Genomic DNA, 57,671 nt, shown 5'->3' with positions numbered 1-57,671 from the left:
CGCGCACAGCCGGCAGCGGGTCGGCGGCGATCCGGCCCGCGACGACGGCGACCACGACCCCGGCCAGCAGAACCGGCAGACCGACCAGTGCCCGCCCCCGTCGCCTCGTGGCGGCGATCGCGACAACCCCGGCCAGCCCGACCAGACCCAGCCCGGCCACGGCCGGGGCAAGATCCGAACCGGACAGCTGCACCGCGAGCGGCGCGGCGGTGACCGGTTCCCCGGCCACGGCCCCGTCCGCGACACGCAGATTCACCCAGGTCGCGCTGACGGTGAACAGGACGAGCGCGGCGCCCAGCAGGCAGCAGAGCACCGCCGCAGCCATCTCCCCGCGTCCACGGCGGCCGGTACCCGTGCCCCCGTCCGTGGCAGTACCCGTACCCCCGTCCGTGGCCGTGGCGACGGACTCCTGCTGATCGGTCATGTCGGGAGGCGCAGCGACTCGGCGATCTCGATTGCCCGCAGCACCGCCGCCGCCTTGGTGCGACTTTCGTTGTTCTCGGTCACGGGCACGGAATCGGCGACGATGCCCGCGCCGGCCTGTACGTAGGCCCGCCCGTCCCGCAGGACAGCGGTCCGGATGGCGATCGCGGTGTCCAGATCGCCGCCGAAGTCCAGATAACCGACCACGCCTCCGTACAGGCCCCGACGGGTTGGCTCAAGCTCATCGATGATCTCCATCGCACGCACCTTGGGCGCACCGGTGAGGGTGCCCGCGGGGAAGGTCGCCGTGAGCACGTCAACAGCCGACCGGTCCTGCGCGACCTCACCGATCACGGTGGAGACGATGTGCATGATCTGCGAGAACCGCTCGACCGCGGCGAACTCGACCACCCGTACCGAGCCCGGCGTACAGACCCGTCCCAGGTCGTTGCGCACCAGGTCGACGAGCATCACGTGCTCGGCCCGCTCCTTGGGATCGGCCAGCAGCTGCGCGGCGAGCTCGGCGTCCTGTTCGGGTGTGGCGCCACGGGGACGGCTGCCGGCGATCGGATGCAGCAACGCGTGCCGGCCCGTCACCTTCACGTGCGCCTCCGGCGACGATCCGACGACATCATGATCATCAAAACGGAGCAGGTACATGTAGGGACTGGGGTTCGAGGCCCTCAGGACCCGGTAGATGTCGAGGGGCGCAGCCGCGGTCGGGCGCTCGAAGCGCTGGGAGACCACGATCTGGAAGCACTCGCCGGCCCGGATCTCCTCGATGGCGGCTTCGACGGCAGCCTCGAAACGTTCCGGAGCGGTACGCGAGGCAAAGCCTGCGAGCGAGAGATCGGCGGGCGCCGTGGTGGTCGCGACCGTCGGCTCGCTCCACTTGCCGAGATCGGCGGTCATCGCCTCGAGACGGTGCACGGCGTCGTCGTAGGCTGCGTCCGGGTCGCCGTCGCCGCCGGTGAACACGTTTGCGATCAGCAGGCAGGAACCGTCGCTGTGATCGAGTACCGCGAGGTCGGCGGTCAGTATCATGCGCAGCTCGGGCATGCCCAGGTCGTCCACGCAACGGGACGGGAGCCGTTCGACCCGCCGGACGATGTCGTAGGACAGGTAACCGACCAGCCCGCCGGTGAGCGGTGGCGCATCCGGCAGCTTCGGAGTGCGCAACGCCACCTGCACCGCGCGAAGGACGTCGAGCGGGTCCCCATCGGTGGGAACACCCGGCGGCGGCTCGCCGTCGGTCCAGACGGCCGATCCGTCTCGTTCGGTGAGGGTCGCCGCGGCCCGGACACCGATGAACGAATACCGCGACCACACCCCGCCGTGCTCGGCGGACTCCAGCAGGAACGTTCCCGGCCCCCCGGCGAGTTTGCGGTAGACCCCGACCGGGGTCTCACCATCGGCGAGCAGGCGGCGTGTCACCGCGACCACCGGGTACTCGGCTGCGAGCGCGTGGAAGTCGGCCCGGCCCGGGCTGACCTCGCCTGTCGTCACGACTCGGCTCCCCTCACAGGTTCCGTGGCAGGTTGCATGGCAGGTTGGGTGGCAGGCCTCGTGGCAGCGGCCGGCAGGCTGCGGTTGTCGAAGCAGGTTCGGCGCCCGGTGTGGCAGGCCGGACCGTGCTGGTCCACCTGGACCAGCACGGTGTCCCCGTCGCAGTCGAGGGAGACCGACCGAACCAGCTGGCGGTGGCCGCTGGTGTCCCCCTTGACCCAGTACTCCCGGCGGCTCCGACTCCAGTACGTGGCACGCCCGGTGGTGAGCGTGCGGTGCAGGGCCTCGTCGTCCATCCAGCCGACCATCAGTACCTCGCCGGTGTCGTACTGCTGCGCGACCGCCGGGAAGAGACCGGCCGGGTCACGCTTGAGCAGACCGGCGATGGCGGGGTCCAGACGGGACGCGGAGGCGGGCACGAGCCCATTGTGCCGTGCGCCGGTCAGGTGAGGTCCCCGTCGAGGTCATTGGCCACGCCCGCCGTCCACGAGGCGTGCAAGCGCCGATACACGCCGGGGACACCGACGAGTTCGGCGTGGGTCCCCTGCGCGACGATTCGGCCGGCGTCGACGACCACCACCAGATCCGCAGTCTCCGCCGTGGACAGTCGGTGGGCGATCGTGACCGATGTCCGCCCCCGGGTCAGCGCGACCAACGCGCGGGCGAGCCGCACCTCTGTCGCCGGGTCGACCGACGATGTCGCCTCGTCAAGGACGAGGAGGTCCGGTGCGGCGACGTGGGCGCGGGCGACGGCGACCAGTTGACGTTCTCCCGCGGACAGCGAGCTCCCGCGCTCGCCGACCCGGGTGTGCACACCGTCCGCCAGCCCCGCAACCCAGTCCGCCAGCCCCAGCGAGGTGAACGCGGCCATGACATCGGCGTCGGAGGCCTCCGGACGCCCGTAACGGACGTTGTCCGCGATGGTCAGATCGAACAGGAAGCCGTCCTGCGGGACCATCACGACCCGCCTGCGCAACGACGCGAACCGCACCTGCTCCACGGGCACGCCGCCGAGCAGCACCTGACCGACGGCCGGGTCCATCAGCCGGGTCAGCAGCTTGGCCAGGGTGGTCTTGCCCGATCCGGTCTCGCCGACCACGGCGACCCTCGTCCGGGGCGCGATGTCCAGGTCGACGGCCGCCAGGACGAGCGGTCCCCCCGGATAGGCGAACCCGACACCGTCGAAACGCACTCCGAGCGGGCCTGGCGGAAGATCCAGTCCGCCGTCGGGGCCCGGGTCACGCACGTCCTGCGGCGTGCCCAGAACGTCGAGCACACGACGCATACCGGCGAGGGCGTTCGCTCCCTCGTTCAGCACCTCGGTCAGGGTCTGCAGTGGCACCACGAACAGTGTGACCAGGAACAGGAATGCCACCAACCGGCCGGCGCTGAGATCACCGTCCACCCCGAGCAACACCCCGCCGACCACCACGGCGCAGGTCGCGCAGGCCGCCACCAGCTCGCCCGCCGAGAAGACCGTGGCGACCATCCGCTGCGCGGCGGTCTGCGCCGACCGGTAGTGGTCCACGGAGGTGTCGACCCGCGTCGCCGTGCGCGCCTGAGCACCGTAGGCGCGCACCACCGCCGCGCCGACCACGGACTCCGAGATCGCGCCCAGCATCTGCGCGACCCGTTCCCGAACGGCCAGATACCGCTGCGCGAGAACCGACTGGAACCGCTTGATCACAAAGGCCATCGGCACGAAACAGGCGTAGACAACGATGGTCAGCGGCCAGGAGTAGACCGCCATGAGGACGGTCGCGATCAACATCTGCCCGGAGGACAGCAGCAGGATCATTCCGCCGAACTGCAGGAACTGCGACATCTGGTCGACGTCGCTGGTAACCCGTGAGGTGAGCGCCCCCCGCCGCTGCTCCGACTGGGTCAGTGCGGACAGATCGTGGATGTGCCCGAACGCGCGTATCCGCAGCGTCGCCAGCGCAGACTCCGACGTCCGGTAGAGCCGCACGCTCATCAGGTACGCCGCAAAGGCCGTCACCCCGATCGCCACCGTCGCGCCGGCCGCCGCCCAACGGACCACCGACAGGTTGGGTGTCCCGTGAAGCAGGCCGTGGTCGATGGTCTGCTGGACCGCGATCGGGACCACCACCCGTCCCACGGTGGCGATGACCGCAAGGACGAGGGTCACCGGCAGGCCGGCGGTGAGTTCCGGTACAAGGCGGCGGATCTTGCCGAGGGTCACCCCCAGCGACTCCCCGGAGCGGACCTGAGCACCGCCGTCGGGGCCACCGCCGTCGGGGCCACCGCCGTCGGCACCGCCCACCAGCACCGGGCCATCCAGCCTCGGGGCCGGGTCCTCCTGGCGAGGGGCCGGCACGGTAACGCTCACCGTGCCACTCCGGCGTCCTCGACGGCACCGTCGACGACAGCCCCGACGGGGTTCGCGCCGCCGCTCACCGGGTGGTATGCGGTCAACAACGCCGCGTACCCGGGCGAGGTGGCCATGAGTTCATCGTGGCTGCCTCGCCCGGCCACCCGTCCCCGATCCAGGTACACGACCTCGTCGGCCAGCTCGATCGTTGCCCGCCGGTGTGCGACGACAACCACCGTGGACGCGCCCGCCCGCTCCCGCAGACCAGCGAGGATGGCCGCCTCGATCCGCGGATCGACGCCGGATGTCGCGTCGTCGAGAACGAGCAGGCGCGGCTGGCGGACCAGCGCCCGGGCCAGGGCGATCCTTTGGCGCTGCCCGCCGGACAGCGTGGTTCCGCGTTCGCCGACCTGCGTGTCGAGACCGGCGGGCAGTGCCGCGACGAAGCGGTCCGCCTGCGCGCGCGCGAGCGCCTCCCACAGCGCCGCATCGTCCACGGCCAAGCCGAGCGCGACGTTGCCGCGAACCGTGTCGTCGAACAGGAACGCCTGCTGGGACACCAGGGACGCGGCCGAGCTGACCTCACCGTCGGCGAGCTCAGCAAGATCGACACCGTCGATCCGGACCGCCCCGACGTCAGGGTCGTACAGCCTGACCAGCAACCCGGCCAGGGTCGACTTTCCCGACCCGGTCCGCCCGGCGAGCGCCACCACCCGGCCGGGCGCAACATCGAAGCTCACCCCGTCAAGGGCGTGGGCCGCCGGCCCCTCCCCATCCACCGGTCGCGGGTAGGTATAGGTGACGGCGTCCACAGTCAGCCTCGCCGGGCCCTGAGCGCGCAGTGTCTGCGATCCGAAGCGCTGCTCACCGCGGGCGCGCAGGACCGCGCGCACCCGGCCGTAGCCGACAACCGACCGGGGCAGTTCACCGAACACCCAGCCGATCGCCCGCAGCGGGAAGGCCAGAAGCGTGAACAGGTAGGCGACGCGAATCAGATCTCCGACATCGAGTGCGCCCGCCGAGATCCTGGCCGTGCCGACCAGCAGGACCGCGAGAACGCCGATGTTCGGTAACGCGTCCATCACCGGATCGAACATGCCGCGCACCCGGCCGGCGCTGATCATTGCTTCCTTCAGTTCGTCTGCCTTGCGTGCGAACCGGGTGGTCTCGTCACGTTCCCGCCCCATCGTCTTGATCACCAGGGCGCCGTCGAACGACTCGTGCGCCACCCCGCTCACCTCCGCCCGCAGTTGCTGGGCGCGCGACAGCAGCGGCGAGACCTTCTGCCCGTAGATGACGTTGACGACGCCGAAGAAGGGGAAGATGACGCATCCGACGGCAGCCAGCAGCGGATCGGTCGCGATCAGCACCACCAGGGCCACGACGATCATGACAAGCACGCCCGCCGCGAACGGCAGCGGGAGGATCGGCGCCCACGTCGCCTCCACGTCCGCATTGGCATTGGACAGCAGCAGGCCGGTCGAGTGGCGCTGGTGCCACGACAACGGCAGGAGCAGATACTGCCGCGTCACCCGGCGACGGTAGAGTGCCTGTAGCCGGAACGTCATCACCCCACCGCCGAGCCGGCGCACGAACATCCCCACCGCCCTGGCAACGCCGACGGCGACCAGCAGCGTCGCTGCCAGCGTGAGGCTGCCCACCGCCACCCGCCCGGTGTCAAAGGAGGGCAGCAGGACCTTGTCCGTGACCTCGCCGAGCACGACCGAGCTCGCCACGGTCATGAGGCCGAACAGCGAACTGCCGGCAACTGCCACGGCGAACGACCGGGGTTCCTCGCGGATGCCCATCCCGATGATGGCCAGACCTCTTCGGATAACATCGGGTGAACCTGCGGAAACCGACTCCGTCGATCCCGCCGGGTCATCGGGCATGGTTCTCCTCTCGTCGCTCACCACGCCGCCGACATCGGCACCGCCCAAACGGATTCGAACCGAAAATACAGCCCGCCGCAACGGGTGTGGCCAGAATCCGACTCCTATCGGACGTCCCGGGACGCGCCACTGCATGATCACGAGACCGGGGGCGATGCCTCCGGGCGCGCGATCTGACGATCGTCGCACGCCCTTTGGCCGTCAGCGCTCCCAGGACCTCGGCCTCCGGGCGCGCGCTCAGCGAACAGGTAGGGCGGCGGCCCGCAACGCGTCCTTGACGTGACCGATGCGCAGGTGACCGAAGTGGAAGACGCTCGCGGCAAGCACCGCGTCCGCACCCGCGGCAACAGCCGGGGGGAAGTGGGCGAGCGACCCGGCCCCGCCACTGGCGATCACGGGCACGTCCACAACCGCGCGGACGGCCCCGATCATCTCCAGGTCGTAGCCGTCCCGTGTCCCGTCCGCGTCCATCGAGTTGAGCAGGATCTCCCCGGCACCGAGCTCCACCGCCCGTGCCGCCCAGGCAACCGCGTCGATGCCGGTACCGTGACGCCCGCCGTGGGTCGTCACCTCGAACCGCGGGCCGCCCGGTTCGTGGCCGCGTCGGGCATCCACCGACAGCACGATGCACTGGCTGCCGAACCGCAGCGCGCACTCGCGGATCAGCTCGGGGTGGGCGACCGCGGCGGTGTTGACACCGACCTTGTCCGCTCCCGCCCGCAGAAGCCGGTCGACGTCGTCGGGTGTCCGTATCCCGCCTCCGACGGTCAGGGGGATGAACACCTGCTCGGCGGTGCGCCGGACCACGTCGTAGGTGGTCTCCCGGTTCCCGCTGGACGCGGTGATGTCGAGGAAGGTCAGCTCGTCAGCGCCCTCGGCGTCGTACAGCTTCGCCATCTCCACCGGGTCGCCGGCGTCCCGCAGGTCGGTGAAGTTCACACCCTTGACGACCCGGCCCGCGTCGACATCCAGGCAGGGGATCACCCGGACCGCGACGGTCATCGGATGGACCCGCTCATCGGATGGGCGCGGGCCGGCCCGCCGCGACCGCCAACGCCTCGGGCAGGGTGAACGCCCCGGCGTAGAGGGCCTTGCCGACGATGGCGCCCTCGACGCCCGCCACACCCGCGATCGCGGCCAGGTCGGCCAGGGACGACACCCCGCCACTGGCGATCACGGGCCGTGACGTCGCCGCGGTGACGGCGGCCAGCAGGTCCAGGTTGGGCCCGGTGAGGGTGCCGTCACGATGAACATCGGTCACCACGTACCGGGCGCAGCCGTCGGCATCCAGGCGGGCCAGGACGTCGAACAGTTCGCCACCGTCACGGGTCCACCCACGGGCGGACAGGATCGTGCCGCGGACGTCGAGACCGACGGCAATCTTGTCGGCGACCCGGCCGATCGCGGAACGCACCCAGTCGGGGTTCTCCAACGCGGCCGTGCCGATGTTGACCCGGGCCGCGCCGGTCGCCAGTGCCGCGTCCAACGAATCGTCGTCGCGGATACCGCCGGAGAGCTCCACCGCCACGTCGACCGACCGGACCACCTCGGCGATCAGGCCACGGTTCGAGCCACGGCCGAACGCCGCATCAAGGTCGACAAGGTGGATCCACTCGGCGCCGTCGCGCTGCCAGGCAAGGGCCGCCTCGCGCGGGTCGCCGTAGGACGTCTCGGAACCGGCCTCGCCTCGGACCAGCCGGACGGCCCGGCCGTCTGCGACATCCACGGCGGGCAGGAGGATCAGCGTCACATGGCACACCCTACGGGGTGGCCCACCAGCCGCACCCCGGCCGCCTACGTCCAACCCAGCGGAGGTTCACACGATTGATTATTTTCTTGACCAGCACGATCGTGCGGCCGATCGTTGTCCAACCACCTTCGCCTCGTGGATACTGACACCCTGCTGCACGATCATGCAGCGAACCGGCAAACGCCACGGTGACGACAGGAAGGCAGACCCGAATATGCACGATCGTGCAGATCGCGTGACTCGCCTTGCAGACGCCGTGCGGCGCCGACGAGTCGATCTCGGTCTACGGCAGGAGGAGGTCGCGGACCTCGCTGACTGTTCTGAGCGGTTCGTTCACTCTGTGGAAGCGGGAAAAATCACGATACGGCTCGATAAGCTGCTCGATGTTCTCGACGTCCTGGGGCTCACGCTCGAGGTCGCTCGTGGCCATGGGAATATCGGCGTGTCATCGGACCTGCCATTGCTCACCAAGGCCACGGCGCCCGACCGGCCACAGCCATGAGAACGCCGAGAGCGGAATCGAGACAACTCGACGCATCAACCGATCTCACCGGCATCGACCGGGCCGATGTGTACAAGTCCGACCGGCTCGCCGGACACCTGGTTCGCACAGATCATGGGATCAGGTTCGGCTACACGACCGAATGGGCCAGCGGTCAGGGTGAGCCCGTCGCCACGACACTTCCCGTTGCCGAGACACCTGTGATGACCCCGGCCAACACGGTGCCGTCGTTCTTCGCCGGGCTCCTGCCGGAGGGACGCCGTCTCGGCGCGCTCCGCAGGACGGTCAAGACGTCGGCCGACGACGAGTTCTCCCTTCTCCTGGCTGTGGGTGGGGACACGATCGGCGATGTACGCGTTGTTCCCGCCGGCGCCGGTCTGACCGATGTTTCCCCGCTGCTGAGGGTCACCGATTTCACCGGCATCCGTTTCAGAGACCTCCTGGCCGACCTGAACATCCGTCCCGACCGGGTCGGAATTCCCGGAGTCCAGGACAAAGCCAGCACCGCCATGATCAGCGTTCCAGTCGCCCATCAGGCCGATCGGTACATTCTCAAACTCAATCCGCCAGAATATCCCCGGCTCGTCGAAAACGAGGCTTTCTTCCTGAAAGCCGCTCGGGATTGCAGGCTGCGCGTCGCCGAGGCCGAACTGGTCCGCGACGTCGACGGTACCGCAGGCCTGCTGGTCAGACGCTTTGACCGCACCGTCGTGGACGACGGCATCGTCCAACTCGCCTGCGAGGACGGCTGTCAGGTTCTCAACCGGCCGCCCGGTGACAAATACCTCGTCGACACCGAGCAACTTATTCGTGCACTGAGTGACGTCTGCGGCGCACCGCGTATCGCGGCCCGCATATTCCTGACTCAGCTCGTTTTCGCCTTTCTGACCGGCAACGGCGATGCCCATGCCAAGAATTTCTCTGTCCTGCGCGGGGTAACCGGGGAATGGCAGGCCTCCCCCGCGTACGATCTGCCGAGCTCGTACCTGTACGGTGACAGCACCATGGCGCTGCCGATAGCGGGCCGCCGGGACGCCGACATCTGTGGATCGGACTTCATCGCTCTCGGCGAGAAGGTTGGCGTCCCCGCCCGCGCATCCCGCAAACTCCTGGCAGACCTGTCCGCCCGCGCCGATCTGTGGCTACCCGGCCTGGTGGAACTGCCCTTCGACCTCAGGCTACTCCGAAAGCTGCGACGTACCGTCGCCTACCGGCGGGCGAGTTTGCAACGATAGTCCGGGACTTTCACGTTCCGGCGACACCGCCGGAGTTGACACCCCCGGAGTCCGACGCCGAGTAGGCGCGCCCCTTCCACGCGGCGCCGTGGCCACGGCGGTGTGCCCGCGCCGAGTCCAGTGTCATGAGCACGTAGAGGACCGCCACCGCGGGGAGAGTCAGGACGACGGGCAGCGGCTGGCGGTAGTAACGGACCATCGGGAGGTAGGTGATGGTCATCACCACCCAGGCGCTGATCCCGGCCGCAGCGGCAACGGCCGCGGCGCCGCCACCGGCACCGGCGGCGAGACCCGCCAGGCCGGCCACCGCGGCGAGCGGCGGGATGAGGTAGGCGAAGATCAGTCCGACAACGGTGCCGGCGAGCAGCGCCGGGGAATGCCGGAGCTGGGTGTACGCGCTGCGGGCGACCATCTTCCACAGGTCTGCCAGCTGCGGGTAGGGCCGGACGCTGCGCACGCCGCGCGGCCCGCGGTCGGCGAGGCCCAACCAGGTCCGGCCACCGGTCCGCTTGACCGCGCTGGCCAGGGAACAGTCGTCGATGACCGCGCCGGAGATGGCGGCCAACCCCCCGGCACGTTCCAGCGCGGCCCGGCGCAGGAGTACACAGCCCCCGGCCGCGGCCGACGTCCTCGCGTCGGGCCGGTTGGCCCGGCGGAACGGATAGAGCTGGGCGAAGAAGTAGACGAAGGCCGGGATGATGATCCTCTCCCAGCGGTTCTGAGTGCGTAGCACGGCCATCAGCGACGTGAGGTCGAGACCGCGGCTGGTTGCGTGGCTTACCAGCCGGGTGACCGAATCCGGGCCGTGGGCGATGTCAGCGTCGGTGAACAGCAGCCAGTCCACATCCGGTGGCACGGTGCGCATGCCCTGTTCCAGCGCCCACACCTTGCCGACCCAGCCGGCCGGCCGTGGCTGGCTGGTGATGACCGTCAACGGCACCTGTGCATCGGGATGCCGGCCCAGCGCACGGGCAACGTCACCGGTTCCGTCGTCGCTGGCGTCGTCGACCAGCACGACCCGCAGCGAACCGGGGTAATGCTGGCCGAGCAGCGACGGCAGACTGTGCGGCAACATCTCAGCCTCGTCCCGAGCGGGGACGATCACGGTGACCGCGGGCCAGCCGCCGGGCGGCTCGGCTCCGCCCCGCGCCAAGGCATCATCGGGATCAAGCCGGGTGTCGGTGCACCAGAACATTCCGTGGCCGCCCAGTAGCACCAACCACACCAACAGGGAACAAAACGCACAAGCCGCCAGTGTTATCACGTCCGTTAGCCTCGCAGATCGCGCCGGCTCCAACTGTCAGCAGCGCCGGACTGAGACAACAACAGCCTTCCGTTCACCCGGATGAATCAGAAATTTCCACCTGATGTAACAGATTTGAGAATCGTCCCCGCCGGGCGGCTACGACTGGTTCCAGACGGATTACGATCGACTTGGACGTAGGAGTATTACTGACCGCCGCAGTACTGTCCAGCGGCACAAGGACGTTGGTCTCCGGGAAATAGGCGGCGGAACAGCCGGCCGCGGTCGGATACGCCACCACCCGAAAGTCCGCCGCGCGCCGGAGGACACCGTCCCCCCACACGCTGACCAGATCGACCTGATCGCCGTCGGCGATGGTCAGGGCGGCGAGATCGTCGGGGTTGACGAACACGACCCGGCGGCCCTGACGGACGCCGCGGTAACGGTCGTCCAGCCCGTAGATCGTGGTGTTGAACTGGTCGTGCGAACGGACCGTCTGCAACAGCAGATGCCCGGGTGGAACCCGCAGCACGTCCAGAGTGTTGACGGTGAGCCGGGCCCGCCCGGTCTCGGTCGGGAAGGTGCGGGAGTCCCGCGGCGGGTGCGCGAGGACGAACCCACCGGGCCGCGCGACCTTCACCTCGAATTCCTCACAGCCGGGGACGACCCGGCCGATATGTCCGCGGACGCGACCGTAGTCGGCGGTGAGCCCCTCCCAGCCGACGGCGACACGGTCGCCCAGCGTCGCCCGGGCCAATCCGCAGACGATCGCCACCTCCGAACGCAGCGCGACCGAGGCGGGCGCGAGATTCCCTCGGGAGGCGTGCACCGCGCTCATCGAGTCCTCGACCGTGACGAACTGCGGCCCGCCGGCCTGCACGTCGATCTCGGTACGGCCGAGCGTGGGCAGGATCAACGCCCGCCGGCCGGTGACGGTATGCGATCGGTTCAGTTTGGTCGACACCTGGACGCTCAGTCGCAGCCGCCGGATCGCGGCCTCGGTGACCTCGGAATCAGGGGTGGCCGCGACGAAGTTCCCGCCGAGTGCGGTGAACACCTTCACCCTGCCGTCGCGCATCGCCCGCACCGTGTCGACCACGTCGAGCCCGTGTTCGCGCGGCGGATCGAAACCGAACTCGGCCGCCAGCCGGTCGAGAAAGAGCGCCGGCGGCTTCTCCCAGATGCCCATGGTCCGGTCGCCCTGGACGTTGCTGTGCCCGCGCACCGGACATACCCCGGCACCGGGACGACCGATGTTGCCGCGCAGCAGCAGGAAGTTGACGACCTCTCGGATCGTGGGCACCGAGTCACGGTGCTGGGTGAGCCCCATCGCCCAACAGACGATGATCCGTTGTGCGGCCAGCACCCGCTGCACGACCTGGTCGATCTCCGTGTCGGCCAGGCCCGTGGCGGCCCGAACATCATCGGCGGACAGCGTCCGCAGCTGCGCGGCCAGCTCGGCGAAGCCGTCGGTATGGGTGTCGATGAACGCCCGGTCGAGTACCTGCCCCGGCCGCGCGTCCTCGGCGGCCAGCAGGCGTGCGTTGATCGCCTGGAACAGGGCCAGGTCACCGCCGAGGCGGATCTTCAGGAACTGGTCGGCCAGCACCGTGCCAGACCCGATGACGCCACTGGGATGCTGCGGGTTACGGAACCGCAGCAGACCCGCCTCGGGCAGCGGGTTGATCGCGATGATGCTCGTTCCCGCGCGCTTGGCCGCCTCCAGCGCGGTGAGCATCCGCGGATGGTTCGTGCCCGGATTCTGCCCCACAATGAAGATCAGGTCAGCTTTGGCGAGATCGTCCAGGCTTACGCTGCCCTTGCCCACGCCGATCGTTTCGGTCAGCGCGGACCCGGACGACTCGTGGCACATGTTCGAGCAGTCCGGCAGGTTGTTCGTGCCGAAGGCCCGCACGAACAACTGATAGACGAAGGCTGCCTCGTTGCTGGCCCGCCCGGACGTGTAGAAGGCCGCCTCGTCCGGGCTGTCGAGCGCCTGCAGTTCCTCGGCGACAATCGCGAACGCATCATCCCAACCCACCGGGACGTAGTGCTCCGCCCCGGCCGCCTTGTACATCGGCTCGGTGAGGCGGCCCTGCTGACCCAGCCAGTAACCGCTGCGGGCGGCAAGGTCACCAATGGGATACTCGGCGAAGAACGCGGGGGTGATCCGACGAAGGGTCGCCTCCTCGGCGACGGCCTTGGCGCCGTTCTCGCAGAACTCGGCCCTTCTGCGCTCGGCCGGGTCGCCTTCGGGCCAGGCACACCCGGGACAGTCGAAACCGTCGACCTGGTTCAGCGCGAGCAGCGAGCGGACTCCGCGGCGGACACCCAACTGGTCACGGACATGCGCCATCGCGTGCAGCACACCGGGAATACCGGCCGCGGACGACGCGGGGGAACCGACCCTGATCCCGCGCTCGCCGCTGTCCTCCCGTGGAGCATGACGTGGCATCGTTGGAATCCTCTCATCATGAACCGCTGTTCACCAGTGCGTCGGCAATGCGGTGCGCACCGGTGTAGACGTTCATCGAGCCGCCGCGGACGAACCCGACCAGCGTCATCCCGGCCTCCTGGGCCAGGTCCGCCGCGAGCGATGACGGCGCGGACACCGCGACCAGCGCGGGAATCCCGGCCAACAGCGCCTTCTGGGTCAGCTCGAACGACGCGCGGCCGCTGACCACCAGGACCCGTTCGCGCAAGGGCAGCTGCCCTTCACGCGCCGCCCAGCCGACGACCTTGTCGACCGCGTTGTGGCGGCCGACGTCCTCCCGGACCACCAGCAGGTTCCCGTCGGCGTCCGCGATCGCGGCGGCGTGCAAGCCACCGGTGGTGGCAAAGACCCTCTGCGCCAGGCGAAGCCGGTCGGGAAGCGCGAGCACCACATCCGGGCGCAGCACCAGCGGGTCGGCGTCCACCTCGTACCGGCTGCGCAGCCGGACCCCGTCGATGCTGGTCTTCCCGCACAGTCCGCAGGAACTACTGGTGTAGAAGGCGCGTTCGATGCTGACATCCGGCCTGGGAACGCTCGGGGCGAGGGTGATGTCAACAACATTGTAGGTCTGGACTTCGTTGTAGGTCTGGACATCCTGGTCCTGACAGCCGGCAGCGCCGCCGACGGCACTGACGGCACTGACGGCACTGACGGCACTGACGCAGTAACGAATAGCCGTGACGTCCGACCCGCTGCCGATGATCCCCTCGCCGGCCAGGAAACCCAGAACAAGATCGATATCATGCCCGGGCGTACGCATGGTCACGGTCAGCGCCTTACCACCGACCCGCAGCTCCAGCGGTTCCTCACCAGCCAGGCAGTCGGGCCGCGCCGCGCGCTCGCCGTCGACGGAAATCCGCAAAACCCGTCTGCGTGCTGTCACCCGTCCCACCCCGCCCACACTGCCCTACCCCCGCGGCGTTTTCCAGTGACCGCCACATGGTGACGGTAGGTAGCTTCCGTCGGGATAGCGACCGTTTCCACCTACCGTCACCGGGTGGCGGTCGAGCCCGGTAGGCGATTTTCGTCGTGATAGCAGCCTTCTCTACCTACTCCTCCGGCCACGAAGGTTCGGACACCGCACGACCCGGATCGCCACCTTCGACTCGAGGTACCGTGAAGATAGTTGAAGGCTCAACAGAACCGAGCCGGCGCCACGTGGCCGGCACCGAAGGCCGCAGGGAGAAGTCATGGGCATCCACCGCCTCAACCACGTTGTCCTCTATGTACGCGACGTCGCACGCACGGCCGCCTTCTACACCGACATCCTCGACTTCCAGACCGTGGTGTCGGTACCGGGCCAGGCCGCTTTCCTGCGCGCGCCGGACTCCACCAACGACCACGACATCGGCATGTTCCAGATCGGCGCAGCCGCCGGCGCCTCACAGGCGGGGCGTTCGACCGTCGGCATGTACCACATCGCGTGGGAGGTCGGCACCCTCACCGAGCTTGAGACGACCGCGCGCCGGCTCACCGAGGCCGGGGCTCTGGTCGGCGCGTCCGACCACGGCACGACCAAGAGCCTGTACGCACACGACCCGGACGGTCTGGAGTTCGAGGTCGTCTGGCTGATCCCCGCACACCTGCTCGACGACGCCGCGCTCGCGGCCAAAACCAGCATCCGGCCGCTTGACATCGCCAAGGAGAAGGCGCGCTACGGTGCGGACACCCGCGGCGGCCTGGGTGTCTCCATCCCCATCGGGGTCACCGTCTGACTATCACTCCATGGGCGGGTTCAAACGGTCGTAGCGACGCTCCGATAGTACGATCTCGGTAACGTCGACAGACTGGACGTCGCGCACTGCCGGTTCTACTCCGACGTCTTCGGCTTCGAGGTAGCGATGTATCCGGCCAAGGCCGCCGTTGCCTCACGGGGCGTTCGGCCATGGACAGTCACTCCGGGCGTCACTCCGGGCGTCACGCCGCTCAGGTGATCTCGATTTCAAACTCCGAGGGCATCTCCACGGCCTGCTGGGGGACCATCGGCTCGGCCACCGACTCCAGCGGGCGGGTCTGCAGCCGCCGAGACTCCAGCAGATGCGCGCTCACCCATTCGACGGTCTCCCGGATGAACACCGTGCGGTTGGCGAGGCCCATGATCTCGTGGCCCTCACCCTCGAAGAGCAGGTACCGGCAGTCGACTCCCCGCGCCGTCGCCGCGGCGACGGTCTGCTCGGCCTCGAACACCGGGACGTTGGTGTCGTTTCCACCGTGGACGACCAGCAGGGGCGCGGCCAGGCGATCCATCCGGTGCAGCGGCGACAGGTCCCGCAACAGGGCGGCGTCGTGCACGGGGTCGCCGTACTTGGTCAGCGCGGGACCGGCGATCCACGGTTCGGTGTGGGCGAAGAACGTGGCGAAGTCCACCATCCCGCAGATGTCGACCCCCACGCTGAACAGCTCGGGGTAGGTGACCAGCGCGGCGAGGGTCAGGTAACCCCCGTAGGAGCGCCCGGCGACGCCGACCCGCCCCCCGTCGGCAAGACCCGCGTCAACCAGATACCGCACGCACGAGGCGACGTCGGCGATCCCGTCGAAACGGCGGGCGTGGTCGTCGGCGCCCGCGAACGACCGACCGTAGCCCGCCGAACCTCGCACGTTCGGGGCGAACACGGCGATACCGCGGGTGACCAGAGCCTGGAACAGCGGTGCGAAAGTGGGACGTTCCTGTGCTTCGGGCCCACCGTGGAAGAACAGCAGGGTCGGGCACGGGCCGGGCTCTCCGGGCGGCCGGTACAGCCAACCGGAGAGCATCAGCCCGTCATGTGCGCGCAGCCGGTGCAGCACCGGACGGACAAGGCGGGTCCGCGGACGCGGCGCGGGCAGCACCGCCTCGGTACCCCTCCCGCCGTCGGGGTCGGCATCGGTGTTCGCCTCCAGATCTGCGACGGAAGCGAGCGCTGGTGCCGGGAAGGCGGTCGGAGCATCGGAGACCAGACATCGGTAACCGGCCGACGCCGACACGAAGTCATAGGTCCACAGCTCACCTGGGACGGTCGAGCCGACCAGGGCCAGGAGCAGCCCGCGGCCACCATCGCGGACGAGCAGGCTGCCCGCGACGTCGCGCGGCAGCGGTGGGAGCTCCAGGCGGTCGCCCGAACCGAGGTCGACCAGGTCGAGAACCGTCCGCCCGTCCACGTTCCATGCCAGCACCGCGGCGGGCGCTCCCCCGCCGATGCCGGGCGCGACACCAGCCGGCATGAGGCCCGCAAGCCCCCCCGGAATGCCGGCTGGAAGCAGTGCGAACCGTTCCAGGTCGGCGTCATCGCGGGCAGCCACAACCTCGGCGGCCAGGCGCGTGCCGTCGTCCCCGAGGGTCACCGCGACCAGCGCGGCACGCTCCCGGCCGGCGTCCGAGAGCAGGTAAAGGATCGTCCCGGCCGCGGCCGCGCCCGGCGGGCCGAAGCGGCCGAGCCCGACCATGCCGACTCCCGCAAGCAGCGGTTGGACGCGTCCGGTGCCGCAGTCGACGAGGATGAGCCGGCGAGCCCCCCGCGGACCATCCCGCAGCAGCAGCCGGTACCCGGCCACGGCGTCGCCGTCGATGTCACAGATGGCCAGCGCCTGGCCTACCGCCAGGTGCTCACGCCGCCCGGTTGCGGGGTCGACGAGCAGGGCGTGGGTCAAACCTGACCGGACCGACTCGCAGATCGCAAGCGCGCCACCATCCGGGGTCCAGCGGCCGAGCCCGGCGGCGCTCGCCGCGCCCGCCTCCGAGCCGGTGGACGAGTGGAGGCTGGCGGCGGGATGCCAACCGCCGGCGAGGCGCCGCAGGCCGCTGCCGTCAGGGCGGACGACCCGAACCTCGGTGTGCTCGCCGCCTCCGGGCGCCACCACGCATGCCATCCACGCGCCATCGGGTGACCAGGCCACCGAGCGGACCTGACCGGGGCCGGTATCCAGGACCCGCCCGGCGCCGGTGGCGTCACGCACCCACAGCCGCGGGCTGCCGTCACGGTCACTGACATAGGCGACCGCACCCGCGGGTCCCAGACTCGGGGACGAACAGCTCGCCGCCGCCACCCAGTCATCCACCAGATCACCAGGGCCAGGGCCAGGACCAAGACCAAGACCAAGACCAAGACCAGGACTGACCATGCCGACATGCCGTGGCTCGGCCGGGAACTGCTCAAGCATCATGCCACCCCCTGGGTCGCCAGCCACATCTCCAGCAGAGCCGCCTGCCACAACGCGTTCGCGCCGAGAGTGGTCCGGTTGTCGTTCGGCGCGGCCAACATCGCCTCGACCCATTCGGTTCGGAACAGGCCGCGGGCCTTGGCGACCGGATCGGTGAGCGACTCGCGCACCCGGTCCAGGTAGGAGCCGGACAGATGCCGGATCGCCGGGACCGGGAAATAGCCCTTGGGCCGGTCGATGACCGCAGCCGGCATGATCGGGCGGCCGATGGCCTTGAGCACTCCCTTGCCGCCCGACGCGAGCTTCAGCTCGGGCGGACAGGCCGCCGCGAGCTCGACGAGCTCGTGATCGAGGAACGGGGTGCGCGCCTCCAGACCGGCAGCCATGGTCATATTGTCAACCCGCTTGACGGGATCTTCCACCAGCATGACCGTGGAGTCGATGCGCAGCGCCGCGTCCAGCGCGCTGGACGCACCGGGCTCGGCGAAGTGCGAGGCGACGAACGCCGCGCTGACGTCGGTGTCAAGGAGATAGTCCGGCTCGACCATGGCTTCGATCGCGCTGTGCGACCGGTCCGCGAACACCCGTAGGTAGTCCTCGACCGCCTCATCGCGTCCGACGCGGGCCAGTGGCGGGTACCAGGAGTAGCCGGCGAACACCTCGTCCGCGCCCTGCCCGGACTGCACGACCTTCAGGTGGCAGGCGACCTCCTGCGACAGCAGGTGGAAGGCGACGCAGTCGTGGCTGACCATCGGCTCGCTCATCGCCTCGACGGTCGCCTCGATCGCGGGCAGCAGCCGGTCACCGGCGACCCGAATCTGGTGATGGTCGGTGCCGAAGTGGTTTGCGATGACGTCGGAGTACGCGAACTCGTCACCGGACTCGCCGCCGGCCGCCTCGAAGCCGACGCTGAAGGTCGCGAGGTCGTGCTGCCCGGCCTCGGCCAGCAGGGCCACGATGAGGCTGGAGTCAAGCCCTCCGGACAGCAGCACGCCGACCCCGACGTCGGCAACCATGCGCCGGCGCACCGCGGTGCGCAGCCGTTCGCCGATCGCGTCCCGCCAGTCCGACGCCGACCAGCCCTCATACGCCGGGTCGCGGGCGAAACCCGGCTGCCAGTAGCGCTCGTCGGTGGTCGAACCGTCCGCTTCGATGATCCGAACCGTGGCCGCCGGCAGTTTGCGCACGGCTGCGAGGATCGTGCGCGGCGCCGGCACGACCGAATGGAATGACAGATAGTGGTGCAGCGCAACCCGATCGATGTCGCCGCTTATCCCGCCGCCGGCGAGCAGCGCGGGCAACGTCGAGGCAAAACGGACGCGCGTCGCGTCCGCCGTGACGTACAGCGGCTTGATGCCCAAACGGTCACGGCCGAGGACGACGCGGCCGGTGTCACGCTCATGGATGGCGAAGGCGAACATCCCGGCGAAGTGGTCTACACACCGGCTGCCCCACCGATGGTATGCCTTACCGATCACCTCAGTGTCCGATGCCGAGAAGAAACGGTAGCCCGCAGTGATGAGCTCGTCACGCAGTTCGCGGTAGTTGTAGATGCAGCCGTTGAAGACCGTCGTGAGGCCGAGCTCGCTGTCGACCATCGGCTGCGCACCGCGCTCCGAGAGATCGATGATCTTCAGGCGACGGTGACCGAACGCGACCGGTCCAGACGCCCACACGCCGCTGCCGTCCGGGCCGCGCGGTCGCATCCGGTCGGCCATCCTGACCACCGCGTCCACATCGGCCGCAGCGCCGTCAAACCGCAGCTCCCCGCTCAGACCGCACATGTTCGCTCCCTGTCGGTCGCTTCATCGGCTTCCTCGACGGCGTGGCTACCACCATCTGTGCCCGGCGTTTCCAGCAGATGACGCCACCGTTGCGAGCAGGAAGGCCCTAGCGCGGTAGCCAGGTGTCCTTGGAACCACCGCCGCGGGACGAGTTGACGATCAGACTGCCGACCGGTGCGACCCGGGTCAGCGCCGCCGGTATGACCACCGCCTCCGCGCCCAGGTAGACGAAGGCGCGCAGGTCGACCGAGCACGGCTGGAAACGACCGCCGTGCCAGGTTGGATGGGTCGACAGCCGCACCAGCTCCTGGCCGATCCAGCGGCGCGGCTCAGCCAGGATGCGTCGGCGGGCGGTCGCGAGCTCAGCGGCATCCGCCCGCGGACCGATCAGTACGCCGTCCCCGCCGTACCCGTCAGCCGGCTTGATCACCAACTCGTCCAGATGATCGAGGACGTACGCGCACTGCTCGGGATCGCCGCAGACGTAGGTCGTGACATCGTCGAGTACGGGTTGTTCGCCCAGGTAGTACTTGATCAGAAGTGGTACATAGGCGTAGAGCACCTTGTCGTCGGCGACACCGTTACCAGGCGCGTTCGCCAGGCTGAGCGTTCCCGCCTGAACCGCTCTGATCAGGGCCGGCCCGAGCGGCAGGCCGTCGGCGGCCACGGCGGTGGCCAGCTCGTCCTCGTCAAAACGCCGGTACAGGACGTCGACCCGCCGAGGTCGACCCCGGTCGAGACGGTGGACCACGCTGCCTGCCGGGCCGTCCTCGACGACGAGGTCGCCCGGTTCGACGAGCGCCACCCCCATCTCCTCTGCCAACAGGGCGTGCTCGAAGTGGGCCGAGTTGTCCGACCCGTCGGTGAGCACTGCGATCGTCGGCTCCCCCGTCGCCCGGGTGGGAGCGGCCGCGACGAGGGCCTCGTGCAGGAGCGCGGGTACACCGTCGAGCCCGGCAATCCCGCCGGGCGGGACCAGATCGGGCAGCACCGAGCAGGTCAGCCGCCGCCCTTCGATGGCATAGGCGACTCCGGAGGGAACCCGCAGGTTGTCCTCAAGAACGAACCAGTTCCCGTCGGCGTCGCGCACCAGGTCGATGCCGGTGACGCTGGCCCGCACGGCATCCGCGGGCACCGCGAACCCGGCGGCCCGCATACCGGGCGCGTCACGCACCGTCCAGGCCGGGACCACACCGTCGCCGACGGCCGCCTGCTCGCCATAGGCGTCGTGCAGGAAGGCCTCGAGTGCCCTGACGCGCTGCGCCAGACCCGTCCGCAGCCGCGACCAGTCCGCGGCCTCGACGATTCGTGGCACCAGATCGAAGGGAAACGGCCGCGCAGCGTCCTCGCCGGTCACCCGGAACACCACCCCGCGCAGGACCTGCTCGACGCCTCGCGCCTCGGCGCGTTCGGTCAGCACCGCCGGCCCGAGACGGTCCAGGGTCCGCATCACGGTCCGGTACGGGGCACGGACCGCACCATCGGAGTCGACCACCTCGTCGAAGCCGTCGGGGCGGTACCCGTGAAGCAGGCTCGCCTCGCCCGCGGGGGTGGACCGTGGCGTACCGGCGAGCGTGCTCGCGGGTACCGACGCAGACGCAGACCCAGCCGCAGCCGCAGCCGCGGACACCGGCGCCGGCGCCGGCGGGGCAAGCGGAGCGTCACGCGTTTCGGCCAGGATGAGGTCCGCGACGTCGGCCAACCGCTCGCGCCGGGCGAAGGCCCGCCGCTGCCGGGCCGCGGCGCCGCCACGTCCGATCGCCTGCTGGGCGAGATCGGTCACCAACTCCCAGTCACCAGCGTGCTCCAGCTCGGCTCGGACCTCGTCCATCAGTCGGCGCAGCAGGTCGTGCGCCGGTACCGGACCCGCACCGGCCACATCGACGAGGTCGCCCTCGATCCCGGAGCGAGCCGCCCGCCAGGTGGCCGCCCGCAGCAGTTCGGTCCGTGGCGGCGGTGCCGGCGCACCGATCCCGATCGCGAGCGTGGCCCGCCGGACGAGCGCGCGGAACAGGCCGGCGATGAGGATGACGTTGTCGACGTCCGGACATGCGTCGCAGATGCGCAGTTCGACCGTGGGTAGGTGCGCCGATGGACGGACGTCGAAGTAGACCATGCCCGGATCGCTGATCACCCCGGATTTGATCAGATCCGCGACCAGTTGATCGTATTCGGCCGCGGTGCTGAACGAACCGGCAACGCCAGCGGTCGGCCATCGTTGCCAGACCAAGGTCCGGACGCTCTCGTAGCCGCTGTCCACACCCTTCCAGTAGGGGGAACTCGCCGACAGCGCCAGCAACATCGGCAGCCACGGCGCGACCCACGCGACCACCGCCATCGCGAGGTCGCGGTCCGCGACGTCCACGTGCACCTGGGCACCGCAGATCAACTGTTCCCGGGCCAGCAGCTGATACTCGGCGAGCATCTGTTCATACCGCGGGTCGCGGCTGATCCCCAGCACGTCCGGATCGACCAGCGGAACAGTTCCCGCGGCCGCGGGACCGAGGCCGAGCGGTTCAGCGACTGCCGCGAGTTCACGCCGCAGGTCCACCAGGTCGGTACGCAGGTCGAGAAGATCGGTACAGGGACGGCTGTTGGTTTCCACCACGGACTTCAACAGCTCTGCGGCGAAGCGGTCGGCTGGAAGGCGGTCAAGGATCGCGCCGGCCCGCGGTACGAGTTGGCGGGACGCGAGATCGAGGATGTGAAACTCCTCCTCGACGCCGACAGTCGCGATTCGGTCGTCGCTCATGGATGACGACGCTACGGCCATTCGGCTACAGAAGCACGTCTCGGCCTGTCCGATCGTTGATACCGGGCAGACTTTCGGATGTGTCCACACAGGTTGGCTGCCTGTAACGGTTTCCCCGCACAACCAGGACCCTCGATACGACCGCTGAACCCGCGCCGGCACGCACGAATGTCAACGGGAACGTCGCGAACCGGCGGGAGACCGGGGAGCCAGGGCCGGTCCGAAACGGTGCGAGGAGAGGTGTCCGCATGGTCGCCATCAGTATACAACTATGACAATCAACGGCAAAATTTCGCCGTTTCGCGGCCATCTAACCACCCCTCGTACACACCGCCCCCTTGTGATGTCACAATGCAACCTCGCCGGCACTTCTGGTGACATCGCCAGCGCCGGCAACATGATCTTCCGAATGAAGGGTGCTGACGTGCGACCACGGGAGCTTGCCCCGTCCGCCTGCAGCTGGATGTCTCTGGGGGGCCGACCGTCATGGCGTTACTGAACGCAACCGAGATCGCGACGACCGGACCGGTCGGCATCTCCGCGCCGGCAAAGCCGGCAGAGGCCGCCGGCACGGGCGGAGCGGTGATCGGCGAGGGCCGCATCGGCAGGCAGGTACGCGTCCCCAAGACCGCCGAGCTGGTCGCGGCGCACCTGCGGCGCCAGATAGTGCGGGGTGAACTGGTCGAAGGCGATGCTCTTCCCCCGGAAGCCGTGTTGATGGAGCAGTTCGGTGTCTCGCGCCCTACGCTGCGCGAGGCGTTCCGGGTCCTGGAGTCCGAAGCGCTGATCAGCGTGCGCCGGGGCGCCCATGGCGGGGCCCGCGTCCATACACCCAACGGTGACGTGGCCGCCCGCTACGCGGCGCTGGTCCTGGAACACCGCGGCACGACCCTCGCTGACATCCATCAGGCCAGGGCTCTCATCGAGCCGCCCTGTATCCGCCAGATCGCCGAGCGCCACACAGATGACGATCTCACCGAGCTCCGGGCGGCCCTCACTGCGGTCGAGGCCGCCGACGACAACCACAGCCAGCTACAGGCCGCGGACACCGACTTCCGCGGCCTGCTGATCGAGCTCGCCGGCAACCAGACCCTGCTCGTGCTTGCCGGCATGCTGCGCCATATCGTCAGCCTCGCGCAGGGCAGCGGATCGGTCCCCGACAACACGCCGGCCACGCCGGCCACGCCTGGTGCGCCTGGTGCGCCTGGAGGAGCAGGTCCGGCCGGTGCGGCCAACCACCGCCCACACCGGGAGTTGGTGGCCCTGATCGAAGCCGGCCAAGCAGCCGCCGCCGAGGACCTGTGGCGGCGTCACCTCCTGGCGACAAACCCCTTCGCCGGACACGACCAGGCCACAGTCCTCGACCTGTTGGGGGGAGTTCCCACGTCAGGTAGGTAACGTCGATCAGGTGACCCGCGCCGAGACTGACTCCCTGGCCGAGGTCCTCACCCTCGACCGCATCGAAACCAACATCTTCCGCGGCTGGTCCTGGCACACCGCGCCGACCAGGGTATTCGGCGGCCATGTGGCGGCACAGGCACTGATCGCCGCTGGTCGGACCGTCGCCGCCGATCGTCCGGTGCACTCGCTGCACGCCTATTTCCTGCTACCGGGTGATCCAACGGCGCCGATCATCTATGAGGTCGACCCAATTCGTGACGGGCGGTCCTTCACGACCCGGCGTGTGGTCGCCATCCAGCACGGCAAGGCCATCTTCAACATGTCCGCGTCTTTCCATCATACGGTGGATGGCTTCGAGCACCAGTCGGCGATGCCCCCGACGCCGCTGCCCGATGACACCGCCACACCACCCGAGGAGATCTTCGCCGACAACGGGGGGGTCGAGCCGTTCTTCCTGCGCTATCTGGATGTCCTGCCGATCGCGACGAGCGCCCAGGACGGCTCCATAGAGCCGCCCGTCATCTCCTACCTCGGGGATCCCCGTGCTCCCCACCAGCGGCGGTGGTTCCGTGCCCGGGGGGTGCTACCCGACGACCCGCTCTACCACGCCTGTGCGGTCGCATACGCCTCGGACCTCCACCTGATCACGACAACCGTGCTTCCGCATCGGACGCCGGCGGGGCCGAGAATTTCATTGGCGAGCCTGGACCACGCGATGTGGTTCCATCGACCGTTCCGCGCGGATGAATGGCTCCTCTACATCCAGGACAGTCCGTCGGCGTCCGGGGAACGTGGCTTCGCTCGCGGTGAGATCTACACAACCGACGGCCGGCTCGTCGTCTCCGTTGCACAGGAGGGCCTGATGCGGCTGGCTCGCTGAGGCCGGCGCTGACCGACTGCTCCAACTTTCCGTTTTTTACCTTTTTTCAACGGCTCCGACAACAGGACGCGCGCGGCTCGCGACGTCCCGCGGTCGGAGCCGTTCGGCGTCTGCGACATGCTCTCACGCCGCCACCGACCGACGTCGACCGTGTCGACGACCCGTCGAACTTTCCGGGCGAGGCGTCATCAGGGCGTCAAAGCCGCTGGTCCCCGACTTCCGCCGGGTCGATACTCGGTTTCCTTGAGGTCTCCGGGACCCCTGCCACGCTGGAAGGATCTGCCGTGCGTGACCTGATGTTCGTCGTCCTCACCGTCGCGATATTCGCCGTGCTGGGGCTGGTCGTACGAGGGGTGGAGAAACTGTGACCGCTGAGAACCTGACCGGTTTGATCCTGGCGGTCGCGCTCACGATCTTCCTTGTCATCGCCCTTTTGTTTCCAGAGAAGTTCTAACCTGACCAACGGCGACGCACCGCGGGTCCATCATGGATCTCCCCGGTGCCGCCGGCGGCCGCAAGGGGTTGCGCAATGAACACCACGACGGCGGGGATTATCTTCGTCGCCACCCTCGCCATCGCGCTGGGTCTGACCTACCGGCCGTTTGGCGACTATATGGCCCGAGTTTATACGACCGGGCATCATCTGTGGGCCGAAAAAGTGATCTATCGGGTGGTCGGCGTCGATCCAGACGCCGAGCAGCGATGGAGCACCTATCTGCGCAGCGTGCTCGCCTTCTCCTTTGTTTCCGTGCTGTTCCTGTACGCGTTTCTTCGGCTACAGGGCCAGCTGCTGCTCAGCCTCGGTTTCGCCGGGATGGAACAGGGGCAGGCATTCAACACGGCAACCAGCTTCGTCACGAACACCAACTGGCAGTCGTACTCGGGTGAGTCGACGCTCGGTTATCTCGTACAGATGTCCGGGCTCGCGGTACAGAACTTCACCAGCGCGGCGGTCGGCATCGCGGTGGCGATCGCGCTGGTCCGCGGCTTCGCCCGCAGCCGTACCGACCAGCTCGGCAACTTCTGGGTGGACCTCATCCGCACCGTCGTCCGCATCCTGCTCCCGATCTGTGTGATCGGCGCGGTCGTACTGATCGCGGGTGGGGTCGTCCAGAACTTCCACCACGTCCAGACGGTCACGACCATCGCCGGTGGTAACCAGTCGGTGACCGGAGGACCGGTCGCGAGCCAGGAAATCATCAAGGAGTTCGGGACGAACGGTGGCGGCTTCTACAACGCCAACTCCGCGCACCCCTTCGAGAACCCGACGAACTGGACCAACTGGCTGCAGATCTACCTCCTGCTGTCGATCGGTTTCTCGCTGCCGCGGACCTTCGGGAAGATGGTCGGTGACACCCGTCAGGGCCTGGCGATCGTCTCCGTCATGGTCGTGCTCGCACTGGCCAGCATGTTCCTGGTGAACGGTCTGCAGATGGCCCATCACGGCACGGTCCCCACCGCTGTGGGCGCGTCGGTCGAAGGCACCGAGACACGTTTCGGCATACCCGACTCGGCAACCTTCGCATCCGCGACGACGCTGACCTCGACCGGCGCGGTGAATTCCTTTCATGACTCCTACACGAGCCTCGGCGGCGCGGTCCTGTTGCTGAACATGATGCTCGGGGAGATCGCTCCGGGCGGTACCGGATCGGGCCTGTACGGCATCCTCATTCTCGCCGTACTCGCCGTGTTCATCGGTGGCCTGATGATCGGGCGAACGCCGGAGTACCTCGGCAAGAAAATCTCCGGCCGGGAGGTGAAGTTCGCCTCCCTCTACATTCTGACCACACCGACGTTCGTCCTGGTGGTCACGGCACTGGCGATGGCCCTGCCCGGCGAGCGGGCCACTATGCTGAACTCCGGCTCCCACGGATTGTCCGAGGTACTGTACGCGGCGACGTCCGCGGGGAACAACAACGGGTCCGCATTCGCGGGCATCTCGGTGAACACGACGTGGTGGAACACGACGCTGGGTATATCCATGCTCGCCGCGCGCTTCCTGCCGATGGTGTTCGCGCTCGGGCTGGCGGGCAGTCTGGCCCGGCAGAAACCCGTTCCCGCGTCGGCCGGCACGCTGCCCACCCACCGGCCGTTGTTCGTCGGCCTGGTGACGGGCGTGGCAATCATCGTCGTCGCGCTGACCTACTTCCCGGCTATTGCGCTCGGACCGTTGGCGGAAGGTCTCCACTAGGCCAAAGGCCGCGCGAGAATGGTTCTTCCGCGCGGCCGGAGGCCCAAAAAATAAATACAGCCAAAGGCCGCACGAGAATGGTTCTTTCGCGCGGCCGGAGGCCCAAAAAGAGGAATACGGATGTCCACGACCACTGTGAACAGAAACTCCGCGGATCCGGCGCAGGATCCGGACACCACCCGATCGGCCCGGCGGGTCCAGGGTGGCCTGCTCGACCCCAGGATGCTCTGGCGCTCTGCTCCGGACGCCATCAGAAAGCTGAACCCGACCACCCTGTGGCGTAACCCGGTCATGTTCATCGTCGAGATCGGCGCCGTGTTCACCACGGTGCTGGCGATCCGCGACCCCAGCACGTTCGCCTGGCTGATCGTCATCTGGTTGTGGCTGACCGGACTGTTCGCGAACCTGGCCGAAGCGGTTGCCGAAGGCCGAGGAAAGGCGCAGGCCGACGCGCTGCGCAAGGCGAAGACGGACACCGTTGCCCGCCGACTGATCGACTGGAAGCCCGGCACGGACCTCGGCACGGCACGGATCGAGCGGGTACCCGCGCCGAGCCTGCTCAAGGGCGATCGGGTGGTGGTCGAAGCAGGCGAGTTCATCCCCGGTGACGGTGACGTCATCGACGGCATCGCGAGCGTCGACGAGTCCGCCATCACCGGCGAGTCCGCGCCGGTGATCCGCGAGTCAGGTGGCGACCGGTCCGCGGTGACCGGTGGTACCCGGGTGCTGTCCGACCAGATCATCATAGAGATCACCCAGCGGCCCGGCGAGAGTTTCATCGACCGGATGATCTCTCTCGTGGAGGGGGCGAACCGGCAGAAGACGCCGAACGAGATCGCGCTCAACATCCTGCTGGCGTCTTTGACCATCATCTTCCTGCTCGCGGTCGCGACCCTACAGCCGTTGGCTATCTTCTCGAAGGCTCAGCAGCCGGGTATCCCCGACAGCGCCGCCCTGAACGCCAACGGCGTCACCGGGATCGTGCTGGTGTCGCTGGTGGTCTGTCTGATCCCGACGACGATCGGCGCTCTGCTCTCGGCGATCGGCATCGCGGGCATGGACAGGCTGGTGCAACGCAACGTGCTCGCCATGAGTGGTCGCGCCGTCGAGGCGGCCGGCGACGTCAACACGCTGCTACTGGACAAGACCGGGACAATCACTTTGGGCAACCGTGAGGCGCGCGCCTTCATCCCGGTCGGGGACGTGGACGAGCAGGTGCTCGCCGATGCCGCGCAGCTTTCCTCACTCGCCGACGAGACCCCCGAGGGCCGCTCCATCGTGGTCTTCGCCAAGAGCACCTACGGTCTGCGCGAGCGCACCCCGGGCGAGCTGTCCACCGCCACGTTCGTGCCGTTCACCGCGCAGACCAGGATGTCCGGTGTCAACCTCACCAGCGGCGGACCGGATGCCGGCGGTGGGCGCCAGATCCGCAAGGGCGCGGCAACGGCGGTGCTGACGTGGGTCCGCAACCATGGTGGGCCGGTACCCGACGGCACGGGCGAGGTTGTCGACGGCATCGCCGCGTCCGGCGGGACGCCGCTGGTTGTCGGTGAGGTGACCGACAGCTCGGCCGGGGACGCCGGCTCCGGCCCGACGGCGCGGGTCCTCGGCGTGATCCAGCTCAAGGACGTCGTCAAGTCCGGCATGCGGGAACGCTTCGACGAGATGCGCAGCATGGGTATCCGCACCGTCATGATCACTGGTGACAACCCGCTGACCGCGAAGGCGATCGCCGACGAGGCGGGTGTGGATGACTTCCTGGCCGAAGCGACCCCCGAAGACAAGCTCGCCCTGATCAAACGGGAGCAGGAGGGCGGCAAGCTCGTCGCGATGACCGGGGACGGAACCAACGACGCCCCCGCCCTCGCCCAGGCCGACGTCGGCGTTGCCATGAACACCGGCACGTCCGCGGCCAAGGAAGCCGGGAACATGGTCGATCTCGACAGCAACCCGACGAAGCTCATCGAGATCGTCGAGATCGGCAAGCAGCTGCTCATCACCCGTGGAGCACTCACCACCTTCTCGATCGCCAACGACGTCGCCAAGTACTTCGCGATCATCCCGGCGATGTTCGCGGCGGTGTACCCGGGGCTGGACAAACTGAACATCATGCGACTGCACAGCCCGCAGTCCGCGATCCTGTCCGCGGTCATCTTCAACGCACTGATCATCATTGCGCTAATCCCGCTGGCCCTGCGTGGTGTGCGTTACACGCCGGGCAACGCGGCGACGATGCTGCGCCGCAACCTCTACATCTACGGACTGGGCGGCCTGGTCATCCCGTTCCTCGGGATCAAGCTGATCGACCTGGTCATCCAGTTCATCCCCGGAATTCGGTGATCACAGTGGTCTCGTCACGCATGCCCGGCTCGCTCCGACACCTGTTCGCCGCCGTGCGCGTACTCCTGGTACTCACGGTGATCACCGGCATCGCCTATCCACTGGCGATCACCGCAATCGCCCAGCTACCCGGCCTCAAGCACCGGGCGGACGGCTCGATGATCAAAGCTGCGGACGGCCACGTCGTCGGTTCGTCGCTGATCGGCCAGTTGTTCACCGACTCGAACGGCAACCCGATCCCGACGTACTTCCAGTCCCGTCCGTCCGCGGCGGGCGAGGGCTACGACCCCACCGCGACCTCCGCGTCCAACCTCGGTCCGGAAAGCGTCGCCGACACCCTCGACGACCCGGCTACCAAGGACGACGAGAGCAAACAGAGCCTGCTCACCCAGGTGTGCAGCCGCAGCAAGGCCGTCGGTGACCTCGAAGGCGTCGACGGCCGGCGTCCCTACTGCACGGCCGGAGGCGTCGGCGCGGTCCTGTCGGTGTTCTACCGTGACCCCGGTTATGCGGGGCCGATCACCAAGGTCGTCAGCGTGAACGAGCAGTGTCCGGCCGGGCCGTTCCTCGCCAGCTACGAAGGGATTGCGGTCCAATGCGCGACGTACGGTGACGACTATGCCGCGGGAAAGCAGGTTCTCGTGCCCGGCCCGGGCAAGGCGGCGGGCAACCCGGTGCCGCCCGATGCCGTGACAGCCTCCGGTAGCGGTCTGGACCCGGGCATCTCCCCCGCCTACGCCGACCTGCAGGTGGCCAGGGTCGCCAAGGCCCGCGGGCTCGACCCGACAGTCGTCCGCAGGCTCGTCGACGACCATGTCACCCACCGGGCGCTCGGCTTCCTCGGCGAGCCGACCGTCAACGTCGTCGAGCTCAACCTCGCCCTGGACAAACTGCGTACGAGCTGACCGCAGGGATGGCTGGGTCACGAAACCCGGGCCGGGGACGGCTACGGGTCTACCTTGGAGCGGCCCCCGGGGTCGGGAAAACGTACGCGATGCTGGACGAGGCCCACCGCCGGGCCGCGCGGGGAACCGACGTGGTGGTGGGCCTCGTCGAGACCCACGGGCGGGTCCACACCGCGAACCTGCTGGGCGGTCTGGAGATCGTCCAGCCGCGGGCGGTGGCGTACCGGGACCGGACCTTCCCGGAGCTGGATCTCGACGCCCTGCTCGCCAGGCGCCCGCAGGTCGCGCTCGTCGACGAGCTCGCCCACACCAACATCCCCGGCAGCCGTCACGAGAAGCGCTGGCAGGACGTCGAGGAGCTGCTCGACGCCGGCATCGACGTGCTGTCCACCGTCAACGTCCAGCATCTGGAGTCGCTCAACGACGTCGTCGAGGCGATCACCGGGGTGGCCCAACGGGAAACCGTCCCCGACGAGGTCGTGCGCCGCGCCGACCAGGTCGAGCTCGTCGACATGGCGCCGGAGGCGCTGCGCCGCCGGATGGCGCACGGCAACGTCTACGACCCAGGGAAAATCGACGCCGCACTCGGGAACTACTTCCGGATCGGCAACCTCACGGCGCTGCGCGAACTGGCGCTGCTGTGGATGGCCGGCAAGGTCGACGAACAGCTCGACACCTACCGTGCCGAGCACGGCATCTCCCGCCGGTGGGAAACCCGCGAACGGGTCGTCGTCGCTCTCACCGGCGGATCCGAAGGCGAAACCCTCATCCGGCGCGGCGCCCGCATCGCCACGCGCGCCGGCGGCGAACTGCTCGCTGTCCACGTCACCCGCAGCGACGGTCTGATCAGCGCATCCGCGCAGACACTGCAACAGCAACGCGAGTTGGTCGAAAGCCTCGGCGGCAGCTACCACCAGGTCATCGGGCACAGCATCGCGGCAACCCTGCTGGCGTTCGCCCGCGGCGAGAATGCGAGCCAGCTTGTGCTCGGCGCGAGCCGGCGCAGCTGGCTTGGCACCGTTCTCGGCGGCCGGGGGGTGGCGGCCGAGGTCATCCGCAGCTCCGGGAAGATCGACGTCCACATGATCCCACACGACCGGGCGGGCAGAACCTACTACGGGCTACCGGAGCTCACCGGTGGACTCACCCCCCGACGCCGGATCATCGGGGCGGCCCTCGCCGCGGTCGGCCTGCCCGCTCTCACCGTGGCGCTCACCCGGCTGCGGGGCGACGTCGACCTGGCCGGTGACCTGCTGCTCTACCTCACCATGATCGTCAATGTCGCGGTTGTCGGAGGCCTGTACCCGGCGCTGTTCGCAGCGGTCGGTGCGAGTCTGCTCGCCGACTGGTTCTTCACAGATCCGCCGCACACGCTCTATATGCGCAACACGGAGAACATCCTCGCGCTTGGCGTGTTCGTGGTGGTCGCCACCGCCGTGAGCGTCATTGTCGACATCGCCGCCCGCCGCACCCGGGACGCGGCACGGGCCCGCGCCGAGGCGGACACACTGTCCACCCTGTCCGGTAGCCTCGTCGCGGGGCAGGACGCCGTGGCCGCGGTGCTCGACCGGGTCCGCGAGACGTTCGGGATGACATCGGCCACGCTGCTCGAACGGCAGGACACCGGGCTCTCCCGGGCGGGCGACACCTGGGTGGTGGTCGGTGTCAGCGGCCCCGACCCGTGCCCGACACCGCAGGCTGCCGACACCGAGATACCCATCCGCGCGGATCTGCACCTGGCGTTGCGCGGCCGGGTCGTGGCGGGATCGGACCGCAGTGTGCTGACCGCGTTCGCCGCCCAAGCCGCCGTCGCGTTGGACCGCCACCGGCTCGCCGCCCAGGCTGCCGACGCCGCTGACCTGGCCGAAACCGACCGCACCCGCACCGCCCTGCTGGGCGCGGTCAGCCACGACCTGCGCAGTCCCCTGGCATCGGCGAAGGCCGCGGTGTCCAGCCTGCGGGCCTCCGACGTCTTCTGGACCCGCCAGGAACAGACCGATCTGCTCGCCACCGCCGACGAAAGCCTCGACCGGCTGACCCGACTGGTCGAAAACCTCCTGGACATGAGCCGTCTGCAGGCCGGCGCGCTGGCGGTGTCCAGGCAGCGGGTCGGGCTCGACGAGATCGTCCCGCGCGCACTCGACGAGCTCGGCCCGAGCGGGCACAGCATCGAAGTCGATCTACCTGAGACGCTCCCCGAAGTCAACGCCGACCCACCCCTGCTCGAACGGGTCATCGCCAACCTGGTGGCCAACGCCGTCCGCCACTCCCCGGCTGGCCAGCCACCCCTGATCACCGCCAGCGCCCTCGGTGACCGGGTCGAACTACGCGTCATCGACCGGGGCCGCGGCATCCCCGAAGCCGACCACGAACGCGTCTTCGCCCCGTTCCAGCGCCTGGGCGACCGGGACAACACCACCGGCGTCGGGCTCGGCCTCGCCCTGTCGCGCGGGCTCACCGAAGCGATGGACGGGCAGCTCACGCCCGAGGAAACCCCTGGGGGAGGACTTACCATGGTGCTGTCACTGCCCGCCGCGCCGCCCTACACCGCACTGTCGGATAGTTCGGATAGTTCGGATAGTTCGGACAATGAGGTATGACGCGCATCCTGATCGTCGACGACGACATGCAGATCCTGCGCGCACTGCGCATCACCCTGCACGCCCGCGGCTACGACGTCACCACCGCCGTCGCAGGCCGCCAGGCTCTCGCCGCCGCGCAGGCCGGCCGGCCCGACATCGTCCTGCTCGACCTGGGCCTGCCCGACATCGACGGAACCGAGGTCATCCACGCCCTACGCGGGTGGACCAGCACGCCGATCATCGTGCTGTCCGGCCGTGCCGGCAGCGCGGACAAGATCGGCGCACTCGACGCCGGCGCCGACGACTACGTCACCAAACCCTTCCGCGTCGACGAGCTCCTCGCCCGACTACGTGCGGTGGCCCGCCGGACGCCGACGGCCACGGAGGCGCCCACGGCAACGGTCGGCGCCTACATCATCGACCTGGGCGCCCGACAGGTCACCCGTCGGCCCGGCGGCGTTGGCGGCGTTGGCGGCGTTGGCGGCGTTGGCGGCGTTGGCGGCGTTGGCGGCGACGAGGATGCCGACAACCCCGAGCGCACCGGCCCGGTGACCATCCGGCTCACCCCCACCGAATGGCACCTGCTCGACGTCCTGCTCCGCAACCCCGAAAAGCTGATCACCTATCGGCAGCTTCTCCCCCACACCGGCGGACCCTCTCCCAAGGAACAAAGCCACTACCTGCGCGAGTACATGGGACGACTGCGCCGCAAACTTGAGCCGACCCCCGCGCGCCCCCGCCACTTCATCACCGAACCCGGCATGGGTTACCGGTTCCAGCCCTGACCACCCCACGATAAAGGTCTTCGCGACCCTTGATGTATCTACATAATGTAGGTACGTTCGACGCGTGGAAACCATCGGACTACGAGAACTCAATCAGAACCCTTCCAAGGCAGTGGCCCTGGTGCGCTCCGGAGTCTCGATCGTTGTCACGGACCGCGGCAAGCCGGTACTACGTATGGTGCCCGAGGTCGAGCAGCCGGGCGCTCTCCAGCGGATGGTCGCCACCGGCGACGCCAGCGCCCCCGCCGAGCGGGGCATGCCGGATGTGATCCCCGATCTGGTGCCAGCCGTCGAGAGCCTGGCCGAGATCCTCGTCGCGGACCGGGACCGGGAGCGCAGTCGTTGATCTATTTCGACGCCTGCGCCCTGCTGAAGTTCATCAAGCAGGAGAGGGAGACCGCTGCGCTGCGGACCTGGCGTGGGTTGCTTGCGGAAGGGACCGAACTGGTCACCAGCGGACTGACCCAGCTGGAGATCACCCGTACCTTGTTACGCGCGGGTGCCGACCACCAGCGGGTGCCCTATTTCATGGGCCAGGCCCTGCGAGGCGTGTATCTCGTGGACGTCACCAGCACCGTGCTCGCCCGCGCCATTGCCTACCGCGTTGCGAGGTTGGGTTCGCTTGACGCCATCCACCTGGCCAGCGCGGACCCGTTCCGCGGCGAGCTGACCGACTTCGTGACCTACGACCGGGAGCTGGCCGCCGCCGCCACTGATCTCGGCTTCCCGGTGAGCGCACCGTCCTGACCGGAAGCGTCGGTAGAAAGCGCCGTTATGGTGACGAAAACTACCTAAGCCTCGTGTCGCCGACGGCCGGGCGTAGGTAGAAACGGCGGCTATAGCAACTTTTTCCACCGACCCCTCCGCAGGGACGCACGCACGCGTGACGCAGAGCCCAGCCGGTCGGCGAGTCAGCCCGCGGCGACCGTAGCGGGAACCGGCTGCTGGACCGACCATGCGGCGGGCAGCGACAACACCATCGTGAGCCCGCCGCCGGGGGTGTCGTCCGTGGTCAGCGAACCACCCATGGCCTCGGTCAGGCCACGGGACAACGCGAGGCCCAGGCCGACGCCGGTGGCGTTGTCCCGGTCACCGAGACGCTGGAAGGGTTGGAAGACCCGGTCCCGGTTCTCCGCCGGGATGCCCGGCCCGCGGTCGATGACGCGAATTTCGACCCGATCGGCGAGCGCGCTCGCGGTGATGACCGGATGGGTCCCCTCGGGGGAGTGTCGTTGTGCGTTGGAGACGAGGTTGACCAGCACCCGCTCGAGGAGCGCGGGGTCTGCGTGGATGTCGGGCAGATCGTCGGGCACCTGGATCTCCACGCTGCGAGCCGGCGGGCCGAGCTCGTCGAGGGCATGTGGGATGACGTCGTCGACGCCGACCGGCCGGGGGAAGACGCTGAGCGCGCCAGCCTGCAGCCGGCTCATGTCGAGGAGGTTGTCGACAAGGCGGGTGAGCTTGTCCATGGACTCATCGGCAGTCGCGAGCAGCTCCGCCTGTTCGGCCTCGGTCCAGCGGATGTCCCGCCCGCGCAGCCCGGAAATGGCGGCCTTGGCCGAGGCGAGCGGTGTGCGCAGATCATGGCTGACCGCGGTGAGCAGAGCGGTACGTACCCGGTCGGCCTCAGCCAGCGGGCCGGCCTCGGCGGCAGCTTCGGTGAGGCGGCGCTGTTCCAGTGCGAGCGCGGCCTGCGCGGCGAACGCGGCGAGTATCCGACGGTCCGCGGCGGGCAGTGGCCGTCCGCGCAGTACAAGAGCGAGGTTGTCCCCGACGGGGACGTCCACGTCACCGGCTTCGGGTCGGGTGCACGGATCAGTCCCGATGCTGTGAACGACCCGCCACTCGCGGGCGCTACCGCTGTCGCGGCCGGCGCCGGAGTGCTGCTCGGAGCGTTCCAGGAGGGTGGCGGCCGTCATCCCGAAGGTCTCCCGCACCCGTTCGAGCAGCGCCGGAAGCGCATCCTCGCCACGCAGGACGCTGCCGGCGAGTACGGACAGGGTCGCGGCCTCGGCGGAGGCCCGCGCCGCCAGGGCGTACCGGCGTGCGGCGAGGTCCACAACCCTGCTGACCATGATCCCGACGAGCACGAACGCGGCGAGCGCGAAGGTATTGTTACGTTCGGCGATCGTCCAGCGGTGCACGGGAGCCGTGAAGTAGTAGTTCAGCAACAGGGAACTCGCGACCGCGGCGAACAGCGCGGGCCAGAATCCACCGACCAGCGCGACGATCACTACCGCCAGCAGGTAGGCAAGAGCGTCGGTTGTGAGGTTGAGCGACTCACGCGAGATCGCCAGGACCACGGTGAGCAACGGGAGAAGACCGACCGCCAGCGCAGTCGCGATCAGGCGGCGTCGCGGCGTCAGGCCGTGCGTGAGCCGCGGCAGCCGCCAGCCACTACCGACCTCCTCGTGGGTGACCATGTGGACGTCGATCGACCCGGACAGCTTGGTCGTGGTGACCCCGATACCGGGGCTGAACATCTGGGCGAGGCTGCCGCGCCGGCTGGCACCGAGCACCAGCTGGGTCGCGTTCTCCGCGCGGGCGAAGTCGAGCAGCGCGGTGGGGACATCCTCGCCGATCACCTGGTGGTAGGTACCTCCCAGGCTCTCCACCAGCGCCCGCTGCCGGGCCAGTGCCTGCGGGTTCGCGCCGGTCAGGCCGTCCGACCGGGCCACGTGGATGGCGAGCAGATCAGAGCCCTTGCTGCGGTCCGCGATCCGGACGGCCCGGCGGATCAGGGTGTCCCCCTCGGGTCCACCGGTGAGAGCGACGACCACGCGTTCACGGGTTTCCCAGGTCCCCGCTATGCCGTGTTCGGCGCGGTACCGGTCGAGCTGCTCGTCCACCTTGTCAGCTACCCACAGTAGTGCTATCTCGCGCAGAGCAGTCAGATTGCCAACCCGGAAGTAGTTCGACAGTGCGGCGTCGATCTTCTCCGGAGCGTAGACGTTGCCGTGCGCCATCCGACGGCGCAGCGCCTCCGGGGCCATGTCGACCAGCTCCACCTGGTCGGCATCCCGGACGACGTCATCGGGCACGGTCTCCCGCTGGGCCACCCCGGTGATCGTCTCAACCACATCGTTGAGTGAATCCATGTGCTGGATGTTCACGTTGGAGATGACGTCGATACCAGCGTCAAGGAGCTCGTGGACGTCCTGCCAGCGCTTGGCGTTGCGACTGCCGGGGACGTTGCTGTGCGCGAGCTCGTCGACGAGGGCGACCGCGGGCCTGCGGGCCAGCACAGCGTCAACATCCATCTCGGTGAACACCGCGTCCCGGTAGGAGATCTCCTTTCGCGGGACGACCTCCAGCCCTTCCAGCAACGCCGCCGTCTTCGGCCGGCCGTGGGTCTCGACAAAACCGACGACCACATCGGTTCCCCGATCGCGGCGCCGGTGCGCCTCGTCCAGAGCCGCGTAGGTCTTACCGACGCCTGGCGCGGCACCAAGGTAGACACGCAAGGTTCCCCGAGTCACGGCACCCATCGTGCGCCATCAGGCGTGCACGCCGCGAGGGACGGCCGACATGTGCACAGCGTAGCGGTAACCGCACATAAATTCACACTGGAATCACAACTCAACGCCTGACGCACAGTCCGCACGCCGCAGACACCCTCCGGAGCCGCAACCGGCGAACGGGCCCATGTGGTGGAGAAGGTCAGTGATCTGCGCAATAGGGGAACTCAAACGACGAACAGGCCATTACCGTAGCGGGCATGCCGCAAGCAGGACTTGCCTGGCAGACACTGCACGATGCCGGCGCACTCGCACTGGTCGACACCGCGTCCCACCGGGCCGCCGCCGTCGCGCGACCGTGCACGCCCGAGCTGGGCATCACCGACATCGTGGAAGCCGAACGCCTAGTCCAGGCCTGGGCGGAGACATCCACACGAGGAGAGGCCGAGGAGGCACTGGCGGGACGGCTCACAGCCGACCCCGCGAGGCTCCTGCGGTCACTGAGCTGGCTGCTCGCGATGTGGGCGGTGACGCTGCATCTGCGAACCGGTGAACAGCCACACGCGGTCATCCGATCGTTGACCTACCGCGGGGTCTGGCGCAGCGCCGAGGCACCTCAATGCGAGGGCGTCTGGGAATCGCTCAGCCAACGGGTCCGCATCGGCGCGCTGGCCGCGCTGACCGGGGACTCCGACGCCGCGAACGCGTTCCGGCTGGCGATCTGCCAGCCGTCCGGAATCGCTGAAGTGCTGCTGTACCACGCACTGTCGGTCATGGCCGACCTCGCCCGCAACATGCATGCCATCGGTGTCGACCCGACCGATCTGGCCCGCACCCTCGCCGCGTACACCACCGAGCCGGCCGCCATCCAGCCGGCGTCCTTCCGCCCGCTGAGCTGACCCGGCCCACAGACAGGACCCCCGGCCGCCGGGATGTGATCGGCGTGGGCGACTCAGACACCGTGCCGGCGCCATGGGACAGTTGGATGTCCGGTGTGGCGGCGACTGGGAGTGGCGAGTGACCGTGGGAATACGGACGGAGGTGCCCGTCACGTCTGTACCCGGGCGTCGCCTGCGCGCACTGGAGATCGTCGAGGCGGCGGTTCTCGTCGACCTGGTGATCGCGATCTGCCTGGTGGCGCGTTTCCTTCCACTCGGCTGGTTGCTCACGATCCCCGCGGCGGTTCCGGCGGCGGTACTGGCTGCACGCTGGCGACTGCGGGCGGGGATCGCCGCGATCTTCGCCGCCATGGCCGTAGCCGTCCTCATCGGCGGCACCGGGTTCGCCATCACCATCACCTCCTGCATGATGACCGGGACGCTGCTGGGCACCGCCCACCGCCGGGGGTGGGGTCTCCTACGCACGGCGGCGGCGGCCGTCGGTGTGCTGTGGGTGCCGGTCGCCCTTGTCATGGACGCGGTGTTCGGCGTTCTCACCGAGCTGCGCACACTGGTCCTCGCCGAGATCGTCAACAGCTGGGACGGCGCCCGGACCAGCATCGGACGGCTCGGAATGGCGCCGGACAACCCCGGGCTGGCGGCCGCTGACTCGGTCGTCCGCTGGGGCGCGACGCACTGGTGGGCACTCCTACCGACCGCGCTGCTGGCGAACACCGCGGTCAACGTGCTCGCCACCGTGCTGGTCACCCGCCCGGTACTGCGTCACCTCGCCGCCGGCGCGCCATCGGCGCGGACCGACCATCCCAACCCCCCGGCGTGGCTCCCCGCCGGACGGCGGTCTGCGCCGGCGCAGCCGGATCCGCACGCCCGTCCGCAACAGCCAGACCGCTGGCAGGCACACTGGCAGGCACACCCGCGGACACAAGCCGATGCGCAGCCCTGTCCGCAGACCCGACCCCTTCCCCTCCAGCTGGAATCGGTGACCTACCGTTATCCCGGCGCGTCACGGGACGCCGTCCACGACGTGTCACTGACCATCTGGCCGGCCGAGTTCGTGGCGATCCTGGGTGCCAACGGATCCGGGAAGTCCACCCTCGCCCGCATCATCGGTGGTTGGAGCCCTACTAGCGGGCGGGTACTGCGGCCCGGTGACTGTGCGCTGGGCCGACCCGGCGGCACATCCATGATCTTCCAGCGGCCGGAGTCACAGGTGCTGGGTGTGCGTGTCCGCGACGACATCGTGTGGGGCCTGGCTGACGGTGGCCGGGCGGTCGATGTCGAGGCGCTGCTGGCGAAGGTCGGGCTCGCCCAGCTCGCCGACCACGAAACCGCGACGTTGTCGGGCGGACAGCTGCAACGGCTGGCGGTCGCCGCCGCACTCGCGCGGGCACCGAGCCTGCTCGTCTCCGACGAGTCCACCGCCATGGTGGACGCTGACGGCCGCCAGCAGCTCACCGAGCTGCTGGCACGCCTTCCCGACGAGGAGGGGGTCGCGGTCGTGCACGTGACCCACCGCCGTACCGAAGCGATGCGGGCACATCGCCGCATCATGCTCGACAGCGGTCGGATGACACCGGCGGACAGCTCGCCACCCGGCCCGCTGCGCTGTGCACCGGTCGATCGGGGCCCCAACCCGCGCCAACCGCGGTTCCCGCCGGGTCCGATCGTGACCGCCGGGGCATCCCCGCTGGTGTGTCTCGACGGTGTCGGACAGGTTTACTCATCCCGATCGCCATGGGCACACCGGGCGCTGACCGACGTATCCTTCCAGCTCGACAGCGGCGAATCGATCATTATCGGTGGTCGTAACGGATCGGGAAAGTCGACCCTGGCGGCCGTCCTCGCCGGTCTGCTCAGTCCGTCGGAAGGCGATGCCCGCATGGCCGGTCGCCCGCTGACCGCCTGCCCCGGCGAGATCGGACTGGCCGTGCAGCACTCCCGCCTTCAGCTGCTGGCGCCCACCGTGGGTGCTGACGTACGCGCCGCGGCCGGGGTGAGCGCCGCCGCCGCCGACGAGGCGCTGGCCGCGGTCGGCCTGGACCCCGTGCTGTTTCGGGACCGGCGGGTGGAGAACCTCTCCGGCGGGCAGATGCGCCGCGCCGCGCTCGCCGGACTCATCGCCCGCCGACCCCGCCTGATGATCCTCGACGAACCACTGGCGGGACTCGACACCCCGTCGAGACACATCCTCGTCAAGGTGCTCGCGGACCTTCGCATCCGCACCGGGCTGACGCTGGTCGTGGTATCCCACGACTTCGAAGGTCTGGCCGAGGTGATAGACCGGATGCTCGTCCTGGACGCCGGACGGGTGGTCCACGACGGCCCGTTCCACGGTGACCGGCCACGGTACGTACCAGCAAGCGACTCTGCGGACACCGCCCGCATCGGTTCCCGCATGCTCCCCCAGCCTCGCAACGCGCCGCTCATCGCTCGTGCGCAGTGTTCGGGGATCATCAGCACCGCGGGTCCCCACGCCGCACCGCTGCCGCTGCCGGATCGGGATCGGGATCGGGATCCGGTCCCCGTGGCCGCATCGCCAGCGCAATCCCCGGCGCCCCCGCAACCGGCGCCCCCGCAACCCGACGTCCCCGTGCCCGCCACGTCCCGAGCGCCGGGTCGGTTCTCCCGGCGGCGTTCGGCCGCGCGTGCCCGCCGGACCGAACCCAACCTCCTGCGCTACATCCCCGGCACCAGCCCGGTACACCGGCTCTGGGCGGGGACAAAATTGATCATGATGGCCGCGCTCGGGATGATCATCGCACTACGACCGTCGTGGCCGGTGATCGGTCTGATCGCGGGATTCGTCGGGGTGTGCATGGTGATCGCCCGGATCCCGCCGGGCGCGGCACCGAGGCTGCCCCGTTGGTTCTGGTACGGCCTCCTGATCGGCGCCGCGCTCACCATGCAGTCACACGAGGCACCGTTCATGGCGGTCGCGGGAGTGCGGTTGTCACTCGGCGGTCTCCTGGAATGGCTGCGGCTGACGTCGGTCTCCATGACCATGTTCGCCACTGCCGCGCTGCTCGGGTGGACAACGCCGCTGTCGGACGTCGCGCCCGCCCTGGACCGGCTGATGGCGCCCCTGCGCCGGCTGCGGCTGCCGGTCGACGAGTGGGTGGCAACGGTGGCGCTGGCCATCCGCTGCCTGCCTCTGCTGGTTGACGAGATCCGTACACTGCTCGCGGTCCGCCGGCTACGCGCGGCCGCGGGGCCGGCCCAGCCGCGCCGGCCGGCGGCGTTGGCGCGCCACGCGCGATGCGCGACCGAGCTGCTGTGCACCGCGATAGTCACGTGCCTACGACGGGCCGCGGAGATGACCGACGCGATCACCGCGCGGGGCGGCTTCGGCGCGGTGTCACACCAGCCTGCCCGGCCCCGACGCGCAGACGCCGCCGCGCTCGCGACCATGGTGGGACTGTTCACAGCCGCCCTACTGATCTGAAACCGGTTGATCTGAAACCGGCTCCAGCTGACCACTGCCGGGCGCGCTAACCGAGAAAACCGTTGAGACTGACTTCACGCGTCTCGGGATCCACGTCCGGCCCTTCGGCGAGCAGATCGGTCAATGGACGGGGGCGGCCGGTGAGGAACCCCTGCGCATAGTCCACTCCAAGATCACGCAGTGCCAGCGCCAGCGGTTCACGATCGACCTTCTCGGCAATGGTGTACATACCGAGGCAGCGCGCGACCCGTACCACGGCGTCCACCAGGACGGTGTCGGCCGGCGACGTGTCCACATGCCGCAGGAAATCACCGTCGATCTTCACATTGGTGAATGGAAGGTTGCGCAGGTAGACGAACGAACCCACGCTCGCGCCGAAGTCATCCAAGGTGAACCGGCATCCCGCGTCGGTGAGGGTCTCGGCAAGATGCCGCGCCGCGTCCAGGCTGGTCACCGCGACGCTCTCGGGGATCTCCAGACCGAGTTGAGATGGATCGACCCGGGCCGCACGCAGCGCCGACAGGACGAACTGACCGAATTCGGGATCCGCGACGGACTGGCCGGAGATGTTCATGTGCAGGCGGAGCCGCTCCCGGCGAGCGGTGGCGGAGGCGAGTGCGGCCACCGCCTGCCCCAGCACCCAGCGGTCCAGGCTCAGCATGAGATCGCTGTCGGCGAGTGCGCCCATGAATTCGGCCGGCGCCAGATCCGGTTGCCGACCGTCACGAAGACGCAACAGAAGCTCGTATCCCTGCACCTGGCGGGATGACAGGTCCACGACGGGCTGCGCGTCCAACGCCATCAGACCCCCGTCAAGGGCGTCGCGTACCCGCTGCACCATCGAGATCCGCCGGGCAACGTGCTCATAGCGCTCCGGGGTGAACAGTCGCGCACAGCCGCGTCCGGCATCCTTGGCTTCGTACAACGCAAGGTGGGCACGAGCCAGTGCCATGTCGCTGTCGGTCGCAGATGACAGCGACACAACGCCGACACTGACGGTGATACGGATCGTCACGCCATCGACGATGATCGTGTGCCGGGCAACCTTCTCGCACAGGGCGTTCGCGACGCCCAGTCCGTCCGGGCCGTTGTCGGACTCCAGAACCACGGCGAACTCGTCGCCGCCGAGCCGCCCGAGAACCGCGCCGGGCAGGGTCTTGGCCAGCAGCTGGGCGAGAGCCCCCATCACCGCGTCGCCGACGGCATGGCCGCGCATGTCGTTGACGTCCTTGAAATTGTCCACGTCGACGAGCAGCAGGGTCCCGGCCTGCGCCGGCGCCTTCGACGCCATCCCGTTCGGCGCCTTCGGCGCCATCCCGTTCGGCGCCATCCCGTTCGACGCGATGGCGACGCCCGTCATGTGCTCGACGGGTTCGATGCCTGCGATGCCTGCGATGCGTTCGGACAGAAGCGCCGTCATCGCCTGGCGGTTGCGCAGTCCGGTGAGCGGATCGTGCGTCGTGAGGTGGGCGAGCTCGCGGCGGACCCGGATCAGCTCGGTGACGTCATGAGCCGTACCCATGATCCGAATCGGCGTACCCGCATGGTCGATGAGGACATCGCCGTGGCATTCGAGCACACACTCGGTAACCCGGTCGGCCAGGTACATGCGGTGGGTGAATTCAAACGGGCTGACCTCGGCGATCGCCCGCTCCAGAACGCCTTCGATCCTCGGGACGTCGTCGGGGTGCATCAGCGACCGGTAGGTGTCGTAATCGAGATAGGTGTCCGTGGGGTAGCCGAACATCGCAAGAAGCTCGTCGGACCACTCCACCTCGTTGGTGACCAGGTCCCACTCCCAGATGCCCGTCCGGGCGATCGTCTCCACATGACGGAGCCACCGTTGGCGCAGCTGCGCGACATCCTCTTCATTGTGACGAGCGGTATTGTCGACAATCTCATAAAGAACATAGCCCCCGGTACCGACCGTCCGGTCCCGGTCCGTGTCACCGGCAGCCAGCGCACGGCAACGGATCTCCAGCCACCGGGTGGTGCCGTCGGGCGCCTGCCACCTGGCCTCGCACGGTTCCCCGTCCGGGATCACGCCCGCCAACGGCAGTCCGGCCTCGGCGACGGCCAGTCGGGCGGCAACCATGTCGTCGAAACCGGCGGTGGCCCGCACGAGTACGCCAAGGCCCGTCGGATCCGGTGTCGCACTCTGCTCATGCACCATCGCACCGCCCGTCACAAGGGCGAACAGGGCCCGGTTAGCCCAAACCACACGGCTGTCGGATGTCACCACCAGTAGCCCGGCGGACACCACGTCAGGCACCAAGCCGACCACGCTCGCGACCAACGCACCTCCTCGCGGATGTCAGCCCCGTGCACATCCCGGCTCATCACGCTACTTCCCGATCGAAGACTGAGTGTAGCGGCAGTCGGGTGAGCACAGAACGTTAGGGCGTGTCCGGTGGATATTCACATGTGCCGGATGCACCGACCGCACGTCGCAACGGGATTATGCGGGCATGCCCACGTCCGTTCGAATCGTTGTGGCACCCAACGCCTTCAAAGGCACGCTGACCGCGAACGAGGCGGCACACGCCATGGCTGACGGGGTCGTTGACACCTACCGGCACGCGGACATCGTCATGCGGCCGGTGGCCGACGGCGGCGACGGAACCGTGGCCGCGGCTCTTGCCGCAGGCTTCACCCGTCATGAGGCCACCGTGGCCGGGCCGCTGGGAACCGCGGTGCGCGCTGCGTTCGCCGTTCGAGCCGACGCCGCGGTGCTGGAGACGGCTGCGGCGTCCGGTCTGCGCCTCGTGCCACCTGGACGGCTCGCGCCGCTGGCAGCGTCCACTGCCGGTACCGGTGAGCTGGTGCGTGCCGCCCTGGACGCCGGAGCCCGACGGCTGCTGCTCGGAGCGGGCGGGAGCGCGACGACCGACGGGGGCGTCGGGATGGCCTCCGCACTGGGTGTCAGATTTCTGGACCGGACCGGCCGGCCCCTGCCGCCGGGTGGCGCCGCCCTACGTGATCTTCACACAGTCGATGTCAGCGGTCGGGATCGGCGACTCGCCCATGCTGAGATCACCGTCGCGGCAGACGTTGACAGCCCGCTGCTCGGGCCGCACGGTGCGGCAGCGGTCTTCGGACCGCAGAAGGGCGCAGGACCAGCCGAGGTCGCAGTCCTCGAAGAGGGGCTGCGCACGCTCGCCAACCGGCTCGACGCGCTGCCGTGGGATGTCGCGGGCCTCCCGGCGAGGGAGGCGAGGGTCACCGCGGGCGCAGGCGCGGCCGGCGGTCTCGGCTTTGGCGCGATGGTCTTTCTCGGTGCACAGATACGGGCGGGCGCCGAGCTGCTCCTCGATCTCGTCGACTTCGACGCGGCCCTGGACGGCGCCCACCTTGTGATCACCGGCGAGGGCGCACTGGACGCGACGACCCTGCGGGGCAAGGCTCCGGCGGTCGTCGCGAGCCGGGCCCGGACGGCCGGTGTGCCGGTCATCGCGGTCTGCGGACGGGTGGACCTCGACCCGGGTCGCTGGCAGGATGCCGGCTTCACCGCCGTCTTCACCGTCCACCCGGTGACCCCAGTCCACCCGGTGACCCCAGTCCACCCGGTGGCCCCCGGCGCCGGCGCCCCCACGACGGTGGGGGTGCCGGCGTTCGCCGGCCGGGCCGAGGCTGCCCGCAGGCTGCGACGTGCGACCGCCGAAGCCCTCCGCAGCATGCTGTCCTGAAACGGTCAGTCGCCCGCTACCGGTCAGTCGTGGATCTGCTGCGAGAGGTAGTGCGCTTCCCCGACCTGGGCGAGCAGCTCGATCTGGGCGTCCAGCCAGTCGATGTGCTCCTCCTCTGAGACGAGGATCCTCTCCAGGAGGACGGCCGAGCCGACATCGTCACGGGATCGGGTCAGGACAATCCCTTCGCGCAGGAGGCCGCATGCCTCGATCTCGTGGGTCCGGTCGGAGTTCAGTTGCTCGACGACGGTCTCACCGACGCGCAACGTGTTCAGCCGCTGGAGATTCGGGAGCCCACCGAGGTAGAGCACCCGGTGCACCAGCGAGTCAGCGTGGCGCATCTCATCGATCGACTCGTCGTAGGTGTGCCTGCCCAGCCGGTCGTAGCCCCAGTTGAGCTGCATCCGCGAGTGCAGGAAGTACTGATTGACGGCTGTCAACTCATTGGTGAGGACGCGATTGAGCAGTTCGACGATTTCCGGGTCGCCCCTCACATGGAACCTCCGCTGCGTCAGACCGACGGGACGACCGGACGGACACGGAGATGATCGGTCAGCAACTCCTCGATCTCGTCGAGGCAGCCGCCGCAGCCGGTACCTGCGGCGCAGACGTCACCCACATCACCCGTGTCGCGCGCGCCCGACTCGATCACGCCGCGCAACGTCCGATCGTTTACAGCAAAACATGAACAGACCAGCACCGCACCTCACCACGCCCATTCAGGAGCTGTTCACCGCGTCACCCAGCGGAGGTTGCGCACAGCTGGGATGACGAAAACGAACGCTCGCTACTTAGCTAAAGCTTCCCTAATAGTGCCCAGACAGGAGAGTCTCACACAGAAAGATCAAAAACAAGCAGGTCGCCGTACCGCCTCGCCGCCACCCAGATCACAGTGCCCGCAACACCACGGCCGCATCCGGCTCGGTCACGCGGAAGCTGAGGCTCTCCTCGACATAGAGGTGGACCGTGTCCATCGTGCGGCCGGCATAACCGACCGACAGGTCCTGACCGGACTCGAGGATGAAATCCCCCCCGCGCAGACTCAGCACGACCGCTCCGCGGATTCCGGGAGCGCGTACCACCGGCCCGTCCAGAATCTGGCGGAGATGGCCGAGCAGCAGATAGCCGCCCTTCTCGACCGTCTCGATGATCGCTGTGTACCCGTCCGGCTCGATGGCCAGACCGTAGGGTCCACCGATGCCGGCCTGCGCCAACAGGGCGACGGCCTTGGCGACGGCGCGGGGGTAGGTGTCGGTGTCAGCTCCGAGCGAGACGGCGGGATGCGCCGACGCCTCCATGATCCCGACCATCCCGGCATCGGGAAACCCGTGGAAGACGATCGCGTTCTCGCTGATCGCGATGGTGCGCACGGCTTCGTCGAGCGCACCGAGATCCACATCGTCGGCGCCCCGGTCGACGTCAGCCAACTCCCGGCATGCCAGCGTGAAGGATGTCCGCAGCTCAACCAGGGGCAGGACCTGCCGTAGCTGGGCAACCACGCCGTCTACCGGCGCCGTGGCAAGGGTCGTGACCCGCCCCAGCGTGGTCGCCGACCGGCCCCAGCCGTGCGGGCCGGAGAAATCGACCAGCTTGCGGGCGGCGAGGTTCGTGGTGAGCCGCGCCCGCGCTTCCCGGTCGATCATCGACCAGGAAGCCTCGGTGAGCGGAGCGTGGTCGCGCAGCAGATGATTCACCCGGTCACGCTCCGCAGACCGCCAATGCCCAACGACCCGTCACCGCGCCCGGGGGCGGCCGGCATCGGACCCTCGACGGGGAGCCGCCGGTCCTGCGTCGGCGCACTGCCGCCGTTGCCTCCCGTCGCCTCGGCCTCCACCGAGAGAATCGGGCCGGAGGTGAACAGGTAGGTCCGGAGCTGGGCGTCGAGGGCCGGATCGTGACGCCGCAGCCATTCCAGGGTCATTGCGGCGTGTTCCTTCTCCTCATCCCGATTGTGAGCGAGGATGCCGGCCAGGCTTGGATCCCCCGCCGCATCCACCCGCTGGTCGTACCAGTCGACCGCTTCGAGTTCCTCCATCAGCGAGACGATCGCCCGGTGTCGGTCGATCGTTGCCGGATGCAGCGTCCCGGGCTGCTCGTGCAGCCCCATGCTCGTGTCAGCCACCCGCTGTAGGTACCACGCAGGTGGAGCACCACGCGTCAGGAAACGCGTGCACGCAGCGAGTCCGCCGGCCACTACGGCATGAGAGGGGAGATCTCCACCCTGCGGTTGGCGGCGCGGCCGGCTTCGGTGTCATTGGTCGCCACCGGATAGTCGGCGGCGAACCCGGCAGCCCGCAGCTGCCCCTGCGGTACTCCGTGACTCGACAGATAGGAGACCGCGGAGTGTGCCCGTGCCAGCGACAAGGCCTCGTTGACCGGCAGGAAACCCTGGGCATCGGTGTGACCAGCCACCAGAACCTTCTGGGTACCGCCGCGCAGCACCGCCGCGATCTGGTCGAGATGGGCACGATCGAGGTCGGTGAGCTCCGAGCTGTCGGTCGCGAAGGCGACCCGACCCGAGGCCAGCGCACCGGCAAGAGGATCGGCCGGGGCGGTGCGATCGACCGCGGCGTCGCCCGCCGCGTCCACTGCCGGGGCGACTGCCGGGGCGGGCTCAGGAGTCACCGATCGTACCGTCAGGCGGTTGTCGAGGGAGATCGCAGGTTCCGCTGTGCGCGCCGCGGCGAGCACAGCGGACCCCAGCCGCGCACGCTCGTCGGCATCGACCACGGTTCCCTCGACAACCACCGTGGAACCGATAATCGTTACCTGATGTGTGCCCGCCACTGCAGTCAGCGAACGGGTCAGGTCCCCCAGGGTCGTCACCGGCGGCGCGGCCACCGTGGGATCAACCGCGACCTGCCCGGTCAACGTGCCGGAACTCGCCGCAGCTGCCGCGCCGAGAAGCCGCTCCCGAGCATCACGGTCAGGCACCGTCGCGGTGACGGTGAGCGATCCGCCGTTGACAGAGATCACCAACGGTTTCGCGGTGGCGCCCGGCCCCGGCCCTGGCCCTGGCCCTGGCCCTGGCCCTGGCCCTGGCACGATCCGAACATCAGGAGCCAGCGTGGCTGACCGCGCGCCGGACATGTGCGCGACGGCCTGGCGGGCCGATTCGGCGGCCGCAAGGCTGGGGAACGTCCCGTGCACGGTCGCATCCCGGCCGTCGAAGGTCACCTCCGCTCCGGTCCGGCCACTGGAGCGGACCGCCGAGGCCGCCCGCCTGGACAGCTCGTCTTCGATCGGCCCACGCCGCAGGCCGAACGCAAGCAGTGCGAGCAGCAGCCAGGCGACGACAAGGGACACCGCGAACACGACGGGACGAGGTCGCCGCACCGCGGCCAGCTGGGCCAAGGACATCGAAGTGGTCTCCGCGCGGAATCTGCTGGGACGCCGTCAGGACGCGCCGCCACGATGCCTTCGGGCGGCCCAACGGACCAGAAAAGTACGACGAACAACCCCGCCGCGGGTCAACTGTCGCACATCGGGACGCCCGTCACATACACCGGGTGGGTCCAGGCCGGGTCCGGTGGATGTTGGTCGATGCGGGCGGGTGCGCCGCGGCCGTACCGACGATCGCGGCCGGCTGGGCCTGCTGCCCGGCACGCTGGGGCCCGGCACGCTGGGGCCCGGCACGCTGGGGCCCGGCACGCTGGTCGACCGGGTCTGCGCGGCCGTCGCGACGCCCGCGCCGGTGCGCCACGCGTGTCACGGCCGCTGTCAACAGGGCTCCGAGCCCGAGCACCACCCACCCGGCGACGACATCGAGCACGTAGTGGTTGGCGGTGGCCATCACCACGAACGCCGTTGTGCCCGGGTAGATGACGGCGAGCGTCCTGACCCAACGGTGGCGGGCGAACCTGGCGACACACCAGCCGCACCACAGAGCCCACGCGCAGTGCAGGGATGGCATGGCCGCGAACTGGTTGGCCAGACCTGCCAGCCTCCGGGGCGCCGCGCTGGAGCCGCCACCCCACCAACCCCAGTCGTGGAACGACGCCATGGTGTCGACGAACCCGGCACCGGGCAGCAGCCGCGGGGGGGCCGTCGGCAGGAGGATGAACCCGACAAGGCTGATCACGGTCGCGCACATGATCGTCCAGCGAGCCCGCAGGTAGTGGCCGGGACGTTTGCGGTAGAGCCACACGAGGACGGCGGGCGTCACGATGAAGTGGAGGGTCGCGTAGTAGTAGCAGCTCGCCACAGCCAGCACGGGGATGCCCTGGAGCCAGTGGTTCAGCCCACGCTCGGCGTTGAGATGGAGGTCCGCCTGGATGCGCACGAGATCCCACCCGACGGCGAGTGCATCCGGCACGGATCCGTCCGCCACCGCGCGAGTAGCCGTGTAGGTGTAGTAGAAACCAATGATCATAGCGGCTTCTACCCACACCACCGGCAGTCCGTCCGACCTGCGACGCAAGCAGATCACCCACGACCTCCCCGGCTTCGACCTGAGCCCCCCGGTGGGCCCGTTTTCGACCTTCTCCTGCCTACCCAGACACCCCATCTTTCGCTCAACGTATTCAGTCGAGTACCTTTGCGTCACCAGCTGCACTACCGACAACGGATCGTTCCCGGGGGTAGCGATGACGCACCCGACAGTCGACGTACCGCCTGATGCGGCACGTCCCATACCTGCCGGCGGAACGCCGGCGACATCGGCACCCCTCCCCCTTCCTGCGACGGGTTTCACCCCTGCGGCCGGTGGCCGCCGCCGGTCGCCGCACGCACCGGCCATCCCGAGGCGACGCGGCGAGGTCCTGGAGGACGCGATCCACACCGCGGTGGTCGAACTGCTCGCCGAACACGGCTACGGCACCGTAACAATGGATCTTGTGGCTGCAAGGGCCCGGGCGGGCAAGGCCACGCTCTACCGCAGGTGGTCCTGCAAGCTCGACCTGGTGATCGACACAGTGTGGCGCCTCGACAACAGCTGCGCCACCGACCCGGACACCGGAAGTTTTCGCGAGGACCAGCTTCTGCTGCTGCATGAATTCGCCAACGTACTTCGCGGACGCCAGGGTGCGGTGACCGCGACCCTTGTCGGCGAGCTCACCCGACATGCCGATCTCGCCGTGGCCCTGCGGACAGTCCTCCTTCACCAGCGCCGGGCAGTCCAGATGGCGATCGCCGAACGAGCCATCAAGCGCGGCGACGTCCGCTATGACGCTCCGTGGCCGCTGGTCAACGAAATAGGACCATCCCTGCTGTTCGGCCGCCACCTCATCTCGGGTGAACCCTTGGACCACAGGTACATAGCCGACGTTGTGGACGGCATAGTCATGCCCCTCGTCGTCATGCCCACCACTGCCGTGCCCGCGGCGGTCAGGCCCACTGTTGTCAGGCCAATCATTGAGACACCTCTCATTGAGAAACCTCTCATTGAGAAACCTCTCATTGAGAAACCTCTCATTGAGAAATCTCGATAACATATCGAACTTACGTTCGAATCATAGCAGATGGCCTGCCGGTGCACCCTCGCCGCTGAACTGCGCCCACATCCGCGCGTACCTACCGTCGGCGCGGATCAACTGGGCATGCGGACCCTGCTCGACGATCCGGCCGGCGTCCATCACCACCACCCGGTCCGCGCGGGCAGCGGTCGTCAGCCGATGGGCCACCACGAGGGTGGTCCGCCGCCGCGCGACCCGGTCGGTCGCCTCGGTGACCGCCGCCTCGCTGGCCAGGTCCAGCGAGGCGGTCGCCTCGTCGAGAAGCAGAATGTCAGGGTCGGCGAACTCGGCCCGGGCGAGCGCGAGCAGCTGGCGCTGCCCGGCGGACAGGCCCCGGCCGCGCTCGCCGACCGGGTGCACATAGCCGCCGGGCAAGGACGCGATCATCGCATGCGCACCGACCGCACGCGCCGCAGCCTCCACCTCGGCGTCGGTGGCGTCCGGTCGGGCATAGGCGATCGTGTCGCGGACCGTCCCGGCGAACAGGAACGGCTCCTGCGGAACGACTCCCAGCCGACGGCGATAGCCGACCAGGTCGAGCCGCGTCACGTCGGTACCGTCGATGCGGACCACACCCCCGGTGGCGTCGTAGAAACGCGCGACCAGCTTGACGACCGTCGATTTGCCGGCTCCGGTCTCGCCCACCAGCGCGACGGTCTCCCCGGCGGCCACCCGAAGGTTCACCCCGTCCAGCGCGGGACGCTCGGCGCCGGTGTACTGGAACCGCACACCGTCCAACTCGATCTCGCCGGCAAACCGACCGACCGGAACCGGATCGGGCCAGGCCGGGGTGGATGTGGGTGTGCGCAGCAGGTCCGACAGCCGGCGCAGACCCACCTTGGCCTGCTGGTAACCGTCGAACACCTGCGACAGCTGCTGGATCGGGGAGAAGAACAGGTCGATGTAGAGCAGGTAGGCGATGAGCCCGCCGGTGGTCAGCGATCCGGACGCGACCAGCCCGGCGCCGGCGCCGAGAACGAGCGCGGCCGCCAGCTCCGAGCAGAACTCCATGAACGGGAAATACATCGCGATGAGGCGCTGCGCCCGAAGCCGTGACTGCCGGTAGCGCTGTGCCAGACCACGGAAGTCAGCCAGGTTGCGCTCCTCGCGGCGGAAGGCCTGCACGACCCGGATGCCGGCGAGGTTCTCCTGCAACGCGGCGTTGACCGCACTGACCCGCTCTCGTGACTCGACGTAGGACGCCGACGCACGTGTCCGGAAGAGCATCGTGATGACGACGCCGACCGGCACCATCGGCAGCACGACCAGGGCCAGCCGGGCGTTGAGGACCACCAGCGCCAACCCGACACCGACGAACGACAGCATGCTGACCACGGCGGTCGTCAGCCCGGTCTGTAGAAACGTCGACAGCGCGTCGACGTCCGTGGTCATCCGGGTCATGATCCGACCTGAGAGCTCGCGCTCGTAGTAGTCCAGGCCGAGCCGTTGCAGCTGGGCGAATGTCTTCACCCGCAGGGTAAACAGCAGACGCTCACCCAACCGTCCGGTCACCTGGGTCTGGAAGACCTGCGCGAGCCAGGCCGTGAGCACCACGGCGAGCGCCACCGTGGACGTAAGGATCAGTACTGCTCCCGCGGTCCGCGATACGCCCGCGTCCACCCCGTGGCGCACCAGGGCCGGCAGGGCGAGACCCGCCCCCGCGTCCACCACCACGAGCAGTAGACCCAGCGCGAGCAGCGCGTGCACTCCGCCCAGCAGATGACGCAACGAGAACGCCGGATCACCGACGGCGGCGTCCGCCGTGCGCACCCCGACCGCCTCGGTGGCCGGTGGCAGCGCCGCGACGCGCGCAAGCAGCTCAGGGGTCGCGGGAAGGTCCCCGGCCGCGCCCCCAACACCGCGTCCCCGGCCGTCGGCGGACCGGGCCGACGACCACGGACCGGGCGCAGCGGGCCGCATGCCACCACCTCGCCCCGGCACCGGGGCCGAGAGGGACATGGCGGGGGGTGCCTGCCGGGGCGCGGGTGCGGTCACCGTCGGCCCGCGAACCTGGCCGTCCACCAGCACCGGGTAGAGCGCGCAACGAGCGGACAGTTCCTCGTCGGTGCCGACGTCGACCAGGCGCCCGGCGTCGAGCACCGCGATGCGATCAGCCAACTGCAGAGTGGATCGACGGTGGGCGATCAGCAGCGTCGTCCTGCCACCCATGATCTCTCGCAACGCGGCATGGATCTCGGCCTCGACCCGGACGTCAACCGCGGACGTCGCGTCGTCCAGGACCAGGATGGGCGCGTCGGTCAGCAGGGCGCGAGCCAGCGCGATCCGCTGACGCTGCCCGCCGGAGAGGGTGAGCCCCTGCTCACCGACGACCGTGTCGTAGCCGTCCGGGAGATCGCGGATGAAGCCGTCCGCCCGGGCTGCCCGGGCCGCGGCCACAACCGAGGCGTCAGTCGCGTCCGGACGTCCGTAGCTGATGTTGGCACGAACCGAGTCGGAGAACAGAAAACTGTCCTCGAGCACCATCGCGAGCTGCGCCCGCAACGATGACAGGGTCAGCGCCCGGACGTCGTGGCCGTCCAGGCGCACCGTGCCGGTGTCCGGGTCGTAGCTACGGGACAGCAACGCTGCCACCGTCGACTTGCCCGACCCGGACGCGCCGACCAGCGCGAGGGTCTCACCCGGTTCGACCCGCAGGCTCACCCCGTCGAGCACCGGGCGGTCCCGGCGGTAGCCGAATGTGACATCCTGGCGGTAGCCGAAGGTGACATTCTGGCGGTAGCCGAAGGTGACATTGTCGAACTCGATGCTTCCCCGGGCCCGAGCGAGCCGGTGGGCGTCAGGCCGTTCGGTGATGACGGGGTGGGTGTCGATGACCTCGAAAACACGGATCGCACTGGCTCGGGCCTGCTGGCCGACGGTCAGCAGGCCGGCCAGCATCCGGGTCGGTGCGACCAGCTCGCCGAGATAGGTGCTGAACGCCAGGAAGGTACCGAGGCTGATACTGCCCCGCAATGCCAGCCAGCCGCCCAGCGCCAGCACTCCGACCTGCCCGAGGGCCGGCATCGCCGCCAGCGCGCTGGTGTACCGGCTGGTGAAGCGGACCGCGCGCATCCGCAGCGAGAACAGGGTGCGGGCGGCCGCGGCCAGCCTGGCCAGCTCCCGATCCTCCTGCCCGAAACCCTTGACCACCCGCACACCCGCGGTGTTCTCCTCCACCACTGCGGCGACCTCGCCGGCCTGCTGCTGGGCCACCCAGGTCGCCGGAAAGACGGTCCTCCTGGCCCGCAGCCCGATGATCGTAACCAGCGGGCCGATGGCGAGCGCGAGCAGTGTCAGCAGCGGGGAGAGCGTCAACATGATCATAATGGCGAGCACGAAAAGAAGGAGATTCCCGCTCATCAGCGGCAGGAAGGCCAGCAGGCCCTGGACGACCGTGACATCCGAGCTGGACCGGCTGACGATCTGGCCGGTCCGCAGCCCGTCCTGGCGGACGCCGTCCAGGCGCGCGAGCGCGGCGAATACCGCATCCCGCAGGTCGTACTGAACGTCGAGGGCCAGGCGTCCGCCGACATAGCGACGGACGAACCCGGCGGCAAACCGCAGCACCCCGGCTGCGACCAGTGCGAGCACGTAGGGCGCGAGCGGTTGCCGGCGCGCCACCACCACATTGTCGATCACCGCGCGTTCGATCAACGGCGTGACCGCGGCGATGGCGGTACCGAACACGGCAGCGCCGAACGCCAGGACGACGTTGCGCCGGTACCGCAGGACGTGCCCGGTCAACCGGCGCAGCCAGCCTTGGCGGGACACCGGCGCGCCGGGTGACCCCGACGGTGGCGTGCCGCCGGGATCGGAGCGGTTGCTGTTCGCGCGGACCTCCCGGGATGAGCGGTCTGGACAACCGTCCTCAACCACCCCAGGAGATCATCGCGTCCCGGTTACCCGCGGTGTCACCGATGCATCATCGGCGGGGTGCCACCACCGGTGACATCGACGGGCGTCAGGAGCGGGCCGTCGCCGGGCTTGTCCCTACGCCGACGGCATGATCTGCCTGCGCCGGCCCGACACTCGCGGTGTTGGCCAGTGGCAGGGCGCTGCCCGCGCTCCACCGCTCCCAGGAGATCGACCACTCATTGCCCAACTGCGACGTGTCCGGTGGGCGACCGGAGTTCCGCACGTCGACGATGTCACCCAACCGGCTGAATCGATAGAACCACTCGGCGTCCGCCGGGGAGGCGTTGATGCAGCCGTGCGAGACGTTGTCCTCCCCCTGGGACGCCACCGACCACGGCGCCGAGTGCACATACTCGCCACCACTGGTGAACTGCACGTTCCACTGCACGGTCTCGTAGTAGTAGTCCGGATTCCCCTTGGGAATTCCGACGGTCGCGGAATCCATAATCACCGTCGCCGCAGTGCCGATGACATTGTGTGGACCGTTCATGGTCGGCAGCGTCGGCCGGCCGAGACTCACCGGAAGACTCCGTTGCAGGACGCCGTCCCGGTACACCTTCATGGTGTGGGTCGCCGCGTCGACATAGCTGACCTGAGCCGGCCCGATGATGAAATCCATGGCCCGGTCCTTCACTCCGAAACGGTTGCCACCGGCATCGAAGCCGGCGAGGTTCGCCTCGACGTGAACGCGGGTGCCCGCCTTCCAGTACTGCTGCGGACGCCAGCGCACTACCGTGTTCGACGCCCAGTTCCAGGCACCGTTGACCGGTGGATTCGCCGTGACCATGAGACGCCGCTGCACGGCGGCACGGTCTGCGACCGGCGCGCTGAACGTCAGTGTGATCGGCATACCTATCCCGACGGTCTGACCGTCAGCCGGCCCCCAGGAGACCTTGAGGGAATTCGCCGGATTCACCGTGGTGAAAATCGCGCCGGCGGCCGTTGTGCCCGATATACCCGGGGCGGCGGAGGTCTGCACGGTCACCTGGTACCGGGTGTCGGCGAACAGCCCGTCAGTGGACGTCCAGGTCATGGCGTCCGCGGACAGCTGCCCCCGCAGAACTCCCGCGGCGGTGTCCTGGGACTTGCTGGCGGCCCGGATCGCGGTCACTGACTGTAGTGGAGCATTGCTGTGTACAACGACGGTGCTGGTGACCGGCACGCCCCCGGCGCCGTCGACGGGAGTAATGGTGACCCGCGGTGCCTGCGCGGTCGGCACCGCCGGTGCCGGCCCGCCGGTCGCCGGCTTGTCGACAGCCCGAGGAGTACACGACAGGACGGCGGTCCCGACGAATACCGTCGCGATGACGGTCGACAGCAGCGGTCCGCGTGGTCCGAATACGCGCGATACCGAGTGCGGCCACATCATCGACCGGCACCTCTTGAGTGACGTCCCCTCATTCACAGCCGGACCGTACCCAGCCATACCGACAAACGACCTGTCGATCATTAAAATGGCCGGTGTCAATCGGACGACCACAACCAATCGTCGAACACTTGAATACAGAGAGTAGTCTTATGTGGCTGTGATCCATGGCCCCTCCCCTGTCGTCCCGTCCGACGCGTGAGGACTCCCAAAAGTTGCGTCCGGCCGGCCTCCAAAGGCCTGCCCGCCGCGGGGTTCCCCGAATCAACGACACGGACCGGTCACCCGGATCGGAGTAGCGGTGGCATCACCCAAAGTCCGGGCGCGCCCGTTCCACCACGGACGCCCGGTACTACCGGTACTACCGGTACCGCCGCCCGGTACCAGACGCGCGGCAGGAAGCCGCGGGCGCAGACCACCCGGCAATCTTCCGGTTCACTTTCCGACGTCCCCAGCCGCCCCGGGCACCGACGGCGCGGTCTGTTGGCCCGACCTGGAGGTGCGATGGCAATCATTCTCGGCGACAACCAGTATGGAAAGGCCGAAGTCAGACTCGTCCATATCGACCGTTCGACCCGGGCCCACCGGATCAGGGACATCGACGTCTCATCGGTGCTACGGGGCGACTTCGCCGGCGCGTACCTCGACGGGGACAACAGCCACGTGCTGCCCACCGACACGCAGAAGAACACCGTCTATGCCTTCGCGCGCGACGGTGGTGTCGGCGAGATCGAGGAATTCGGCCTGCGGCTCGCCCGGCATTTCGTCGGATCCAGTGAATGGACCACGGGCGCCCGGATGGAAATCGTTGAATATGGCTGGCAGCGGATCGACGTTGCCGGCCATCCAGATGATCACGCTTTCTTGCGAGCCGGTGGTGAATACCGGTCGACAGTGGTCACCGTCGACCACGACATGGCCTATGTCATAGCCGGAATCGGCGGCCTGATCCTGCTCAAGTCAACCGGATCGGAATTTCGCGGATTCCCTCGGGACACGTACACGACGCTGCCCGAAGCGGACGACCGGGTCCTCGCCACCGAGGTCACCGCCCGATGGCGGTACACCAGCGCCGACGTCGAGTACGGGCGGCTGTTCACGGGCATCCGGGCGGTACTCCTGCAGACGTTTGCAAAGGTGCACAGTCTCGCGCTGCAACAAACCCTGTACGCCATGGGTCGGGAGGTGCTCGCCGCTCATCCGGAGGTTGCCGAGATCCGCATGTCGATGCCGAACAGGCACCACTTCCTGGTTGATCTCACGCCCTTCGGGCTGGACAACCCCGACATCGTTTACCAGCCGGCCGACCGGCCGTATGGAAAGATCGAGGGGAGCGTGCAGCGCGACGACGCACCCGCACCCGGGCCGGCCTGGCTGGCGGTCCCGGGCTTCTGCTGATCGGTCGGCCGAAGGCGGCGCGATCATTGTCGTTCCGCGCCGCCGGCGGCCCCGGGTTTCTGCTGATCAGCTGGTCGAAGGCGGCGCGATCATCGATCCCGGCGCGCCGCCGGCGGCCAATCGGACGACGTCCCCGGCGGTGACCGCCAGGCGCCGCGCCGCGCTCCCCCTGTTCACCGCGAGCGCCACGAGGCCGGCGGAGTCAACGTAGACGACGATCTCGCCCGGATCCACCGAGGCAAAGGTGAGCCCGAACAGGCCGATGGCCACCGACCGGTCCGCAGTGATCTCGATGGTACGGCCGGGGGCAACCCAGGCCGAGGGGAGCACGTCCGCGGCGCCGGCCAGTTGGACGTTGCCGAAGGTGTCGACCGTGAGGACTTCGATCTCGACTGCGGTGGGAGACGCCGCACCGGCGGTGGCCGGCCGGGCGGGCCGCACGACCGGCGGTGGGAGCCGAGCGAGCCCAGCTGGGTCCACCGGTATGCCGAGGCCGGCCAAGTCCTGGCCGGCCACGAGTGCGGCGGCTGCGGGCGCGAACACATCACGCCCGTGGAACGTCGCCGACACCTCGGCGGGTACCGCCAACGCCACCGCGGACCGCACGCCCCCGAGCGCGTCGGCCGCGGGCGGCAGCAGGCCGTTGTCGGGGCCGACGAGAAATCCCCGTGGGGTGGCCACCGCGAGCGCACGCCGCGAGGTGCCCACCCCCGGGTCGACAACCGCAAGGTGCACCGCGGGTGGCAGATGCCCGACCGTCTGGGCGAGTACGACCGATCCCCGCCGCACGTCACCTGCTGGTATCAAATGAGTGATGTCGATGATGTGAACGCCGGGCGTCCGACACAGCAACATCCCATGGCAGGACGCTACGAACCCGTCGACAAGTCCGTAGTCGGACAGAAAACTCACACACGATA

Annotated in this window: 42 protein-coding genes (1 of these 42 only partly in view); 18 read left to right on the top strand and 24 right to left on the bottom strand. The window is 68.9% G+C overall.

Annotated features, from left to right (window positions below):
- The 7 genes from U9983_RS01405 to priA form a co-directional block, all read right to left on the bottom strand.
- Positions 1-424, bottom strand: the 5' portion of a protein-coding gene (locus tag U9983_RS01405) for a Trp biosynthesis-associated membrane protein (RefSeq protein WP_322752278.1). Its footprint begins 233 nt before the window's first position; only the first 424 of its 657 coding nucleotides appear in the window; it begins with the start codon at positions 422-424; its stop codon lies off the left edge, out of view.
- The gene (locus tag U9983_RS01400; RefSeq protein ID WP_322752277.1) at positions 421-1,929 is read right to left on the bottom strand and encodes an anthranilate synthase component I; all 1,509 of its coding nucleotides are present in this window, start codon (positions 1,927-1,929) and stop codon (positions 421-423) included. Before U9983_RS01400 ends, U9983_RS01405 begins: the two co-directional genes overlap by 4 nt.
- Positions 1,926-2,348 (bottom strand): phosphoribosyl-AMP cyclohydrolase, encoded by a 423-nt coding sequence (gene hisI / locus U9983_RS01395; RefSeq protein ID WP_322752276.1) that lies wholly within the window; start codon positions 2,346-2,348, stop codon positions 1,926-1,928. The genes U9983_RS01400 and hisI overlap by 4 nt, the downstream gene beginning before the upstream one ends.
- Positions 2,349-2,371: 23 nt before the next feature.
- On the bottom strand, positions 2,372-4,219 hold the full coding sequence (locus U9983_RS01390) for an ABC transporter ATP-binding protein (protein ID WP_416211243.1): 1,848 nt from the start codon (positions 4,217-4,219) through the stop codon (positions 2,372-2,374).
- A gap of 56 nt (positions 4,220-4,275) precedes the next feature.
- Positions 4,276-6,153, bottom strand: coding sequence for an ABC transporter ATP-binding protein (locus U9983_RS01385; RefSeq protein WP_322752275.1), 1,878 nt, complete (start codon positions 6,151-6,153; stop codon positions 4,276-4,278).
- A gap of 237 nt (positions 6,154-6,390) precedes the next feature.
- Positions 6,391-7,155 (bottom strand): imidazole glycerol phosphate synthase subunit HisF, encoded by a 765-nt coding sequence (hisF, locus tag U9983_RS01380; RefSeq protein WP_322747359.1) that lies wholly within the window; start codon positions 7,153-7,155, stop codon positions 6,391-6,393.
- 13 nt (positions 7,156-7,168) lie between these two features.
- Positions 7,169-7,903, bottom strand: a complete 735-nt coding sequence (priA, locus tag U9983_RS01375) for a bifunctional 1-(5-phosphoribosyl)-5-((5-phosphoribosylamino)methylideneamino)imidazole-4-carboxamide isomerase/phosphoribosylanthranilate isomerase PriA (RefSeq protein WP_322747360.1) — start codon at positions 7,901-7,903, stop codon at positions 7,169-7,171.
- Between the two features lie 235 nt (positions 7,904-8,138).
- On the opposite strand from priA, the gene U9983_RS01370 reads away from it, so the two are divergent.
- Both U9983_RS01370 and U9983_RS01365 read left to right on the top strand, forming a co-directional pair.
- Positions 8,139-8,405 (top strand): type II toxin-antitoxin system Y4mF family antitoxin, encoded by a 267-nt coding sequence (locus U9983_RS01370; RefSeq protein WP_322747361.1) that lies wholly within the window; start codon positions 8,139-8,141, stop codon positions 8,403-8,405.
- Positions 8,402-9,640, top strand: a complete 1,239-nt coding sequence (locus U9983_RS01365) for a type II toxin-antitoxin system HipA family toxin (protein WP_322752274.1) — start codon at positions 8,402-8,404, stop codon at positions 9,638-9,640. Before U9983_RS01370 ends, U9983_RS01365 begins: the two co-directional genes overlap by 4 nt.
- Before the next feature lie 10 nt (positions 9,641-9,650).
- Here the strand turns inward: U9983_RS01365 and U9983_RS01360 are convergent, their stop codons facing one another.
- The 3 genes from U9983_RS01360 to fdhD form a co-directional block, all read right to left on the bottom strand.
- A complete protein-coding gene (locus U9983_RS01360; protein ID WP_322752273.1) occupies positions 9,651-10,904 on the bottom strand; it encodes a glycosyltransferase in 1,254 nt (417 codons plus the stop codon).
- 73 nt (positions 10,905-10,977) lie between these two features.
- On the bottom strand, positions 10,978-13,338 hold the full coding sequence (locus U9983_RS01355; protein ID WP_322752272.1) for an FdhF/YdeP family oxidoreductase: 2,361 nt from the start codon (positions 13,336-13,338) through the stop codon (positions 10,978-10,980).
- Positions 13,339-13,354: 16 nt separating this feature from the next.
- Complete coding sequence (gene fdhD / locus U9983_RS01350) at positions 13,355-14,269, bottom strand: formate dehydrogenase accessory sulfurtransferase FdhD (RefSeq protein WP_322752271.1); 915 nt, start codon at positions 14,267-14,269, stop codon at positions 13,355-13,357.
- 298 nt (positions 14,270-14,567) lie between these two features.
- On the opposite strand from fdhD, the gene U9983_RS01345 reads away from it, so the two are divergent.
- Positions 14,568-15,092 carry a VOC family protein gene (locus U9983_RS01345; protein ID WP_322747366.1) on the top strand — a complete coding sequence of 175 codons (525 nt, stop codon included), beginning with the start codon at positions 14,568-14,570 and terminating at the stop codon, positions 15,090-15,092.
- 211 nt (positions 15,093-15,303) lie between these two features.
- Here the strand turns inward: U9983_RS01345 and U9983_RS01340 are convergent, their stop codons facing one another.
- The 3 genes from U9983_RS01340 to U9983_RS01330 form a co-directional block, all read right to left on the bottom strand.
- Positions 15,304-17,412, bottom strand: a complete 2,109-nt coding sequence (locus U9983_RS01340; RefSeq protein WP_322752270.1) for a S9 family peptidase — start codon at positions 17,410-17,412, stop codon at positions 15,304-15,306.
- A 101-nt stretch (positions 17,413-17,513) separates the two neighbouring features.
- Positions 17,514-19,298: an N-acetylglutaminylglutamine amidotransferase gene (locus U9983_RS01335; protein ID WP_322752269.1), complete on the bottom strand. Its 1,785-nt coding sequence runs from the start codon at positions 19,296-19,298 to the stop codon at positions 17,514-17,516.
- Positions 19,299-19,404: 106 nt separating this feature from the next.
- Positions 19,405-22,050, bottom strand: coding sequence for a carboxylate--amine ligase/circularly permuted type 2 ATP-grasp protein (locus U9983_RS01330; RefSeq protein WP_322752268.1), 2,646 nt, complete (start codon positions 22,048-22,050; stop codon positions 19,405-19,407).
- 486 nt (positions 22,051-22,536) lie between these two features.
- Between U9983_RS01330 and U9983_RS01325 the strand changes: the two genes are divergently transcribed.
- The 10 genes from U9983_RS01325 (at position 22,537) to U9983_RS01280 (ending at position 33,881) form a co-directional block, all read left to right on the top strand.
- Complete coding sequence (locus tag U9983_RS01325; protein WP_322752267.1) at positions 22,537-23,448, top strand: FadR/GntR family transcriptional regulator; 912 nt, start codon at positions 22,537-22,539, stop codon at positions 23,446-23,448.
- Between the two features lie 10 nt (positions 23,449-23,458).
- Positions 23,459-24,331: an acyl-CoA thioesterase II gene (locus tag U9983_RS01320; RefSeq protein WP_322752266.1), complete on the top strand. Its 873-nt coding sequence runs from the start codon at positions 23,459-23,461 to the stop codon at positions 24,329-24,331.
- Positions 24,332-24,695: 364 nt separating this feature from the next.
- On the top strand, positions 24,696-24,785 hold the full coding sequence (gene kdpF / locus U9983_RS01315) for a K(+)-transporting ATPase subunit F (protein WP_322747372.1): 90 nt from the start codon (positions 24,696-24,698) through the stop codon (positions 24,783-24,785).
- A gap of 75 nt (positions 24,786-24,860) precedes the next feature.
- Positions 24,861-26,522, top strand: a complete 1,662-nt coding sequence (gene kdpA / locus U9983_RS01310) for a potassium-transporting ATPase subunit KdpA (RefSeq protein WP_322752265.1) — start codon at positions 24,861-24,863, stop codon at positions 26,520-26,522.
- A gap of 120 nt (positions 26,523-26,642) precedes the next feature.
- The gene (gene kdpB / locus U9983_RS01305) at positions 26,643-28,862 is read left to right on the top strand and encodes a potassium-transporting ATPase subunit KdpB (RefSeq protein ID WP_322752264.1); all 2,220 of its coding nucleotides are present in this window, start codon (positions 26,643-26,645) and stop codon (positions 28,860-28,862) included.
- A 20-nt stretch (positions 28,863-28,882) separates the two neighbouring features.
- A complete protein-coding gene (locus tag U9983_RS01300; protein ID WP_322752263.1) occupies positions 28,883-29,767 on the top strand; it encodes a potassium-transporting ATPase subunit C in 885 nt (294 codons plus the stop codon).
- 8 nt (positions 29,768-29,775) lie between these two features.
- Positions 29,776-32,367, top strand: a complete 2,592-nt coding sequence (locus U9983_RS01295) for a sensor histidine kinase KdpD (RefSeq protein ID WP_322752262.1) — start codon at positions 29,776-29,778, stop codon at positions 32,365-32,367.
- The gene (locus tag U9983_RS01290) at positions 32,364-33,134 is read left to right on the top strand and encodes a response regulator (RefSeq protein WP_322752261.1); all 771 of its coding nucleotides are present in this window, start codon (positions 32,364-32,366) and stop codon (positions 33,132-33,134) included. Before U9983_RS01295 ends, U9983_RS01290 begins: the two co-directional genes overlap by 4 nt.
- A 64-nt stretch (positions 33,135-33,198) precedes the next feature.
- Entirely contained in the window at positions 33,199-33,480 is a 282-nt protein-coding gene (locus U9983_RS01285; protein ID WP_322751780.1) for a type II toxin-antitoxin system Phd/YefM family antitoxin, read from the top strand.
- Positions 33,477-33,881 (top strand): type II toxin-antitoxin system VapC family toxin, encoded by a 405-nt coding sequence (locus U9983_RS01280; protein WP_322752260.1) that lies wholly within the window; start codon positions 33,477-33,479, stop codon positions 33,879-33,881. The genes U9983_RS01285 and U9983_RS01280 overlap by 4 nt, the downstream gene beginning before the upstream one ends.
- 164 nt (positions 33,882-34,045) lie before the next feature.
- Here U9983_RS01280 and U9983_RS01275 read toward each other — a convergent pair whose 3' ends face one another.
- On the bottom strand, positions 34,046-36,622 hold the full coding sequence (locus U9983_RS01275) for a sensor histidine kinase KdpD (protein WP_322752259.1): 2,577 nt from the start codon (positions 36,620-36,622) through the stop codon (positions 34,046-34,048).
- A 230-nt stretch (positions 36,623-36,852) separates the two neighbouring features.
- Here U9983_RS01275 and U9983_RS01270 point away from each other — a divergent pair, with 230 nt between their 5' ends.
- Together U9983_RS01270 and U9983_RS01265 are read left to right on the top strand one after the other, a co-directional pair.
- Positions 36,853-37,491, top strand: a complete 639-nt coding sequence (locus U9983_RS01270; RefSeq protein ID WP_322752258.1) for a hypothetical protein — start codon at positions 36,853-36,855, stop codon at positions 37,489-37,491.
- Between the two features lie 142 nt (positions 37,492-37,633).
- Positions 37,634-40,933: a DUF2232 domain-containing protein gene (locus U9983_RS01265; protein WP_322752257.1), complete on the top strand. Its 3,300-nt coding sequence runs from the start codon at positions 37,634-37,636 to the stop codon at positions 40,931-40,933.
- 46 nt (positions 40,934-40,979) lie between these two features.
- On the opposite strand, the gene U9983_RS01260 is transcribed toward U9983_RS01265, so the two are convergent.
- The gene (locus tag U9983_RS01260; RefSeq protein ID WP_322752256.1) at positions 40,980-43,229 is read right to left on the bottom strand and encodes a putative bifunctional diguanylate cyclase/phosphodiesterase; all 2,250 of its coding nucleotides are present in this window, start codon (positions 43,227-43,229) and stop codon (positions 40,980-40,982) included.
- Between the two features lie 172 nt (positions 43,230-43,401).
- Between U9983_RS01260 and U9983_RS01255 the strand changes: the two genes are divergently transcribed.
- The gene (locus tag U9983_RS01255) at positions 43,402-44,619 is read left to right on the top strand and encodes a glycerate kinase (RefSeq protein ID WP_322752255.1); all 1,218 of its coding nucleotides are present in this window, start codon (positions 43,402-43,404) and stop codon (positions 44,617-44,619) included.
- Between the two features lie 23 nt (positions 44,620-44,642).
- Here the strand turns inward: U9983_RS01255 and bfr are convergent, their stop codons facing one another.
- From bfr to U9983_RS01225, 6 genes are all read right to left on the bottom strand, one after another.
- Positions 44,643-45,113, bottom strand: coding sequence for a bacterioferritin (gene bfr, locus U9983_RS01250; protein ID WP_322752254.1), 471 nt, complete (start codon positions 45,111-45,113; stop codon positions 44,643-44,645).
- Positions 45,114-45,130: 17 nt separating this feature from the next.
- On the bottom strand, positions 45,131-45,319 hold the full coding sequence (locus U9983_RS01245; protein WP_322752253.1) for a (2Fe-2S)-binding protein: 189 nt from the start codon (positions 45,317-45,319) through the stop codon (positions 45,131-45,133).
- 187 nt (positions 45,320-45,506) lie between these two features.
- A complete protein-coding gene (locus U9983_RS01240; protein WP_322752252.1) occupies positions 45,507-46,313 on the bottom strand; it encodes a family 1 encapsulin nanocompartment shell protein in 807 nt (268 codons plus the stop codon).
- Entirely contained in the window at positions 46,310-46,741 is a 432-nt protein-coding gene (locus U9983_RS01235) for a ferritin-like domain-containing protein (RefSeq protein WP_322752251.1), read from the bottom strand. The genes U9983_RS01240 and U9983_RS01235 overlap by 4 nt, the downstream gene beginning before the upstream one ends.
- A gap of 71 nt (positions 46,742-46,812) precedes the next feature.
- Complete coding sequence (locus tag U9983_RS01230; protein ID WP_322752250.1) at positions 46,813-47,979, bottom strand: OmpA family protein; 1,167 nt, start codon at positions 47,977-47,979, stop codon at positions 46,813-46,815.
- A gap of 136 nt (positions 47,980-48,115) precedes the next feature.
- Positions 48,116-49,012, bottom strand: coding sequence for a phosphatase PAP2 family protein (locus tag U9983_RS01225; RefSeq protein WP_322752249.1), 897 nt, complete (start codon positions 49,010-49,012; stop codon positions 48,116-48,118).
- Between the two features lie 193 nt (positions 49,013-49,205).
- On the opposite strand from U9983_RS01225, the gene U9983_RS01220 reads away from it, so the two are divergent.
- Complete coding sequence (locus U9983_RS01220) at positions 49,206-50,048, top strand: TetR/AcrR family transcriptional regulator (RefSeq protein WP_322752248.1); 843 nt, start codon at positions 49,206-49,208, stop codon at positions 50,046-50,048.
- Positions 50,049-50,069: 21 nt separating this feature from the next.
- Here the strand turns inward: U9983_RS01220 and U9983_RS01215 are convergent, their stop codons facing one another.
- Entirely contained in the window at positions 50,070-53,843 is a 3,774-nt protein-coding gene (locus U9983_RS01215) for an ABC transporter ATP-binding protein (protein WP_416211242.1), read from the bottom strand.
- A gap of 190 nt (positions 53,844-54,033) precedes the next feature.
- On the bottom strand, positions 54,034-55,356 hold the full coding sequence (locus U9983_RS01210; RefSeq protein ID WP_322752246.1) for a L,D-transpeptidase: 1,323 nt from the start codon (positions 55,354-55,356) through the stop codon (positions 54,034-54,036).
- A gap of 501 nt (positions 55,357-55,857) precedes the next feature.
- Here U9983_RS01210 and pucL point away from each other — a divergent pair.
- A complete protein-coding gene (gene pucL / locus U9983_RS01205; RefSeq protein WP_322748659.1) occupies positions 55,858-56,751 on the top strand; it encodes a factor-independent urate hydroxylase in 894 nt (297 codons plus the stop codon).
- Positions 56,752-56,817: 66 nt separating this feature from the next.
- Here the strand turns inward: pucL and U9983_RS01200 are convergent.
- A partial coding sequence (locus tag U9983_RS01200) for an SAM-dependent chlorinase/fluorinase (RefSeq protein ID WP_322752245.1) occupies positions 56,818-57,671 on the bottom strand: 854 nt, incomplete at its 5' end.

The organism is Protofrankia sp. Cas3, from assembly GCF_963555955.1.
Classification (GTDB): domain Bacteria; phylum Actinomycetota; class Actinomycetes; order Frankiales; family Frankiaceae; genus Protofrankia.
The sequence above is the reverse complement of the archived record's forward strand: the minus strand, read 5'-3'. Positions and strand labels throughout refer to the sequence as shown.

Excerpts from the sequence above, each read along its gene's own strand:
- pucL (WP_322748659.1), top strand. The coding sequence starts at position 55,858 with ATGGCAATCATTCTCGGCGACAACCAGTATGGAAAGGCCGAAGTCAGA.
- U9983_RS01230 (WP_322752250.1), bottom strand. The coding sequence starts at position 47,979 with ATGTCCTTGGCCCAGCTGGCCGCGGTGCGGCGACCTCGTCCCGTCGTG.
- kdpB (WP_322752264.1), top strand. The coding sequence starts at position 26,643 with ATGTCCACGACCACTGTGAACAGAAACTCCGCGGATCCGGCGCAGGAT.
- U9983_RS01270 (WP_322752258.1), top strand. The coding sequence starts at position 36,853 with ATGCCGCAAGCAGGACTTGCCTGGCAGACACTGCACGATGCCGGCGCA.
- U9983_RS01295 (WP_322752262.1), top strand. The coding sequence starts at position 29,776 with ATGGCTGGGTCACGAAACCCGGGCCGGGGACGGCTACGGGTCTACCTT.
- U9983_RS01355 (WP_322752272.1), bottom strand. The coding sequence starts at position 13,338 with ATGCCACGTCATGCTCCACGGGAGGACAGCGGCGAGCGCGGGATCAGG.
- U9983_RS01385 (WP_322752275.1), bottom strand. The coding sequence starts at position 6,153 with ATGCCCGATGACCCGGCGGGATCGACGGAGTCGGTTTCCGCAGGTTCA.
- U9983_RS01345 (WP_322747366.1), top strand. The coding sequence starts at position 14,568 with ATGGGCATCCACCGCCTCAACCACGTTGTCCTCTATGTACGCGACGTC.
- U9983_RS01325 (WP_322752267.1), top strand. The coding sequence starts at position 22,537 with ATGGCGTTACTGAACGCAACCGAGATCGCGACGACCGGACCGGTCGGC.
- U9983_RS01255 (WP_322752255.1), top strand. The coding sequence starts at position 43,402 with ATGCCCACGTCCGTTCGAATCGTTGTGGCACCCAACGCCTTCAAAGGC.
- U9983_RS01210 (WP_322752246.1), bottom strand. The coding sequence starts at position 55,356 with ATGATGTGGCCGCACTCGGTATCGCGCGTATTCGGACCACGCGGACCG.
- U9983_RS01290 (WP_322752261.1), top strand. The coding sequence starts at position 32,364 with ATGACGCGCATCCTGATCGTCGACGACGACATGCAGATCCTGCGCGCA.
- U9983_RS01220 (WP_322752248.1), top strand. The coding sequence starts at position 49,206 with ATGACGCACCCGACAGTCGACGTACCGCCTGATGCGGCACGTCCCATA.
- U9983_RS01365 (WP_322752274.1), top strand. The coding sequence starts at position 8,402 with ATGAGAACGCCGAGAGCGGAATCGAGACAACTCGACGCATCAACCGAT.
- U9983_RS01300 (WP_322752263.1), top strand. The coding sequence starts at position 28,883 with ATGCCCGGCTCGCTCCGACACCTGTTCGCCGCCGTGCGCGTACTCCTG.
- U9983_RS01335 (WP_322752269.1), bottom strand. The coding sequence starts at position 19,298 with ATGTGCGGTCTGAGCGGGGAGCTGCGGTTTGACGGCGCTGCGGCCGAT.
- kdpA (WP_322752265.1), top strand. The coding sequence starts at position 24,861 with ATGAACACCACGACGGCGGGGATTATCTTCGTCGCCACCCTCGCCATC.
- U9983_RS01275 (WP_322752259.1), bottom strand. The coding sequence starts at position 36,622 with ATGGGTGCCGTGACTCGGGGAACCTTGCGTGTCTACCTTGGTGCCGCG.
- U9983_RS01330 (WP_322752268.1), bottom strand. The coding sequence starts at position 22,050 with ATGAGCGACGACCGAATCGCGACTGTCGGCGTCGAGGAGGAGTTTCAC.
- hisF (WP_322747359.1), bottom strand. The coding sequence starts at position 7,155 with ATGACCGTCGCGGTCCGGGTGATCCCCTGCCTGGATGTCGACGCGGGC.